A 57,671-nucleotide genomic window follows, 5' to 3' on the forward strand; every position below is an offset into this window, starting at 1 on the left:
CTACTGTATAGTAAGCACTTTAAAGTACTATAGTTACCTAATAGAAACTATTGGTATATTTCATTTTTAAATACTTATATATTTAAAATAAATTTTTATGCATATTACCTAAAATGATATAATACTTTAAAGAGGATTATTAAAGAAAGGATGTTATGATTTATGAAAAAAGATTTACCTGAATGTCCTGTAGAGATTACTTTACAACTCATCAGTAATCGATGGAAGGTATTAATTATACGAGAACTATTAGATGGTACTAAAAGGTTTGGTGAAATCAAAAAATCTATTGGAAACATAACTCAAAAAGTTTTAACATCAAACTTAAGGTCTATGGAAGAAAGTGATTTAGTAACTAGAAAAGTTTATCCAGAAGTTCCTCCAAAGGTAGAATATACCCTAACGGAAACTGGTTATAGTCTTGAACCAGTTCTAAATTCAATGCATGAATGGGGAAATGATTACAGACATAAAGTTATTAACAAATAAAAATAACCGTATCGCTTCACTATGATACGGTTATTTAAAATATTGTAAAATAAATATATTATTATTTTACAATTTGCACATTTTTAGTCTAATATACTTCAATTATATCTTTATAAGAATCTACCTAAACAAATAATTAGCTACTCTATTTATAAATCCATTTTTCTGCCAATAAATTACATCATCTACTAAAAATGGATTATCTGTAATTATACTATCTACATTTAAATTAATCATTTTTTTCATTAATTTACTACTATTAATAGTCCATACAAAAACTTGTTTTCCTTTTTGATGTATGTTATCTACTACTTTTTTGTTTATAAATGTGGACTCTATTCCATATATATCAACATAGTCCCAGTCATAAAAATTCCCATATGCAACTGCTGTTAAATAACAAGTTACCATATTGGGATTTAATTTTTTAACCCTCTTTAATACATTTTTATTCATTGATGCTACAACACATTGACTATCTAGTCTATTTGATTTAATCAGCTCTAATACTCTTTTTTCTACATCAGTTTTTTCATGACCATTAAACTTTATTTCTATTAGCAATTTTATTTTCCCCTTAGAATACTTCATTGCCTCATCAAGAGTTGGTATTTTCTCTCCAGCAAAATTTGACCTAAAATGACTTCCTGCATCATATGTCTTAATTTCATCATAATCTACTTCCCAAACATTTTTATCTACACCAGTGACTCTTTCAAAATTAGAATCATGAAATAAAATCAACTCTCCATCTTTAGTTTCTTGAACATCAATTTCAGCATATTCAGCTTGAGTTATAAAGGTTTCTTTAAATGCTGCTATAGTGTTTTCTGGAGCAACCAACGCTGAAACCCTGTGAGCCGTTGCTGTTGTGTTATAAAAAAATGAAGTATTAAATAAAATATCATTGTTTAAAGAGTACATCATTGACTCAATATGTAAGACAAATAAAATTACTACTATTTTCAAGGTAACTTTTAATACTGCCCCTATTGAGTTTTTTTGTTTTTCTAGATTCTTTTTATAGACACGAATGTCATTATATTCATAATAAAACGCAGAAATAAATCCAGTACTAATTATAAATATAGCTATTGATGAAATAAATGCTGCATAATCATTAAACATAATACATCTACTAATAAATATATCTTTTAAAAAGTTTGCATTGGTGTAATTTTTAGTCCATATTCCTATCAATATAATAATAACATGATAAATTATATACCCTATGACAGTAACTATTAGAGACAATCCTAAAGAATAAAGTATTAATTTTATTGCTTTTCCTTTTGTAAGGCTAGCGCTTTTATTTCTTGCTTCTTTAAAACTATTTGTATTTAGAGTTACTTCATGTATACTAAAAATCCACCTAATAACTGATATATATAATATTAAAATTAAAACTATATAAATTATATTTAGAACAATATTAGAACTTATATAATCCAATATATATTCAGGAAGTTTTATTTTCCCTATAAAACCTGAGGTTAAGGCTATATTCGTTAATGGAACTATTAGTAATACAAACACAAATAATAATATATTTTTAGGATTCAATATGTTTATAGATTTTTTTAAGGATAATTTAATAAGTTTAAACAAAGTAATTTTTTCAGAAATTCGTGATTTATCAAAACAAATAATTACTGAAGTAAATTCAAAAAACATATAAAATGCCAATATTATAATTGACAGTATAGCTAATATTATTGATAGAGGATTCGTTAATATTTCTCCTATGTTATCAGTACTTAAATACACTATATTTGCACTTTTCATAGAACTACTTAATACAAATTTAATTGATGGTAATATAATCAACAAAGCTAATCCTTTATGAAATAACTCAAATAGAATTAATGTACTCCAGTTATATTTCACCAATTTTATAAAATTATTTAAAATTCTCTTTTTCATGATATCCCCTTAATCTTTTTATTATATTTTAACCTGTAAATAACTTAAATATATATTATCTTTTAATAATTTATAATTTAATATCTTACAAATTATTCTATTTACGACTATTCACAAATAAAAAAAGCACTTTCTTCTTCTTAAAAAAGTGCTTTCTACTATTAACTTGTATTTGCTTATATATTTAATATAGTACTAAATCTATACTAACCTAGTTTCATATGTAATATTGGATATGGATTCCCTTGCCCATCTATTTCAGACCTATCAAACTCTTTAAACCCTAAGTGAGTATAAAATCCCACTGCTTTTTTATTTTGTTCATTTACATCAACATATTTTATATTGTATTTATTTATGGCATATAATATTAGTTTTTTTCCAATACCATTACTCCTATATTCACCTTTTATAAATAACATTTCAATTTTATCTTTATCTATTCCCATAAAGGCTTTAATCATATTATCATCTTTTACACAAACCATAGTTTCTACTTGTGTCAAACCAATTTTAACTAATGGCTTCAAAGATTCAATATCTTTTTCTATTAAAAAATCATGTGTTGCTCTTACTGATGATTCCCAAACTTGTAACATCTCTTGAAATTCTTTTGCACTTCTTTGTTTCATTTCAAAAACTATTTCAGAACTCATAATAATCTCCTCTCCATAATTAATATTCTTTTTTATCAAAGATAGAAATTATAAAGGACTATGAAAGTTAATATCATAGTCCTCATTAAATTTAAATATTATCTCTAATACACTTTTATAATTTACATACTTACATTTAATAAATTTACTACAATAATTTACCTTAGTTTATACTAAAGGTGCTTCTATTTGAGTAGTAAAAAGGAATTTATGGCAGTGGCCATCATTAACAGTAGTATTTCCACATACTAAGTGAACATGCTTATTAGTTCCTGGTATATTAATTGCTGGACCTGTTGTAACACATATCTTGTGGAAATGGTCAAGAAAATCTACATTATCATTTATTTTATGAACATGATTTGTTCCACCATTTATTGGTATAACTTCACCTGTAACTCCTGCAGCACGATGATTATGTCTATCGTCACATTCTTCTGCTAATTTAACACTTTCTGAGTATTCATGAACATGTGTCATTTCTTCATAGTCATTATAACACTTATTACATTTATTATATTTATAATCCTCATACATATAATCTTTTTCACATTTACAATTTTGATAACTCATTTTTATATCTCTCCTATTATATTATATATTAAGAAATTCCTCTAAAGAACCTCTAATATATACTATGAACTGGAGTCAAAAAAGTTCATATTTTGTAAAGTTATGTAATAATTTAATTATTTATCCCAGTATTTAGGACGTACTAGTATCTCTGGTAACTTTGTATTAGAATCTCCCTTTGCAGTATTAATCTGTAATTGTGTAAGGAATACACTATTTTTAAGATTTGCCCCTCTAATATCGCAGTCTCTTAAATCTGCTCCTATCAAATTAGCACCACTTAAATCTGTCTCACTTAGATTAGCTGCTATAAGAAATTTACCTTTTAAATCTGCTCCTATTAAATTTGTTTTTCTAAGGTCAGCTCCTATTAAATCCATACTTTTACTTAATTTTTTCTTATTTTTAAAATTGGAACTCTTTACAAAAGATTTGACTTTTTCTAATACAGAGTCACTAGCGTGTGACAATAATGAATTAACCTTTGCTCGATGTGATATTATATCTAAATCTATTAGTTGTTCTGGACTCATATTAGTTATCTTATCAGTTTCTTCAATTATTAGATTAAGTTTTTCTTTGATTGCATCAGATATATCTAATGTAGATGCTTCTTTAAGATACCATAACATTTCATGTAACTGCCTCATAACTAAAAATACTTCAAACATCTGGTTTGCTAACTCCGGCTCTTGTATCCAGTTTTTTCCTTTGTATGTTACTTGAGCTACCTTTTGACCTGAACCAAAGCAATCATATGTAGTACAACCTCTAAATCCTTGCCTTCTAAGATTTTTATGTACAGAACATTTAAAATCTGATTGTAAGTTAGTACATGGTTTACCTGATTCCTTATTAACAGGAAAGTCTTCTGAAGCAGAGAAATAAAGGGCCACACAACAAAGTCCAAAACAATTTTCACAGTCAATTTTTAAACTTTCAAATAGTTGATTATTATATTTATCTTTATGTATAGCTTTCATATCTATTCTCCTTTTGTTTTTGCATTTTATAAATTAATATTTATTAATAAGTCATTTTTAAACTATTTGTACAAAATTACTTCTTCTTAATTATAAGTTAAAGTGTCCTTTATTCCAATAGTATACAGTAATCTATCAACTCTAATATCTGTAACAATACCTTTTTCATGCCAATGATTTTTGCATCCACAATAATCTAATACTACACATTGAGGAACAAATCCAAAATTTTTCGCTTTCCATCCTCCAGATATAAGGTTAAGTACGCATGCTACACCAATTATACCTACATCCTCAACATCTACCATTTGTTTTGTAAAAACAGTCTTTTTTCTTTTGCATTCAAAAATTCTTCTCTATAGCACCTATTCATTATTTCAGCTCCAACCATATTTTTAACCTCTTGACTTCTTGATTAAATTCTCCTGTAGCTGATAACTAATCAATTAGTTTTCTAAAGTTTTTCAGTGTTAAATCTATATTATTTCTATACTCTTTATTCAAAAATATCGTTGCTAAAATTCCTCTACAAAAATCTGCTGTTCTTTTTAGATTGTTTTTTTCCCTTAATTTGGATAGTTTTATAAGCATACTTTTAGGTATTTTCTTTAATGTTATTGATTTATTTATATATATTTTCCATAATAAACCTAAGACTAATAGTTCAAGTACATATTCTATATTACTTCTTACACATTCTATCTCATTTTGATATATAAACGCTCTAAATTCTTCTGTATATATACCAGTAGATTTGGAAACTTTATCTATTACTTGATTGGTAAAAAGTGATACATCTTTATAATATTTATTAGAACTTTCCTCTCTTTCGCATAACGAATAAGTTACTATCTCTCTCATATAACCCTCCTATATGTTAGATTTGATTATACTTCTAACATACATTTATTTTTTATTTTAGACTTAACCTATATCCTAAAATATCTTTAAATATTTTGATTATTTTTTAGTAAATAACTCCTTAGTCAATATTAGCTATATTTTAAAATTTATTAAAAATATGGTTATAATTTTTTATTTTAATGAATTTAAAATAAAGTAATTTTTTGAAGATACTTAGTTCTAGTATATTAGGATTTTCTTATTTGTATTTATCTTATCACATCTTAATAAAAGTAATTGCTCTTTTCCATGACTGATTATAACTTTGTTTATGATATAATTTTATGTTACATTTTTAAATTGTATTATTTTAAATTTTGCCTTGATTTTTATCTACATATCTTATACATACAATATCTTATAAATCCAGATAAAAGTGATAATAGTATATTAAGGAGGACAGATAAAATATTTAGAACCCCCATTTAAAAATAATCTATTACACTCACACAAGAAAATATATAAATTATCCTTTAAAAATCTATAAGCTAAATTTGTCACAAAAAAAGAAAGAAATACTAAGATTTCTTTCTTAACCAATAATATATTCTAGTAATGTACCTTTTTCTATCTGTTTATCCATTTCTAACCTTTCATTTGGGCCAAATGTTATCCATAACTTTACTTCACCATTTTCATCACATCCAGCTACTGCTTCTCCATCTTCACTATCTTCACAGCATCTGTACACTATAGGTACTACTTTTTTCATTTCTTCCATTACTTTATTTACATAGTAATCTTGTTCTTCACCTTTTAAAAAATAACACATAAGCTACCCTCCTAATGAATTTTCTATTACTACATTAAATTTATATCTGTACAATAGCTATATAGATTATTTCATAAATATCACAAATTTTTTATACTATGCTTTTTTGACAACAGAAGACTTTAGTTTCATAGCTCCAAAACCATCTATTTTACATTCTATATCATGCCCATCAGATGGGTCATGAATTAAACGTATACTTTTTACTTTTGTTCCTATCTTTATAGAGGATGAACTTCCTTTTACTTTAAGGTCTTTTATTACTGTTACAGCATCTCCATCATTTAACACATTTCCATTTGCATCTTTAATAATGTTTGTATCTTCTTCTGTATCTAATCCTAATGTCCACTCATAAGAGCATTCTGGACAAACTAGAAGAGTTCCATCTTCATAAGTATATTCTGAATTACATTTCGGGCAATTTGGCAAATTTTCCATATTTATATGTCCTCCATTTATTATTTTTAATTTTATTTTTAAATATAAAATTTCTTTTGAGCCTATATAATACCACATTATACTTATATTGACAAATACATCCCTATACTTAGAAAAGTAAATATCTCTTTTTAATACTTGCCTATTGTAATTAAGTTCATAAAAGAAAAAGCAGTCAATCTGTCATAATCAACCGCTTTTAAAAATAAAATTTATTTTTTATCAATCAATATTTCAATATCACTACAGGATTGCTCTAATTCATTTACACTTAGATAATATTGTAAATAGAATTGCCTAATTGCTTCTTCTGATGGCTTAGTATAAATTTTTTCACTTCCTAATACAATTTTTTATAAAATACAATCCAATGAAGATATACTTCTTTGTCCAGCTCGAATGCTAAAGGGGTGGCTATTATTGATTTACCTAATGCTATAACTTCAAAATTTATTGACATTATTACAAAACTTCAATTTGTAAAGTTGATTTCTTCTAATTTAGGCAATAGGTTTGATTTATTGCAAACAAAACTTGATTCATTTTATATATAGGGTGGAATTTATTGTTTCTTAACCATAATTTTCTTATATTTATCTAAAATTGCCTTCTTTTAATGAAATTATGTACAAAATAATAGAAAATCATATAAATTTAAATATACTATTTACAGTGTTTTGTATTAACTCTATAAGTCCGATTGACCATTGCTATTTTTATTTTTTTGATTCTATATTTATGTTATATACTATACACATAAATACTGTATCTATTACTTATAATATAGTTCTCTGTTATACTTTTAAAAGTACTTTCTTCACTAAAAAATAACCACATAAGTAATTATCTTATATGGTCTATGTTAATTATTCATTATTATAAAGTTTTATTTTTAAATATCCTACAGTAGATATACTAAAATTGTTTAAATAAATTTAATAAAATACTTTTCTCCCTGGCTCAATTTATAATCATTTAATATAGCATAAGAAAATAATCCTAATCTAATCCTGTTATCTATTAATGCCTTAAAAATTTCTATTGGACTCATTTCATATACCTTATCTTGCAAATCTATAGGTTTAACCTTTTTAAAATTTAATTTATTCTATCTCTTTTTTTACATATTCCAGTATATAACTAATTCCCATACCTATAAAACTACCAACTACCCCCCACATAAAATTATCTGTTACAAATCCAATTGATATACCAATTATAAAACCAGCTATAATTAAATTATCTGATGGGTCATTTTCTTCCTCATTTTTATCATAATCTGTGATATTATCAGTAGGTAATTTACTTGCTACAATCGTATCTTCAACTTCAGTTTTATTTTCATTAACTATTAAATCATCTAAAGTTACATTAAATAGAGTTCTTAATAATATTAGATTTTCTATATCTGGATATGTTTTATTAGATTCCCATTTTGATATAGCTTGCCTAGATACATTTAGCATTTCAGCAAGTTGTTCTTGTGATAAATTTCTTTCTTTTCTTAGTCTTTTTAAATTTTCCCCCAAGTTCAACATAATCACCTCATCTCAATTTAAATTATATTTATCTATTGGTTTATTCACAAGACTTATATGGTTGCATCTTGTTAACTATTAGTTGCATTGCTGGATTTATCTACATTTCAAATAATAAAATTATAAATAATAAACCGTATCACTTACTTGTAACATGTTTATCTGTTACACCTATTAGGATATTTTATTTTCTATGTATTGTTTTATAACATCTAGTGGAACACCTCCTACAGTGAGGAAGAGGAATTTCTCCTCGTATATTAAAAATAAGCTACTCTACATAAAAAAGAAAGCTGTTACACATCAATTTATAATTGTTCATGCAACAGCTCCAACTTTAAGCTTCTCTTGTATTTTTAATTATTTCACGAATCTTTCTAGCATTTTCAGCAATATCTTCAACGCTACCTTTGGTTAATAACCCACCAAATCCACACACATCAACACCATTTTCCAACCATATATGTAAGTTATCAAGAGTAATTCCACCACTTGCCAATATCGGCATATCAGGTATTGGTGTCTTGAATACCTTCACTAGTTTAGGTCCATAGAAATCTGATATTGGAAAAGCTTTGATAAAGGTAGCCCCTAAACTCAATGCATCTACTGCTTCTGTCAATGATGTACACCCTGGTGCGTAAGGAATTTGATATCTATTACAAGTTTTTGCTACACCTTCATTGTAATTCGGTGCAATAATGAACTGAGCTCCATGTAAAATGGCATGACGAGCTGTTTCGCTATCCAAAACTGTTCCTGCTCCTACACAAAGTACTTTACCATACTTCTTGCTAAGCCCTTGAATAATTTCCCCAGCATTATTCAAGGTATAACTCATTTCTATAACTGGTACTCCACCTTTAATACAGCCTTCAGCAATCTCACATGCACGCTCAAGTGTTTCCGCCCTTACAATTGCTAGAGCTCCACATTCTACCATTTTTTTGGTTATATTCATCTTTTTCATATCGTTCACCTCTGTATTCATTAAAGCGTTTTAATCTCTATTTAATTTATTAATATTGCTTATAAGACATGTATTCTCTACACATTAACATAATTGCCTGCTCTATTTATAACACTTTATTAAACATTGCTATATAATTTTCAACTACTTGCTTAATTTCTTCAAGTACTTCTCTAGTTGGCTCAGTTACAGGAAGTCGTGCAGGTCCAACATTAATTCCATTTAAGACAACAGTTTTCTTTATAACAGATGGGATAGTCCCAAATTTTAGAATACGACGAAGTTCTTCAATACTATTTTGAGCTTTTTGAGCTGCTTTTAAATCACCCTTGATAAAGTTATCATAAATAGCAATATCAATCTCTGTTAGAAAATTTGCTGTGGCTGCAACAGCACCTTGCCCACCAGATTTCAAGGTGTCAAGAATAAGTGAATCTGAGCCTGAAAATACACTGAAGTCTTCATTCCTAGTTATTTCAATATAAGCTTTTATATTATCAAGCTTACCACTACTATCCTTTATTCCAACAATATTCTTTACCTTAGATAATTCACATACTGACTCAGGTTCAATATTAATTCCTGTCTTACCTGGCATGTTATACATCATAATTGGTAAGTTAACTGCCTTAGCAATAGCTTTATAATGTAAAATTAATTCCTGTTGTGTTGGAGCCACAAAGTATGGCGTAATAATCGATAATGCACTTGCACCTATGTCTTCCATTCTCTTAGATAAATTTATAACTTCACGAGTTGAATTGCCACCAGTACCAACAAAAACTGGTACACGATTATTAGTATGATTGATAACAATTTTTGCAAATTCAACCTTTTCATCATCTGTAAGTACATGACATTCACCATTAGTTCCTAAAATAAATAATCCATAGATTCCTCTATCAATTAGATAATCAATCAACTCACATGTTGCATGTGGATTGATATTTTGATTTTCATCAAATGGCGTTATCATTGCACATATAATACCTTTATATTTCATAAAATTACATTCCCTCTCTAATAGACTTTCCAAGACTTCCTCCTGGGTGCCACTTCAAATACTGCTGTGCATCAAGACCTTTAGCGTACTGAAGTGCAACACTTAATGATTGTAATACTATAGTTTCAGCAAGAATTGACGCACGAGGAGCCTTATTAAGGCAATCGCCTTCCTGTTTAACACCTGCAAATAAAAATATATCAGAAGAATTTTTTAAGTATGAATCAACATTGCCACTTACACCAATTATTTTTGCTCCATTTGCTTTTAATGTTTCAACAGTTGCTTTTAATTCTTTAGTTTCACCACTATTAGATATTGCAATAACAACGTCACCCTCAAGTACTTGACCACTTGACCCATGTACTGCTTCTGTACCATGCAATATATATGCTGGTGTCCCAGTTGAAGAAAGCAATGAGGAAATATATCCTGATACATGGCCTGGCTTACCAATACCAGTTACATGCACACGTCCATGATTCCTTTCTGCTTCGAAAATTAAATCACGTGCTTTGTTTATAGATACTTCATCTATTGAAGCAATGAACGTCGCAACTTCATTAGATAGATTCTCTAGAAATACAGGTAATGTATTTTCTACCATAGATTTATCCTCCTTAAAATTATAATGGTAATACCTATTGTCCTTGTATAATATTAATATGTCTTAGATAGGTTTTATAAATTGTAAAATATTATGTAATATTGAACCAACCACGTTATAATCAATGTTAGGGAAAGTTGCACCTTCTATACCAAGTGTCCCATAAACTGGATATAGTATAACTGGTAAGAATGCAAGAAATAATCCTACAACGAATGAGCCAACAATAGCTCCTCTCCATCCACCTGATGCATTACCAAATACTGCAGCTGTACCACCTGAAAAGAAACATATATGAGCGGCTGGAATAATTACTACAGGGAATATATTAGGAAGTGATGCCATAATAACAATTGCTAATAGACCAGCAGCATATGCTGAAATAAATCCGATAATAACTGCATTTGGTGCGTATGGAAATACTGTTGGTACATCTAATGCAGGACGTGAACCTGGAATATATTTTTCTGAAATAATTACGAATGCTGCAGTTATTTCAGCCAAGAACATACGAACACCTGACATTAATATTGACATACCAGCTACGAATGTAAATGCTTCTATAAGAGGGAACACCAACCAGTGTGTTGAGCCAGCAAGTTCCTGAGTAAATGCGTGACCAGCTTTTAATGTTGCTACATAGAATAAGATTAGCATAACTATAGACAGACCCATTAAGAAATCTCTGAATATTGATAACCACTTAGGAAATTTAATCGTTTCTGTTGTTTCTTCTTTATGCTTTGAAAATAAACGACCAATATAACCTGATAAACCATAGCCAATCATGTTGAAGTGACCAATAGCTTGTTCATCCCCACCTGTTAGTTCACGCATAAATGGTTGACAGAATTGAGGTAATGCAGCAGACATAAATCCTAAGATAGTACCACCTACTAAAATAGTAATTGTATTATCGAATCCATGTGCTTTCATAATCAAAACTAATACACAAGAAAAGAATAAACTATGACCTGTTGTAAAGAAAATATTTTTGAATCTTGTAATACGTGCAAAAACTAAGTTTAATATGAATCCAAGAATCAATGTACATGAAACTGCAAAACCATATGTACCTTGTGCAAGTGCAGTAGCTGCTTCTGGTGAAGCTATAACACCTGTAATTCCAAAACCTTGTTGGAATAATTTATTGAAGTTCTGTAATGCTCCAGTCATAGCTGAAGCACCAATACCAAATATCAAGAAACCTATAAGTGTTTTTGAAGCTCCAGTAAATACTTCAACAGCTGGTTTCTTTTGAAGAATCAATCCTATAAATGCAACTACACCAAGTAAAACAGCTGGTGTACTCAATAAACTAATAATAAACTCCATAAATAGCCCTCCTTATTCTATTAAATTTTATTTTTCTTTCGATGCAAGAAATTTTTCTAATGCCGTTTTAATTTCATTACGGTCAACAATATTGTGAATTCCAATTATATCAAATTTCAAATCTTTATTTTTTAACTCTTCAGCAACATCAATTAATGTTTCTACAGCATCTCCATTGAATCCATTTAATGAGTCTAATGAACCATGCTCTACTTCAATTGGAAAATTATTTTCCTTAATAATTTGTTGAGTCTTTATTTTTAACATCAAACTTGAGCCAACTCCTGCTCTACATGCGATTAAAATTTTATACATAATTAAATCCCCCTTTTATAATTCGTGTTTTTTTATAAAATCAATAATTTCATTGGCTTCCTTAGCATTATCTAAAACTCTAAAGAATTCCTCTTCTTCCAATAATTCAACTAACTCAGACATAGCACGTAAATGACTATTATTATCTATTGCACTTAAGCAAAATACATATTTTACAGGGTCATTATCATCATTTCCAAACTCAATAGGATTTTCTAAAGTAGCAATCCCTATTGCAATTTCTTTTGACCCTGCTTCTGGTCTAGCATGTGGAAGTGCCACATGTTTTGTAATTACTATGTATGGTCCAGATACCTTTGCTGAGTTAACCATAGCATCGACATAGTCTTCAGTTACTTTATTATTTTCAACTAAGACAGAAGCTGACTGTCTAATAGCCTCCTCCCAATCTTTAGCTTTTATCCTTAGTTTTATTAGTGTTTCATTAGTAATGTCACTTAGCATAGGTCCTTCTCCTTCCTTAGACGTAAAATTTTCTATCTGTGTAAAATAAGCTAATAACTCACTTGAAAGCATACTCTCAGAAGTTACTTTTGCATATTTTTTTATTATATCCATAACCTCATCTATTTTAGGTTGCCTTAAAAAAATATCACCCAATTGAATGTACACTTCACGTGTAACCTTATATTTTTCTTTTGGGGTCATAACAGGACTAACTTTAATTACTGGAACGTCTGTTTTTAAACCCTCTGCCTTATAATTAGTAGTAAACACAATGTCTACAGATTCACTGATATTTTCCAACTCAGAGGATTCTAATATTGGTAGAAAATGCAAATCAGGGAACAAGCTTGTCAGTTCTGCATGTAAAATAGCTGAACTACCAACACCATTTGAACAAACTATCAATGCTCTCCTTTTTCTAGGTCCATCAAACTCTTTTTTATCTGAGAAAAGGGTTGCAAAATGCATAGTTAAATACGCTAATTCCTCTTCTTGAATGTCTTCTCCAAATAGCCCACAAAACTCTTTCATTGCATTACTCACAATTCTGTAAACTAATCTATATTCTTCTTTTACCTTTTCACAAATTGGATTATAAATAGGCAATTTAAATAAAAGTCTGTAATAGGCTGGTCTAAAATGAGAATATAGTCTCTTAAATATTTTTTCTTGGCTTATATAATAAACTCCACTTAAATATCCAAACTTTGTCATCATTTTATTTACAATTTTTGAAATAACAGCTCTATCTTCTGTATCTTCTTCATCATTTCCTACTGATATACCTAAAATCCAAGCACTAATATACATTATATTATGAGATTTTATCTTCTCTTTACTCTCATATACTTCTAATAGTTCCCTAGCAAATTTGTATTCCTTCATCGAACTCATGACTGCAATATTAGGAATATCTATATTTTCTTGAATAACTATTCTATTTGAATACATTCTTGCTTTTAGAAAGATAAAGATATATATGAACTCTATTAATCTATCTTCAACAAAAGTAATTTCATATTTTTTTACAAGCTTTAATATAATTTTTTTAGCTTCTTCAAAACTATCTAACTTATACTCTTCAATAAAAATATCAAATACTCTTGAACTTTTCTCATTAGATAGCGTTTCTATAATGTTTTTAATAAGTACTCTTCTAATTTCCATCTCATTCCCGACTAAGTAATATCCGTTTATACGATTGTTCTTAACTTTAATGTTCTTTTTCTCAAGCCCTGGTATCAAATCTTTAAAATCAAGATTTACAGTAGACCTACTTACTTTTATAGAATCTATAAAATGATTAATTGAAATATCCTCCAGATTAATAAAAAGCATTAAATACATATATAAAATTCTTTCTGTTTTGCTAAAGTAGTAAGTATTCTTAGAATAGTTTTTTTCTAGGATTTCTTTAATTGCATCTTTTGTATCTTTTTTAACAATAATATCTTTATCAGCTCTTAAATATATAAGTGGTACTTTTTTTACTTTAAGTATGTCATTGATTTTATTTATTCTATAAGTAATTTGCCTCTTTGATGCATTAGATTCTTCTTGTAGTTCATCAGCTGTAATCAATGTGCTATTTAATAAAATCTGAAGAATTGATACAATTTCTTTGTCCACTTCTATTAATCCCTACTTTCTTATTAAGATTAGTCTTTATATTATCGCTGGATTTTCATCACCTCCACAATATTTATTTTATTTGATAATTTTAGCCTTTTCAATTTCATTTAAGTCTAACTTTTGTTTTAGATTAAGACAAAAATTAAACTTATCTAAAATACAAACTATAGTACAAGTATATATTCTATACATAAAATACATAAAAAAAGAGTTTCTTAAATAAAGGAACTCAAGAAAAATTAGATTTAAAGAAATAAAAATCACATCAATTTTACATAAATTATTACACCTAAAATGGCACATCAATTCAAATTAATGTGCCTTATTTAGCTAAATTTTCTTTCTTATATAGTAGTCTATACTTATCTATTTCATTCTTTTAAGTGTTTCTTCTAAAGAAATACACTCTGCATATCTTCCATTCCATATAAATTCATTGTAGTATTTATATGATTGTTCTGCTGACATAAATGAATTGCCAACAGTTGTATTTGCATAAGCTGGAACTATTATATTAAATCCATGCTCAAATCCACATTTTATAGTGGCATCAATACAGTAATCTGTTTGAAGTCCAGTGACAATTACATCTTTTTCGCTCTTATTTGTTAAGTATTCTAATAAACCTGTTCTCTTAAAAGAACTATTTACTTCTTTATCAAATATTTTTTCTTCATTACATGGTTTAAATTTTTCATATATTTCAAAACCATCATTACCCTTAGTTAATTCATTTTCAGCCCCATCATCATGACGTATGTATATTACTTCTATATTATTTTTTCTTGCTGTATCAATTAAATTCTCTACGTTTGCTACAAATCCATGAAAATTATACAACTTTTCATTTGTTATTAGGTTTTGTGTATCAACAACCAATAAAACCATATCTATTCCTCCAGGTTCCTAAAACAATTTCTTTATATTTTATCATAACAGTAAATAATATCCTATAAATTTTTTATTTATAAAAAACCTACTAAAAATAGAATCAGATTTAAGAGAATGCTTACAAATATTTTTCACTTAAAATTAATTAATAAGTAAGGGAGAGTCATATCACTCATTTATGACATGATTCTCCCTTACACTCTTAAAGAGTTTGTGTTGTGTTTTTAGAAAACTTTTTATATAGTGCATTTCTTGGATTTATAGCTATCAATACAATTGCAAATACCAAATATAATATTGCATAGTATTTTATAAGTTCTATTAAACTTCCACTAATTATCCCAATTAGAAAATTAAATAGTTGATGTATTATAATAGATACTAACAAAGTTTTATTTAAATTATAAAAAGTTGCCACTATAATACTAGTTGATATAATCGCAATCATAAAAAATATAATATATTTTATTAAATCAATCCCTGTAAATCCTGTTGTAAACCATATTGGTAAATGCCACATCCCCCACCAAAACCCTACTATTATTGATGCTTTTAAAGGAGAATGTTTTTTCTGAAGTTCACTTTGAACAAATCCTATCCAACCTAATTCCTCACCTAATGGACCTGCAAATAAATTTTTTAAGAATAAATATATAAACGCTCCCCATGATGAAACTGTGAAGCTAGGCATTATTCCATGATTTTTAGATGTTAATATAAGTATAACTACTATAGCTATTAAAACTTGTATACTAATTACTATAGATACTATTGAAAATTTAAATTTATTTCTAAATCTATCTTTTACATATACTAGAAATTTTTCATCTGGGTAAATTTTTTTAAATAATATCATAAATGCAAAAGTTGATGACCAGGCTGATATACACAAAGTAATGTCAGATACCACTGTTGGAAGTTTTAACATTCTAGTTGCTAATGCTAATAAAAAAAGTGGTAAGAAAATTATATTTGTTAAAATAATAAAACTTACTATAGGTCTTTTTAATGTTTTCTCTACTATCATAAGAACCCTCATTTCAAATTAATATTTAACTGCTATATAAGTTATAATTGCTTATACAATGAGTTTAAACCTATGAGTAAGTCTCAGGTCAATGTTTTTTATATTATTTTTTTATAGGTGCATATATTTCTAAAAATATGCGTTCAAGCCCTTCTTCGTAAGTAGTAAGCAATATGTTAACATAGACTATTCCAAGTAAGTCATATCCATTTTCTATTGCTATTTTTCTTAATCGGTCTTCCACCTTATCATCAATATTTTCTCCTCCAGTTGACCATCTTCCATCTTCAATAATAGTATAAATGCAATTTGGATGAGCGAGAACTTCACCTTCTATGTTTTTGTCAAAGCCCTCTATTTCTTTTACAATTATAAACTTCTCTCCTGTTATGCCTTCTTGACTAAAACTTATTACTCTTCTTAAAGCAGTTAATGTAACTGCTTTTTTTAGACTTTCTGTATTCTCTCTTAAAGTTTCATATTCATCATATTCAGTAACACTTTTTATTCTACCCTTTACTTCTAAAGGTTTCATTTCTTTTATTGCGTATTTCCCAAAATATTTTTTAATTTTGTCACAGTCTTCTTTAATTAACTGAATCTTTTTTAAAAGAAGCTTTTTATATTCTATTTCTTCCAATATGATTTGTTCTTTCTCTTCTAGCAAAAGCTCTAAATTATTTATACTCTTGCTTTTCATTATTTCTTGAATCTTTTTAATTTCGATATCAATTTCTCTATAAAAATTTATCGTTGTAATATCATATATATCAAACTGATTATATTTTCTATATCCATTTTCATCATTTTTCTTAGGTTTTACTAATCCCTTGTCTTCATAAAATTTTAGTGTATCTCTAGATATACCTAAAAATTTAGATACTTGTCCAATTGTATACATTGTATTCTCCTATTATTGATATATGCTCTTTATGTTCATTAAATTGCTTCTTATTAACAATTCCAGCATCTTCTAAATCTCGAATTGTCAAAATCAGCTTAGTATTTCTTAATCTTTGGAATTACTCTTTTTATTTCTCCAAAATATGAGTACACCATTTCTCATCTAATAATTCTAGTACATTTTTAACTGAGTATTTATCTATTTTTTACCTCTATTATCAGTAAGAGATTCTTGTCCATTAGCTTTATATTTCCTAAGCCAAGTGTAAACTTGTTAATATGATAAGTTATAAATATTATCTTGTCTACATATTTCTAATAATAATACTTTCCTTACAATATATTCTTGCACATATTTAATTTTTATTTCAAAAGATTTCCTAGACATAAAAATATTCCCTTTATTCTAACAGTTTTATTATTTCAACTGTCTACCATAAAGGGAACATCTTAATCTTTAAATACACTCTAAATTCTTTTTTAACAAATATTATCAATTTATTCTAATGCTGTTATTTCATATTTATTAGCCTTATTTATCATCAATATAAATATAAAACTACATATAACAGCTATAACCATTACTATAAATGTTGAATAATTAAGAATATCACCTAAAAATTGAAATCAATCCAACAACTTGTAGCTATTGTACTTGCTGATACATATTGTCCAACTTCAATTGCCACACCACTTACTTGAGATACTATGGCTAAACCGGATGCCTATAATAGTCATTGTGCACCACTTGCTTGTTATGAATTATAATTTTTATCTCATTGGAATATATCCACGATACTGTGAATATGCATCCATAGTTGCTATATCGCCTAAGAATACTGATGCAATATTAAATTGCGGCTTTAAATATGGGAACTCTTCTTCTTGTGCCCATTCTGGCTTTTTGATAAATGATTTTGTTCCTTCAACCACAGCTTTATACCATTCTTCTTCTCCTTCAAACCATAGTTCTACTACACGATCAAAGGCAGTTGCTCCATAGTTAATCATAATTTTACTACTTACAAAACGATTAACATAACAGCAGTTTGTAAAGTATGGAACTACTTCATCATAGAACCATTTTTCTCCTTCTTCTTTAGAAATGCCATCTGGATACTTAATCATAAATTGCCAGCGATAGTTTGGTCCATCTTGTACAGTACGCCCTTTTCCTCTAAAATCTTCTTCCCAGTTTATTGGAACAAAAGCAAATATAAATGGTGGACATCCGTTATCCCCACCTACTGCACGTCCTGCATCTCCACTTTCTGCATTCTCATGAACTTTTTTATTCTCCACATCTGGTATACACCCTTGCCAACGGAGAACATCCATAGGCATGTATTCTGTCATAATTCTATTTGCCATTTCAGGCATATGTTCATCTACAATCCAATAGTGCTCTGTTAATTGCATCTTACGTACACCAAAACGTTCGCCTTCATCTGGTGTAGGATACGCTTGATAAAAAGCATATTTAGTACAATATGGTCCAAAATTACTAATACTATCTGGAATATGGTAGCGATATAACCAGTCCATTAATTTAGGTCTATACTCTTCCTTAGCAAGTCCTACATATATTAAACTTCTCATTATTTTAAATTCAAATCCCATAAACATTCTCCTATAATCAAATTATATTCACATGCTTTCAATTTCCCGTTTTTTTATCTTTCTTCAAAATACACATAGTAAATAAATCTACACCTGCTCCTACATACCACACTCCTACTACCATAGCCACAGCAATTTGAATATAAAGACCTTGTAAGTTAATACTACTTTCACCTGTCATAATAGTTAGACCTATGGCCCAACCACAAAGCCATGCTGGTAGGAATATTATTTTTTCAAATAAAGATGCAATTATAACTGCAAAAAATCCTAATATACTAAGAGTTAAAAATAATTCTAGGTTTGGATTGAAATTCATACACTCCATAATTAAAATGGCCAAAACTGCCCATAAATCTCCACACCAAAAACCGAACATTATTTTTAATCCATCTTTTCGTTTATTACCATTTGTTACATATAGTCCTGCACAAATAAGTGCTACAGCTCCAGTTTTTATTCCTATATAAGGTGCTAACACTGCCCATAAAGGAGGTAGTAAAGCAATCCCTATAGCTAGTGTTAATATTTCTTTTTTCTTTCTATCCATTTCCTATATTATAATTAATAGCTTCTATAGCTTGCCTCATTCCGACTAACCTCATTGATATTGGATTTGCAATCATAGATACTATAAATTTTAATTATTCTCCTAATGAAAGTTCAACATGCTTTTCTTTTGTTGATGGTTCTATAAAATTGTAAGCTGTTTTTCTTTCTTTAAATTCTGGTGTTTTACGAACTTCTGCATAATGGCCTTCCATTTTCTTAATATCATCACCATGTATAAACTTGCCTGCTAAAGTATCATGAGCATGACCTAATTGTTCTTCTTGGAAACTAAATACAGTTTTTCCACTTGCAGTATCTAATTCTCCAACTATACCACATAGAGCACATATTGATTTTTTAGTACCTGGCTCAAGATAGAATAATCTATTATTACAATGTGGACAGACTCCTTCTTCTCCTTGGTATAAAGCTTTGTCAAAATCTTTTGCTGCTTCAACTATGTTTAAACCTATTTGATGAACTTGAGCAAGTTTTGAGTCATCCATTACTAATTCCTTTGCCCATGGGAACCAAGCATTATCTATAACTTTCCACATTGGTATTAAGGCTAGCATAGCATGCTCACATTGAACTCTTGTACCCCAGTCTGATCCTCCTATTCCCATGAATGATATTACTTTATCATTAAGCATTCTTGGGTCTGGAATTTTTCCTCCTGTAGCTTCTGCAACTTTTGTTCCTATAATATTATTTCCTCTATCTGCTCTTGGTCCAAAGCGATCCATTATAGTATGGAATAATCCTGATGCTCCTTCTTCAAAGATAGGGTCTGAAACTACTATCCCATCTGCACCTTTCATTTTGTCAAGTAACCATTCAAAATCATCCTTTAATACACACATACTACCTTTTCCAGATAATAAATTCTTAACACATGCACAACATCCAGTACAATGTTTAATGTTAAGAGATGACATTTGAATAAATTCTACTCCAGCTCCTGCTTCTTGAGCACCTTTAAGTGCCACTTTACACATTGTGTCATTATTTCCATTTTTTGTTCCAAAAGAAATACCTAGTATTTTCATTTTCAACTCTCCCTCTTTAGCATTTATTAATCTTCTTTCATTTTTAATATATAGAATCCATCATCTAAGGCATCTATGATGATGTAACCTCTATCATCAACAATAAGATCTTCTGTTACTGCCAAGCGTGGTCCAGGGAATCCTGGGAAATAAGATTCTTCTGGTGTTTTATTTGGATTTGGTGGTATAAAATATGCTAACTCTTTGATGTAATATGGATCTGATACATCATAAACCCTTAATCCTGCATGGAAATAACAACAATATACTCTATCTCCTCTTTGCTCTAGCCATGGTTTATTATCCATTGGCTCATGAAGGTTATGTGGTCCAAATGGCCCTGGTTTTCCTAGCCCTGCAACATTAAAGTTAAGATATGGGAAATCCTTCGGTACTTCAGGATATGGGAATTGAGCAATTAATGTTGGCCTTGTTGGATTACTAACATCAACCATATGTATATTATTCATGGCTTGAACATCTGTAATATTCTCTAGCTCAAAAAATTGGAAACGTTCTCCCTCATTTTGCACAACAACTAAATCTCTTCCTGGTAATGGTAGTGCTGTATGAGTTCTTGCTCCTGCAAGTCTACTAGAAAATGCAGGCATAAATGGTAATTCACCTAAACATCTTGGTCTTGTTAAATCCTCAACATCTAGTACAACTAAACCTGCTCCACCATAACCACAATATGCTTTTCCATCTCTTACAAATGGAGGTCCATGAAGCCATCCTTTATCCATAAATTCTGGACAATGCGCTGCCCCTGGATCAAAAGTTCTATTTGGATATCCATCTGCATATTGGTCTGGTCTCCACCACTTACCTATTTCCACTGGATTAGTTGGATCTATTATATCTATGACTCTATAAATCAGACCTTCAAAACCAACACAATCACTTGATAAATGGACATATCTTCCACCATTATACATAAATCTATGGACACCCATTACATGCTTTAATCCACAATCCCAGTATCCTAAAAACTTAGGATTTAAAGGGTCTTCTTTTAAACTATATATTCTAATTCCTGCTTCGCACTTAATACTTGCTAATTTAGCTTGGTCAACAAGTGCTCCTGGTCCACTTCCACAGCTCATAGCTACTATCATTAAATCATCTGCTATTTGAATTTTTGGAGTTGTTGTTGTAGGGTACTCTTTTGAATCTAACATTTGAAAATGTTTTATAAAGTGTGGATTATAAGGATCTGTAACATCACTAATCATTACTCCATTTTTTTTGCTTCCTCCAAAACAACATCCATATAAATAGTATTTTTCATCTCTTTTGTACAGAGCCATTTGAAACATTCCACAAGTTCCATCTAAGTCATTAAAGGAACAAACTTCAAGGTTTTTAACATATCCGTTATTCCCTTTTCCTTTTGCGTAAAATTTATCCTCCATTTTTTCTCCTTTCTCATTTAAAATATTATTAATTGGTATACTTTCATTTTATGGGACAAACTTACTTAAATCCAATATCGTTTTCATGGGAATATATAAGTTATTCTTATTAATAAGTTTATAAAATCTAGTATAAAGATATGTTTAAAACATATATTTTTATACAAATATTTTCCAATATTCTTTAAAAGTAACTTTTCTTATACTATAATAAGTTTTAATTATATATAAACAATGTTTACAAACAATCAAGTTTAAATAGGGGTGATTATTTGAATACTAAACAATTAGAATATTTTATATCTGTAGCAGAAAATCTAAGTTTTACCAAAACAGCAGAAAAGTTTTATATTTCCCAAACTGCTGTTACACAACAAATTAAAGCTTTAGAAGAAAAAATAAATGTAACTCTATTTACAAGAAGTAAACGACATGTTGAACTAACCCCAGCTGGAAAAGTTTTTTTATCTGAGGCACGTACTATAATAAAAAATATCAATGATGCTATTGAAAAAACACAACAATTTGCACATGGTTCCTTTGGAACTTTGAGTATTGGAATCTTAATAGGATATGAAAAAAACAAATTTCAACAATATTTAAAAGAATTTTCTAATACATACCCTAATATATCTATGGAAATTTGTACTAACGAGATAACTGAACTTTTAAACTTAGTGAAAAATAATTTTATGGATCTTGCCTTTGTTATTAATCCAGAAAATCAACCATTAAAAGATTTTGAATATAAGACTGTAGAAAGATATTCTTTGGTGGCTCTTTTACCCCCTGGTCATCCACTTTGCAATGAGGATTATATTGATTTAATTGAGCTACAACATGAGAAGTTTATTTTTGTAAAGGAAACAGGCGATGAATATGGGCAGAAGTCCATGATACAAAATAGATATCGTGAAGCGGGATTTGTACCTAATGTTGTGCAACGTTCAAATGATCTTAATACTATTGAATCATTAGTTGCCTCTAATATGGGTATATCCATTTTACCTTCATTTTGTGTTGTAGATACTATGATAAAGCAGGATATTGCAATTGTACCCATAAATGAAGTACAAAATAGAATAGAAGTTGTAGTTGTATGGAATAAAAACAATACAAATCCAGCATTAGAAAAATTTATTTCTATAATATAAAATTAATTAATATTAACTATAAAAATAGCATTAACCATCTTTCTATGGTTAATGCTATTTTCTATCTACTTATTATTTAATTTTTCATTCATTATTAATACTATCTCAATATATCTAATTTTTCATTGTTCATAAGTCTAAATACGTGATTCGTACTTACTAAAGAATTATCCCCATAAGTTGTATGGGCTAGCACTGAACTAGCAACCCCGAACTCAACTATATCTTCATTGCTCATCTTTTCCAAATATGAATATATAATTCCTGCTACATATCCATCTCCAGCACCAACTCTGTCATATATTTCTAACTTATATTCCTTACTTTCCAAATAGCCATCATTATTTGATATATATCCCTTTATAAATCTATTGTTCATATCATCAAATCTTCTCATAGTTCCAGCCACAATTTCTATATCATACTCTTTTTTAATCAATTCTGAACTCGATTTTATATCTAGAGTGTCTATATTAAGTATTTTATTTATATCTCTATAGCTAGCAAATAATCCATGGCAATATGGTAGTATTTTTTTATAATCATCTACTAAATTATCATAAGTCTTGTCTGGATTTAGCGATTGTCTAAAATTAAAATCAAAGAATACTTTTATTCCCTTTTCATAAGACTTTTTAGCTAGTTCTAAAGCAATCTCTTTAACTGAATCTGTAAGTTGCATAGCAATCCCACATATGTGGACTACATCTATTCCTTCTAGACAATTATCAATATCATATTCTTGTAGCCTACTCTCGCAAAATGAACTATTTAGCCTATTTAAATAAGTCACTTCTGAAGGCCTTTCTCCATATCCAGTCTCAAGAAAATATACTCCTATATGATTTCCTCCATATGTAATAAAATCATCTTTTACTCCAAGTTTTCTTATGTTTGCACTTGACGCTTTACCTACATTGTTATTAGGCAACTTTGTTAAAATATAGGTATTGTATCCAAAGTTTTGAAGTCCAGATAATATATTTAACCCTGTACCTGTAATTACATAATTTAATTGGTCTGTTTGTGTTAAAAACTTATAATCAGGTACTGAAAGTCTCATCATTATTTCACCAAAAGCTAATATATTCATAAATCTACCCCAATAATTCTTTTATTATTTTGTAAAGTGTTTTTATATCTTCTACTTTTGTATAACCTGTTTCTTTATCGATTATTGATGTATAAACATGAGGTATAACTTTTTCTACACCATTATCAAGTGCAATTTGAACTATCTCTTTGAAGTTATCTAAGTCTATACCTCCTGTTGGCTCTAGATAAAAGTCATGCTTTGCGCAAGCTTTTGCAACTTCTATATATTCATCTTTTGTTTTAAGCCCTCCCATTGGGAAAAACTTAACTGAACTTCCTCCCATATCCTTCATCATAGCTATAGCTGTCTCTATAGGAACTATACCATCTTCCTCCTTTGAGCTTAATGGACCTGTAGATATCTTTACAAATCCTGGCTTACCAGTTGGAGAAACTAATCCATTTATTATGCTATTGTCTTGACCAAGTAATGCTCTAGATGTAGCTATACCTGTAAATACTTGGTTTATATGTTGTGGTTGAAGCTCTTTAGAAATTTGAGATACCATATTTGATTGATTTGGGTCTCCAGCTCCAAGTCCTACGGATACTGCATTATCTATTTCCTTTGAGTACTTTTTCATATCTTTAATAGCTTCTTCTACAGTACTATAATTCTTCGATAGTACTCCTACTAATGCATGCCCATCGCAAGCATCATATACTTCTTTAGCATTTTTTATGTTTCCTGCAAGAACATTTAAACAAACTCTATCTTTATAATATTTTGGTGTACAATTCATATTAATCTCCTCTTCTAGTAAAATTTAATTTAATAAGTCATTATCGTTTTATTTACCTTATTTTCTATTTTTCTATTATCTCTTTTATTCTATTATAAATAATATCTAAATCATCTTTACTTACACTTCTTATATCAACCTCTATCTTGCCTTCATTAGCCTTATAATCTCTAGTGTATATGGATATCTCTCCACCTCTAAGCTCATTTATAATTTGTTGTATTGATTTATTTATTATATCTTCATTAAAATTAATTTCTCCACGCAGTATTTCTCTGCCCGCTGAATCTCTAGTTATATTAGCACTTATCCCATTTAGAGTATTTATCTTGTCTATAAATGGATTTAGCTTATCCTCCATTTCTTTTAAAGTTACTTTATCATTATTTATATATCTCTCAATTGCACATGTTAAACCTACTATATTTTCTTTTCCTATTTTCATAGCTCTTCCAATACCCTTTGATTGAAGCTTTACATTATCTATATATTTTTTCTTACCTATTACTAACCCTGAACTAGGTCCCTCTATAGCCTTTGCGCCACTGTATATCACTAAGTCTGCTCCTAGTTCATAGTATACTTTTAAATCTTCCTCTGCCGCTGCATCTACTATTAAAGGTAAATTGTATTCTTTGGCAACTTGTACTGCATCTAATACGCTTAGCATACTCTTTTGAACACAATGATGAGATTTAATATACATAATTGCCGCTGTATTGTCATTTATCTCTCTTCTTATATGTTCCTTGTTGCACATATTAGCATAGCCAGCCTCAACAACTTCTCCTCCTCCAAGTCTTATCATTGTTTCTACTGGGACTCCATAGTCAACATTATGCCCTTTTGGAATTATTATTTCCCTTTTAACTTGCTTTTTAGGATTATTTATATTGTAAACTAGACTCATATCATCCCTTGCTATCATTGCACCTACACTCTGTGCAATTCCAGCAGATGCACTAGAAACTATTACTGAACTTTCACACTCTAATAAATTTGCTATATATTCACCTGTTTTATTTACAAGTTCTTCTACTATAAAGAAATTTTTACACCCTTCACCGATTGCTTCAATAACTTCCTTATCTAATGTTGACACCCCTAGTATAGTCATCTTACCTGAGGCATTTATAACACGTCTTACAGAGTACTTTTCAAATACACTACTCATACAATATTCTCTCCTTCCTATTCATTCTCCTTTGTAGACTCACCTATATTCAAATACTCTCCATTAATTACTACCGCTCTTGGCTTTATGGACGTATTTGTGATTACTGACTTATTCAAAGAATCTTGAAGTTCTTTTTCTTCATTCACCACGTCAAATATAGTTAAATCAGCATCATATCCTTCTTTTATTAAACCTTTATTTTTCAAGTTTATTGCATTTGCTGCATTTTTAGTAACCTTATTTATTATATCTTCAAGTGAGTAACCCATATATATAAACTTTTCCATTGTTGTAGATAAGCTATATACTGGACCATTTATTCTATTTTTAATATATATATCTGTACTTATGGTATCTGGAAAAAGTCCCACATCCTTAGCTTTCATTGCAACATCAATACTAAAACTTTCTGTTCCATGACCTACATCAAGGATTATACCTCTTTCTCTAGCTTCTATAATTTCCTCTTTAATCTTATTACCTTTTAATATTCCATTTGGTTTTCCATTATATATATGAGTTAATATATCTCCTTTTTCCATATAACCTAATATATCCTCTATAGTTGGAGGAGAACTTCCAAAGTGAACCATCATAGGTAGATTAAGTTCTTTTTTAATTCTTTTAGCTAACTTCAAAGGTTCAATTCCATTTGAAATTACAACACTTTTACTCATTCTAGCTTTGATTCCAACAACAAAATCTTTATATTTTTTAACTGCATTTTTAAGTTCATCCTCATCAATGTTCATCATATTTGAAAGTTCATCTTGAGATGTTATTCCCTGCTTAGCAATATTTATTAAAGCATACACGTTTGTTTTGTACTTTTTAGTATCCTCATAAAATTTCTCTATATCTAAAGCACCTGTTGTCCCTGTATCTACTACAGTAGTAACTCCACTTTTTATTCCAACCTCATCAGGATAATCTTTATAAATCTCTAACCTTTCGTAGCAGTGTGTATGTATATCTATCCACCCTGCGCTAATAAATGTCTTTCCGTCTAGATTTATAATTTGGTTTGCCTGATACTTAGAATCATCTATCTGATTTTTTACTTCTATTATTTTATCATCTAATATAGCTATATCAATTATACTTTTATCTACTGTTTTTCCACCTTTGATTAATATGTCTATCTTCACTTTACTCTCCCTCTAAAACAAGCTTAAATTTACTCCAAGGTTCAATAAAGTCCAAAAGTATTATTTCATCTTCTGTTATTCTGGCAACCTTATTTTTTCTTTCATCTTCACAATCTTGAAGTATCAACTGTAATTCCCCTTTATACTTTCCAAAGTCATCATTACCAATCACTACATCTCCTCTTTTAAAGATGCCCGTATTATCATGTTTAGGGAACTTTTCTTTAGTATATTTTTTTCTTACCTCTGTAGATCTTGCTACCTGATTAGTTATGTCACCTCTTCTAAAGTGTTGCTCATTTACTATTATTGTTTTTTCTACTTCAGAAGTTTTTTCCTCAGCTACTACACTAAATACAACTTGATATTTATTTACTTCAGACATTCTTTTTAATTCATCTTCACTTGCATATGCATTTCCTACAATAACATCATCAATCAAACCAGTTGCGAATAAGTGCTTAGTTGCTGTAGCTATATCTAAATTTCTATGCATTTCAAGTGTGCAAAGTCCATCATTTATATTCCAAGGTCCTATTGTTGCGTATTTTGAATTAACAAAAGCGGCAGTTCTTATTCCATACTTTTTAAATCTATTTGAACATCTTACAAAGAAATCATATGGCAAGCCTGTACCCCTTTGAGGATAAAAATTGTGACAACCATATATATTATTTACATTTGGCTTGTAAGTAATTATATTATCTAAGTACGCTACATCATTACTCATATTTAGCTCTACTTTTAAATCATATGGATTGAAAGAAATCATAGCTTCTTTACTTCCATCATATCCATAGTCAAGTCTTATTCCACTAGCACTTAACTCATTAAAAAATGTTAAATCATCATAAGATATTTCTAATATATCAAATATATTTGGAGCTATATCAAGGATTACTTCAAATCCTAAGTCTCTTGAATAAGTTATAATCTCTTTAAAATGTTTTTTAACCTCATCTTTTGGTCTTGTAATTGAAAGCATACACATAAATATTCTTTTAAATCCATACTTTGAAGCCATTTTTATATATGCCTTATCATCTTCCATGTTACTATGCTCTGGATATACTGATATTCCTAATCTTCTTTCCATCTTTCTCCTCCTAAAATTACACTTTTTAAAATATATAAAATAAAAGTGAAGGTAATTCCTCCTACCTTCACCTTTAATAATTTGTAAGTTTTTTCTATATTATATACAGTACAAAACTTCTATTATATGTATTTTTATAAACGTTCACCCATTTCTTTTTGCTCTCTTTGTAATTGTTGCTTTTCAAAAACCTTGAAGAACGGATAATAAACAACAAATGATATCGCAAAGTTGATTAATACTAAGATACCTGCCATTATACTCCAGTTAGTACTCATTACTGCTGCTATTGGTGCTGGCATTGCAAATGGTAATCTTGCTACCATCATAGGTATAATACCTGTAATAGTAAGAACATACGATAGAGCTGTCATTATTATAGGCCCAATTATAAATGGTATTCCTAGTATTGGATTCATAACTATTGGTGCTCCAAATATTATAGGTTCATTTATATTGAATAACCCTGGTAAAAATCCTAATCTGCCTAAACTTTTTAGGTATTTTGACTTAGAAAACATAAACATTACAACTAATGCAAGAGTAGCTCCTGCTCCTCCTATCCATACATACCATTGTAAAAATTGTTCTGTAAATATATTTGGCATTGCATGAGCTGATACTCCTTCTGTGAATGCAGTTATATTTTCTGCTATAGACATATCCCATATAGGTCTTATTACTGGACCCATTATAGCTGGACCATGTATTCCAAGTACCCAGAATACTGTTATTAAGAATACTGTTAGTATTCCACCACCTAAACTATTTCCTGATAAGAATCCTTTTAAAGGTGATAACATAGCACTTAGTGCTGCACTTATATCAAATCCTAATATATGTCTTATTACCCAGAATAACATTAGTACTACTGCCGTTGGTAATAATGCAGTAAATGAGTTTGAAACCTCTAGTGGCACCCCTGCTGGCATCTTAATTGTAATATTCTTTTCCTTCATGAAACGATATATCTCAACTGTAATTAATGATGTTACGATTGCTCCAAATAATGATGGTGAATTAAGTTTCGCCATATCCATCCATCTACCAGCTTCTATAACTCCCCCTACGGGTTCAACTACTTGAGTTGGAACTATTGTAGAAACTAAAAATGCCATAACTGCAAGCATCCCAACACCTGTTGTGTCTAGATTATAGCTTTTAGCAAGTGACGACGCTATTCCAAAAGTAGCGTATAGAGATAAAAATCCTACAGTATATCTAAACGGTATATCTAACGTTTCTCTGAATGGAGCTATAAAATCCATATAAGCATCAATAGGTATGTTTAATAATATTGTAAAAAATGATCCCACTATCGTTAGTGGTAATGTTGCTATTATACCTGCTCTTACAGCTCTCATATGTCTTTGATTGCTTATCTTCGCTGCTACAGGCATAATCTTACGCTCTAAAAAACTTGCGAATTTTTCCATAGTTCCCCCCTATATTAGTGATATTCTCCTTTATTTACAACACAATAACGATTTCATGATGAAAATTAATTTTTATACAATTGATAATATCACTTATTTGATTAATAAGATTATAACATTATAATCTTTAATTGTAAACATTATAATGTTATAATCTTATTTATTTTTATAAAATAAAATCCTGAGCATATTATCATTTTAATAAACTCAGGATTTTTATTATATTATATTTCATATTTAATTACATAATTTTGTACTTCTGTATTGTATCTTGCAAATGATAACTCAACGATACTATCATTCTCATCATAGGTCTTTCTCTTTCTTCCAAGTAATGTGTCTTTTTCTAGATTTAGAGCCTTTGATACTTCCAATTCTGATTCTTCTATAAAAAATTCATCTTCAAACCTAGTTATATTTATATTTCTCCTATATAAATACATATATAAAGAACTTTCATTATTAAAACTTTCAACAGTTAGATTTTCGTCAAAAGGTATATAATGAGTAAAATATATATATGGTTTACTATCCAAGTAATACATTCTAGTAATCTTGCTACATTTTTCTCCAAATATACTAAATACTTGTGAGTTTGTATCATTTATAATTTTTTCAATTGAAATAGTCTCTTTAGATAACTTATGACCTTTAGATAAAAGTATACTTGAAAAAGAATCTGCCTTAGATAGCTTATTAAAAAGACTATTACTTATTACTTTTGTCCCTTTTCCACTCTTTTTCTCTACATATCCTTCTGATTCTAATATCTCAATAGCTTTTCTAACAGTAATTTTACTAACCCCAAACGCTTGCTCTAACTCTCTTTCTGTTGGAATATTTTCATCGATTTTATATTCATTATTTAATATTTTTTGCTTTAATATCTCTACGACTTGTATATATAATGGTTGATTTTTTAACATGATTCACCTCTTAAATTATATGTTATAATATTATAACATATAATCTTATACTATTAATAGTAAATATATATTAACTTTAAGCTCAATATAAAAAGAGCCCTCAAAATAAACTTAGTGTACTACGCTTCAATTATTGAACCAACATTCTAACGATTGGTGTGCAGTACATAATTTATATTTTTAGAACTCTTTCAATTTATTCTCTTTAATTTTTATTTATCTTGTAACTTCAAATGTAAGTCAACGATTTCCTCAGCTAACTGTTGAAAATTCATACCATTCATTAAGTGATCTTGTGCATGTACAAGTATAACACTCATTTCAGTCTTATTCCCACTAGCTTCATTTTGTATTAATTCTGTTTGATATCTATGCGCCTTATTTATAACTTCCTTAGACTCTTTTAATAATTCTTTTGCTTTTTCTATGTTTCCATTTTTAGCTTCTTGTATTGCCTCAAAAGCTAATCCCTTACCTTCACCTGCATAGCCTATTATACCAAAAGAAATCTCTATAATCTTTTCGTCCATCCCTTGATTCTCCCAATTTATATATTAAAAACACGTTATATTTTCTATTACTTAGCGTTGTTAAGTTCCATTGCTCTATCTAAAACAGCTTTTCCATTAACTGTACCATAGTGCATCATATTTATAAGCTCTACTGGTATATTATGTGGCTTAGCTATTTCCTGAGCCTTAGACAATACATATCTAACTTGTGGCCCTAATAATAAAACATCACATTTTTCTATTTCATTTTGTATATTTGATTCTGGTATTGCCCAAATTTGTGACTCTATACCGCTTTCTTTAGCTGCATCTTCCATCTTAGTAACTAATAAACTTGTAGACATACCCGCTGAACAAGCCAACATTATTTTTATCATATATTTACCTCCAAATTTTTATTAACAATCAGTTTAAACATTATAATGTTATAATATTTTATTTAATTCTACCTCAAATGTAATATACTTTCAATACTTTTTTATTATTTTAATATTATTAATTGCTAAACTGAAAAAACCGCATCACTTATTTGTGATACGGCTCACCATCAACAATCAACTCACAAAATTTATATAGAAGTATAAATCATACCATCTAAAAAAACACCTCTTTAAATTGAATTTTATGTATCTTATATTTATTTGGTTCAGTTGTATCAAATCTATTTAGTAATTTGTATTATTATAGTTTTTGTTTACAATAAAAGAATCTGATTATTTTTGCTAATTCTTTTGGTGAATCGGTATTTACCTCATGTCCAGCATTTTTCACAAATTGAATTTCTGATTTTATTATACCTTTAGCTATATTACTTGTAGCTTTTTTATTTGCTTTATCTTTTTCTCCACATATAACCAACACAGGGCATGAAATATTTTTTAGATTTTCACTAAAATTTAAATTCATCATTGAATTTATTAATTCAATAAAATCTTTCTTTCTAAGTCCCATACCCTTAAAAGATTTCTGAGGTATAAATCTAAAAATAATATTTTGAAGTTTGAGTAATACTTTTGGCATTTCATATTGTGTCGCTATCAATATCAAGGATTTAACTTTTGAAGGATTATCTATCGCATAATTTAATGCAAGAACTCCCCCCAATGAAAGTCCACATAGGTTTAAAGGTTCCGAAAAATCATCACAATACTGTGAAAAGGATTGATATAGATTCGAATACGTTACATCTTCCTCTCTTAGAAATAAAGATAATTCTGGACATATAAGCCTCTCTTGTCCTCTCATATAAGAAATTACTTTATCCCAACTTGATGAATTTTGTCCAAGACCATGAATTAATACATACTGCATTATATACTTCCTTTCTATCAATTTATAATTCGTTGTTATATTTTATTAATAATTTAATATTTTGCTATTGGATATTAGTTATTCAAACTCCCCCCTTTTATAAAAAAATAAATTATAGGTTGTAACTATACAACTTTCTATGTAAATGCTTTAGAGCTACCTATTTTTATCAAATTAAATACAAATTTTATTATAAGTAACTGTATATCATTTCACATATAAAAAATAAAACCGTATTACTTACTTATGATACGGTTCTCCATTATTTATTCTATAAGCCCTATAAATCTGCTCTAACAATATCAATCTCATCATCTGATGAGGAAAAGTCATCCTAGAAAAAGACAATCTATAATCAGCCCTAGCTAAAACCTCATCAGAAAGCCCTAATGAGCCTCCTATTATAAAACAAAGACTACTGTTGCCTCTAACTGCTAAATCACTCATGGTCTTAGCAAGTTCTTCAGAAGACAAATTCTTTCCATCAATAGCCAAAGCTATAACATAACTATTATGCTTTATCTTCCCTAAAATTCTCTTTCCTTCTTTATCTTTTATAATTTCCATTTCCTTGGCACTTAAATTTTCTGGAGCTTTTTCATCATCTAGCTCTATAATTTCCAACTTACAATACTTAGAAAGTCTCTTTCTAAATTCATCAATACCTAACTTTAAATATTTTTCTTTAATTTTACCTACTACAACTATACTTATATTCATATACTTCTCCTAAACTTAATCTTATTACAAATTTATATACTAATATAACTTACAAATCATTAGAAAAGTTATTTAGCAAGTGCTCGATTTGCATAATCTATAAACTCCTCAAAAGGTATAGCTTTACTATAATAATATCCTTGATATATTTCACATCCTAGGCCATACAACTTATCTCTCTGATTTAAATTTTCAACATACTCCACGATTATATCAAAATCTAGGTTTTTTGAAAGATTTACAATAGACATTATGATTTCACTACTTCTTTTGTTTATAAGTATCTCTTTAACAAGAGAGCCATCTAACTTAACTATATCAAAATTATTATTTTGAAGGTATATAAGAGAACTATGTCCCATTCCAAAATCATCCATAATAAGCTTTATTCCTAAGTCATGTATCGCATTTATACGTTCAATGATTATCTGGGAGCCTGACAGTGCAACTTGCTCCGTGATTTCTATGCCAAGCATATTAGGATTGATATTCTTATTCTCAATTATATTTTTTATTTGCTCTGGCAAATTAGGGTCATTAAGTTGGTCTGGAGATATATTTACAGAAAATTTAATAGGATTTATTAGTAAGCTTTCACTTTTCTTTAAATCAATACAAGCTTTATTAATAATATACTCTCCAAGTTCATCTAAAAAACCTTCTTCTTTAGCTAAAAGTATAACAAGTGGTGGATAAATAAATCCCCCTATTGAATGTCTCCATCTAAGTAATCCCTCTGCCCCTACAACATTTCCATCATAATTAACTTGCGGTTGGTAAAAAAGCTCTATTTCTTCCTTTTTCATAGCAAACTTTAAATCCGATGCTAGCATTTTTGAGATTGAACCTATTTTTCCACTGTGATTTAAAATATTTGGTTGTTCTCCTGTTAATTCACACTTCTTTACTAAATTTGTTAAGTTTTCTATATTATTTTTGAACATGTAAATATATCTATTTTGTGACATCTTTATAAATGGAATATAAATCATAACTCCTACACACAAATTAAACAATTGCAACAAACTTCCTCTTATTGAGTCCGTAGCCATATATCCACTTAAAAATATCGGTGATGTCCACTCTACAGCAGAAACTGTACAAGGTACAAGCCCTGTAGCCATAGCTACATAACTTGTAATTGTTAGAATTATAGGTGTAATTATAAAAGGTATGAACATAATATAGTTAAAAACAATTGGAATCCCAAAAACTAACATTTCATTTATATTAAAAAGAGCTGGTATTGAAGCAATTTTAGCAAGCTTCCTTACATTTATACGCTTCTCACTAAGAAAAATGGCAATTACTAAACATAACAAAGCTCCACATCCACCCAATAAAACCATTGTATCAAAAAAAGTCTTAGTAAAAATTTCTGTTGGTAATTGATTGTTGTTAACTAAATTTATGTTAATTGCCATTCCATTTTCAAATAAATTTTTTGCAACTGTATCAAGTACGTTGCTCCCATGAATACCAAAGAACCACATAAAATGCATTAGAAATATAAACAGCAAAGCACTCATAAGGTTTCTTCCCATACTCTTAAATATATTTGAAAATAAATTATAAAATATATCTTGAAAATTCGAACTTCCAATTAGATTTATTACTATTACACGCAAAATAGAAAATAAAAATACTACAATTATAAAGGGAATTATTGCTGAAACAACCATATTAAAATCAGCATCTGCCCCTTCTGTATGAAATTTTACACTTGTAATAAACGATTCTGTGAGCTTTACAAATAATATAGAAGACGTTATGGAAACAATAATAGCTGTAAACAACCACTTTGTTTTAAATATTTCCACATAAGAATCCAGTTCATTACCATGTGAAAACACTAAAAAAGAGCACATTGCAACTATAGGAACAAGTACTGTATACTTGCTCCCATAGATTTTTCCATAGCTATAACTTATCGTCAACAATATTATCAATGAGATAATTCCTAAGGTAGAATCATTTATAAATGTAAGAATATTTGAAATTTCACCATTAAATAAACTTGCTATATATTCTTGATAAATTTTTATTGGAAGATTCAAAATAACAAGAGCAATTGAACCAGTCATAATAGCAGGTATTGCTAAAATCATTCCTTGCTTTATAGAATATAAGATTTTATTATCCTCAACATTTTCGAAATTTCTTTTTAGCAAAGTTATTCACCTCTACTTCATCTTATAAACATTAGAAACATCATTACGTGATAATACATCTAGTTTTACATCCTGCCCAACTACTATATCGTTTGATGCTAATACTCCTTTTGAAGTTTCATATGCCAATTCTGGAAAATTATTTTCTTTACTTAAATGTGCTAATAATATAGATTCTGTACCTTTATCAATAAGTTCAACACAAAAATTTGCTGCATCTTCATTAGATAAATGTCCAGTATTTGACATTACTCTTTTCTTTAAAGCATATGTATATGAACCCATCATAAGCATATTAGGGTCATAATTTGATTCTAATACTACTAATTTAGATTTATATAGATGTTTTTTTATATTTTCAGTTATACACCCTATATCAGTAGCTATAGACATTTTTTCATCGTTTTCTGTATAGAAATTATATCCAACTGGGTCAGCTGCATCATGTTCTATCGAAAAAGGCCTTACTATAACATCTCCTAATGAATAAGTTTTATCATTTTCAAAGACCTTCATATTTTTATCCTTAATATCACCAAGCTTGTCTTTCATAGAACACCATGTCTTTATATTAGCGAACACTGGTATATCAAACTTTCTTGATAATATACCTGCCCCTTTTATATGGTCAATATGCTCATGAGTTATAAATATCCCTTTTAATTTATCTGAATCTACTCCAATGTCTTTAAGACCTGTAGTTATTCTCTTTCCACTTAATCCTGCATCTACTAGTATATTAGTATTTTTATATCCTATATAGTGGCAATTTCCACTACTACCACTTCCTACTGAACAATACTTTAGCATTATTTCACCTCTTTTTCTGCCTTATAAATTATATTATACCAAAAAAACAGAGTATTAAATAAAATTTAATACTCTGTACGAAATTTACTTGTATTCACTTATAATCTTATTTATATCTACCCCTTTACTGTTCCATAACTCTACAAAGGCTCTTCCATTAGCATTTTTATGTTTGTATTTATTATAATACTCACTTAGTGTTTCAAAGAATACCTTATCTCCAACCTCTTTTCTTACTTCATTAAAAGCTGTTGCTCCTTTTGTATAAACATTTAAACTGTATTCAGTAGAATTCTTATACTCATTTGATGGTTTAAATATGTTTTCACTCAAATAACTCTTTGTTTGTATTTGCATAGTTTTTATAAGTTTATTTGCCATTTCCTTCCCATATTTTTGTTCAAAATAAACTATTGTAGAGTATTCAGTAAGAGCTTCATCTAACCAAGGTTCACTTATTTCATCGTTTCCAACAGCAGAATACCACCATTGATGTGCTGTTTCATGTGCTATAACATACTCAAGCAAAAACTCATTTTTTTCATTATATAAGCTTTGGTCTATCATAACAAGCATAGGATATTCCATGCCACCTATAAAGAAATCACTTGCTACAACAGAATATTCTTTATATGGGTATTTGCCAAACAACTCACTAAATATATTTATTGAATCTTTTGCAATCTCTGTTGCTCTGCTAGAAAGCTTCTTATTTAAATTGTATGTACTAATAGCTACTCCCTTTGAATCTACTTTATTTACATCAAATTTACTACTTAATATAAACGCAAAGTCCCTAACGTTTTCAGCCTCTATTTCATACAACATTTTCTTGTTATCATGTTTGTCATTAACAAGTTTACCTGTATGAGCAATCTTATACTTATTTGGAATCAATAGTTTCACATGAAAATCACTAGTTTCACTATAAAATGGGTCTCCAATAGTTTCATAACTCTTTATATTCCATCCTCTTTCATCATTAACACAAGCTATAGGAAACCAATTAGTAATATTTATAGTGTTTTCTCCATATCCAAATCTTCCCACTGAGTTTGGTATTTTTACATTATATTTTATATCCAGTGATACCCTTTCATTTGGCTTTAACTCTTTTCCTAATTCTATTTCTAATATATCATTTTTATCTCCTTTGATTTTATATTCCATTTTACTACTATTATTTAGTATGTTTTTTATATCTATATATCCTTCATTGAATCCATTAGGATAGGCTCTTGTCATCTCATCTTTTTCAAAAGGAGCAAATTCTTTTTTAGAAAAAGCATTCGGATATATATGGAAATATATTTTATCCATATTTGATTTTGTATTATTTATGTACTCAACACTCTGATTACACATTAACCTCTTAGTTTCATCATCAAATATAACATCCATATTATATTGATTTATCTTTGAATTAGATTTTTCTTTGTATGCTTCTAAACTGTCATCCTTTTCTATGAAGCAACCTATTATTAGTACCATAAATAAAATTGCTACTGATAATGTTCTTCTTACTTTTTGGTTGAATTTTATAACCAAAATATCTCCTCCTTTTTAAAATGAATACTTTTAGAAAATATTTACATGCTAATCTTATGACCTTTTATTTGTTTACAACCAAATGTAATACAAAAAATGATATAATTTAATCTGAGGTGATAAAATGTTTTTCAAAGAAAGCAATGAAATAGATTTAGGTGAAATCACTATTCCCAATATCTTTATAGATATATTTATGCCAATGGCGGACGGGTTATACGTAAAAGTTTATCTTTTAGGCTATAGACAGGCATGTGATATTACTTCTAATCCTAAGTTTGACAATAGCTCAATAGCCAAGAACCTAAATATACCTTTGTCTGATGTACTATCTGCTTGGAAATTCTGGGAAGAAAAAAAGATTATAAAAATACATGACAATGGAGAATCTGATAATTTTAATTATTCAATAGAATTTTTAGATTTAAAGAATTTCTATATCGAAAATATATTAGGTAATAATTCATCTGTAAAATCTAATACAGATAAAGTTGTATCTACTTCTGAAAATCCAAGTATTAGAAAGATGTTCAATTCTATAAATAAAATAGTTGGTCGATATCTTGACCCAAGCGAAAAAATAAGTATTATGGATGTAATGAATAAATACAACATGGGCCCTGATATGATACTTTGTGCTTATGAATATGTTAAAGATAAAACTGGTACATCTAAACCAGTTAAATACATCGAAGGCATTATTAGAAACTGGTATGATTCAAATTTATATACCCCAAAAGATGTTGAAGACAGCTTCTTAATTAGAAGCGAACGATATATTTTATATAAAACTATTTTCAATGAATTGGGATTTTCAAGACAAGCAACGAAATCAGAAAAAGAACTTATGGATGCTTGGTTTGATAAATTTGACATGGATATGGACTTAATAGTAAATGCATGTTCTAAATCTAAGAATATACCAAACCCAAGTATATCTTATATAAATGGAATAATTAAAAATTGGCACGAAAAAAATATAAAAAATTTAAATGATTTAAAGCAAAAAGAGGAAGAACGTATAGTTAAGGAGAATATTAATAAAAAGCAGATTAATACTACTCAAAACAACAATACTTACAAGAGAACTAAGTTTCATAATTTCAACGAAACATTTACTCAATATACATCTGATGAACTCGATGAAATTATTAAAAAAAGTCAAAAAGAAAAGTTTAAGTAGGTGATTAAATGAATGAAGATAAAATAAGAAAAATACTGGCTAAATATGCCAATAAAAGAGATAAAAATGAACTACTCTTAGAACATAGAAAAAATGAAGTCTATAATAGGATTCCTGAGATAAAATCTATAGATGATGAGATTTCTAAAATAGGTCTTAACTTAGCTAAAACAGTTCTTTTGAATCCTAAATCTAAAGATGAAATTGTAAATGAGTCTAAGGAAACTATAGAATCTTTAAAATTGAGAAAAGAAGAACTTTTACTTAAAAATAATATATCTCTTGATTACTTAGAAATAAAGTTTCAATGTGACTCTTGTAAAGACAAAGGATTTTTACCTAATGGTGAAAAATGCTCTTGTCTAAAACAAGAAATTGTAAATGAGGCTTATAAAATGTCTAACTTAGATAGAATTTTAAGTCAGGAAAATTTTTCGAATTTTAACTTGAATATATTTTCTCCTAAGAAGAGTCCCGATGGAGAAATCTCTCCAAGAGAAAACATGTTAAATAATCTAAGTATCTGCGAAAATTTTGTTCATGACTTTAAGGTGGATAATAATGAAAACCTATTGTTTTATGGTTCTACTGGACTAGGTAAAACATACATGTGTAACTGTATTGCAAAAGAATTGTTAGACAAAAGTAATGTTGTAATCTATCAAACTTCTTTTAGAATTTTAGATATTCTTGAAGACTATAAATTTAGAAGAGACCCAAACAATCAAATAAGTGAAGAAAATTATAAAAACTTGTTTGATTGTGATTTATTAATAATAGATGACCTTGGTACTGAACTTAATAATTCTTTTACTAGTGGAGAGATTTTCAATATTGTAAACACAAGACTTGTTACTGGTAAAAAAATTATTATATCAACCAACTTAACACCATCTCAAATAGGAAATACTTATACTCAAAGAATTCTATCTAGGATTTTAGACAAGTTTAGAATTTTAGAATTTACTGGAGATGATTTGAGATGGGAGAGATTCAAATAAAGTAGCCCTTAAAAAACATTTTTTTATTTTTAAATAGAGAGGTAAGAATATACTTGCTTCTCTGTTTAAAACTTATACTAAATAATCATACTGTCCTTTCAGTTTTTCTAATTATATTTCTAATATACCTTTTAATATACTAAACCTTTATCTAGTTTGTAATTTTTTATATATTAATATCATATCTTAATATATTGTATTATTTAAATTTATTATAGTGCATTTATAGACTATGTTTCTAAAACTATGATATTGTATAATATTTTAAAAAGTTAATTATAATTACAATTAATTTTTGACGCAATTAAAAAAAGATACCTAAAAGTATCCTGTGGCATAGAAAATTATATTAATTTACATTTATGTATTTTGTGGAGCTGGTGATAGGAATCGAACCTACAACCTGCTGATTACAAGTCAGCTGCTCTACCGTTGAGCCACACCAGCATCTATAGTATTTTTCATCTAAAAACTGGTGGGACTAACAAGGCTCGAACCTGTGACCCCCTGCTTGTAAGGCAGGTGCTCTCCCAGCTGAGCTATAGTCCCATATTGGTGACTCGTAGGGGAATTGAACCCCTGTTACCGCCGTGAAAGGGCGGTGTCTTAACCTCTTGACCAACGAGCCATGATTTGGTGATCTATCCGCGACTCGAACGCGGGACACCCTGATTAAAAGTCAGGTGCTCTACCGACTGAGCTAATAGACCATATTTTTTTCGACTTTTTTCGTCGTTTCTTTCACTCACAAGTTATATTATAACTGCTGTATAACTTTTAGTCAACAGTTTTTTTATTTTTTTTAGCATACAATTAAAATAATATGGAATCATTGATTTTCAACAAAATCTTCTAAATAAGACATCTAATTTAGGGTATAAATTCGTCCTTAATTTTATTTAAAATATACATAAATAATTTTAGCTCAATATAAAAGAGCATCTCTAATAATTATAAACATTATCTTGAGATACTCTTTTTTTAATCATTTATAATTTAAATCACTTACTTAAGATACTAAGCAAATATGTTTTTTCTTATTATAGTTTGAGCTCTATTAGGTCCAACAGAAACCATATCTACACTTACTCCAATCAACTCTTCTATTTTAGCAATATATTTCTTTGCATTTTCTGGAAGGTCATCAAAATTGTCTACTTGAGTTATATCTTCATTCCATCCATCTAACTCTTCATATATAGGTTCACATTTTGCTAAATCATCTAACGAAGCTGGGAAATCTGTTATTATTTTATCGCCCATTTTATAAGATGTACAAACTTTAATTTTGTCAAATCCAGTTAACACATCTAATAGCATAAATGAAATACTAGTTAATCCATTAACTCTAGCTGCATATTTTACTATAACAGCATCAAACCACCCACATCTTCTTGGTCTACCAGTAGTTACTCCAAATTCATGCCCTTGTTCTCTTATCTTATCACCAGTCTCATTTATTTGTTCTGTAACAAATGGACCTTCTCCAACTCTTGTAGTGTAAGCTTTTACTATACCAACAACATCCTTTATCATATTTGGTCCTATACCTGCACCAATAGCAAATCCTCCAGATATTGGATGAGAAGATGTAACAAATGGATAAGTTCCTAAGTCTAGGTCTAATAAAGTACCTTGTGCTCCTTCAAATAAAACTTTTTTACCTGCTTTTACCGCATCATATACAATAACTGATGTATCTGCTACATATTTTTTTATTTGTTCTGCGTACCCAATATATTCATTATATATAGCTTCAAAATCAAATAATTCTTCTTTTCCGTATATGTTTCTAACTAATTTGTTTTTAGCTTCTATCTGAGCCTTTAATTTTATAGCAAATTTATCTTTATCCATTAAATCACATATTCTGATTCCAGATCTCTCTGTTTTATCCATGTAGCAAGGCCCAATACCTTTTTTTGTCGTACCTATCTTTAAATCGCCTCTAGCTTCTTCTGATAATGCATCTAGCTCTTTATGGTATGGGAATATAACATGAGCTCTATCGCTAATTTTTATGTTTTCTGTATTTATATTATCCGCTTTAAACATTTCTAATTCTTCTAAGAATCCTTTAGGGTCAAATACTATTCCATTTCCGATTATGTTCACTGTCTTTGGATTTAAAACTCCAGATGGTATTAAGTGTAATGCATATTTTTTACCTTCAACAACTAATGTATGCCCTGCATTATTTCCACCTTGTCCTCTTACTACTACATCTGCTTGAGTAGCAAGATAATCGATAACTTTACCTTTACCTTCATCTCCCCATTGAGAACCAACAATTGCAACTGTTTTCATGTAATTCACCTCTATATTTTATATACTCTCGAACGCTTTACTTATTTATTCTATCAAATATTCGTATTTTTTTCAACTTTTTTAGCTTTCTCCAATATTTAACAGATACTCTTCTATTTTTGAAAAGTCATTTATTTCTTTAATTTCTGTGCTATTTTTTATAACTTTTTCTATAAACTTATCCACGTCTAAAAGTTTTTCTAATTTACATATGTTAATTATATTTCCAAAGTTTGTATTAGTCATGTTTATATAATATTGATTGTCCGCAATACTAGCATAAACAACAATTGATTCTTTTAAATTACTATCAACTATCCTAAATAAGTTTATTTCATCAAGTACTTTAATTATATTGGGATATATATATTTTAAGCTTATTTTTTCCATATTATTCCTCCTAATAATTAACATTTATACACAGATAAAGCAAGCCAAAAGCTTGCTTTATCTACTTATTCACACTTATCAACAGGCTATCTGTGGATAGTGTGGATAATTTTTTAGCTAAATTTCAAGGTTTAGACATATTTAGTGACATGTATCCACATTTTTCCTGTAGAAAGAAAGGATGTTCTGTGGATATTAGTTAAATTATAGGTCTCTCAACTTATCCCCAAATCTTTGAACTTCACCAAGCCAAACTAGTTCTACAGAACCAGTTTCGCCATGTCTATTTTTTGCTATTATTATTTCTCCTATATTTTTACTCTCAGAATCAGCATGATAGTATTCATCTCTATACAAGAACATAACTATATCTGCATCCTGCTCAATTGCTCCAGATTCTCTTAAATCAGATAACATAGGTCTATGGTCTGCTCTTTGCTCTGGTGCACGTGATAACTGAGATAATGCTACTACAGGACAATTTAATTCTTTTGCTAATACTTTTAATGACCTTGATATTTTAGATATTTCTTGTTGTCTACTTTCATTATTACCTTCACCTTCCATAAGTTGAAGGTAATCTATAAGCACTAAATCTAGACCTTTTTCTATCTTTAACTTTCTGCACTTTGACCTTAATTCTGATATTTTTATACCAGGAGTATCATCGATGTGTATTTTTGCATCTGACAGTACTGCCATTGCATCTATAATCCTAGGCCAATCATTATCATTAAGTGTTCCAGTCTTTATCTTTTTTAATTCTACACTAGATTGCGAAGATAACATACGTTGTACTAACTGTTCTTTGGACATCTCTAAACTAAATACAGCTACAGAAGCATCTCCTTTTAAAGCTGCATTTTGTACTAAATTTAAAGAAAAAGCAGTTTTACCCATTGCAGGTCTTGCGGCAACTAATATTAAATCTGTTCTTTGAAGACCATTTATTTTTTTATTTAAATCTTTAAAACCAGTAGTTATACCAGTTACATCGCTTTTATTGGTATATAATTTTTCTATCATATCATAGGCATCCATCAAAACTAAGTTTATAGATTTAAAATCGTCACTAGTTTTTTCCTGTGATATATCAAATATCCTCTTTTCAGCTTGTTCCAAAACATCTTCAATTTTTGTTGCTCCACTATATCCTAGATTTATTATTTCATTAGATGCTTTTATAAGCTTTCTAAGTACAGACTTTTCTTTTACTATGTCAGCATAGTATTTTACATTTGAAGTTGTTGGCACTATTGTAGAAAGACTTGTAATATAACTGATTCCTCCAATATCATTAAGATGCCCTTGTTTTCTTAGCTCTTCTGTCAATGTGATTAAGTCTATAGGCTCACCTTTATTGCTTAAAGTTATCATACATTCATATATTATTTTGTGAGCTTCTTTATAGAAGTCATCAGGCCTTATGGTTTCTGTAACTGTTATTATAGCATCTTTATCTAGCAGTATAGAACCTAATATTGATTGCTCTGATTCTACACTATGAGGAGGAATTCTCGTCATGTCTTCCATCTTTATCACCTCTAGTTATTACTGTTTTTCTTTTACATCTACTCTTATTTTAGTAGTTACTTTTTGATGTATTTTTATTTCTACAAATGTTGAACCTAAAGTTCTTATTGGTTCGTCTAATAAAATTTTTCTTTTGTCTACATCTATATCTTTTTGTTTCTTTAATTGCTCAGCTATATCTTTGGCTGTTATTGAACCAAATAATCTTCCACCTTCACCTGATTTTGAATATATTTCTATATTAATTTCTTCCATTTGTTTTCCTAATAAAACAGCTTCTTCATATTCTTTTTGAGCTTTTATTTCTTTAGATTTATTCTTTTCATTTAATTCTTTGATTGCTACACTATCTGCTTGCACAGCCATTTTTTTAGGAAATAAGAAATTTCTTGCATATCCATCACTTACTTCTTTCATTTCCCCTTTTTTACCAGTTCCTTTTACGTCTTTTAATAATATAACTTTCATCTATTCTTCCTCCTCTAAATACTCCTCTATTATTTTATTTACTATCTTGTAAGCTTCTTTTAGAGAAACATTTTTTAACTGTGCACCAGCTATATCTATATGTCCCCCGCCTCCTAATTTCTCCATAAGTACATGTACATTTATTTGCCCCAAAGACCTTGCACTTATAAATATAGTATCATCTTTTTCTCCTAATACAAAGGAGGCTTCTACTTCTTTTATATTTAACAGCTCATCAGCAGTTTGAGCTATTATAACGTTTATACTATCTATTTCTGTACTTGAATATGCTAGGCATATTCTATTATTAATTATCTTCGTACTTTGAATTATTTCAGCTTTTATTATAAAATCTTTTACGTCAGAATTAAAAAACTTCTTGACTTCTATTGTATCTGCTCCAACTTTTCTAAGGTAAGAAGCAGCTTCAAATGTCCTAACACCTGTTTTAAATGCAAAGTTTTTAGTATCTAAGCTTATTCCTGCTAAAAGACCTTCAGCTGTAAGTTTATTGATTGTTACCTCTTCATCCATATATTGAACTAATTCTGTAACCATTTCACAGGTTGAAGATACATATATTTCATGGAATAAAAGCACTGCATCATTTATAAACTCTACACCTCTTCTATGATGGTCTATTACTACTACCTTCTCTGATAACTTTAAGAGTTCTTCACATTCAGTATAATTAGGTCTATGAGTGTCAACTACAACAACTAGTGTATTTTTAGTACAGTTATCAATAGCCTCCTCTTTTCCAATAAACAACTTCTTATAATAATTACTTTCATTTATTTTGTTTATAAATATCTCTATAGATTCATTTACAGATTGTAAAACTATATTTGCTGTCTTATTGCAAGATTTACATATATCATAAACCCCAACTGCAGCTCCCATAGCGTCCATGTCAGGATATTTATGACCCATTATATAAACATGATCGCTTTCTTGTATAACCTCTCTCAGAGCATGACCTATAAGTCTAGATTTTACTTTTGTTTTCTTTTCTACAGCTTTAGATTTTCCACCATAAAATACAAACTTATCTTTTGTCTTTACAACAGCTTGGTCTCCTCCTCTACCAAGTGCTAAATCAAGAGCACCTGTAGCAAGTTTTAGGTTCTCATTTAATGTATCTCCATCTATACCAATTCCTATACTTATTGTAACAGGAAGATTATTTCCATAATCAATATGTCTTATTGTATCTAAAATAGAAAACTTCTCAGCTTCTAATTTTTTTAGCTCTTTTTTATGCATTACCAAGAAGAATTTATCTTTTGAAGTCCTTCTCAAAGCACCATTTGAATTTAATTCTAAAGCAGAAAGTATTTTTTCTACTTCAACATTAATTAAAGCTCTCTTATCTTCTGCTGCACTTTTTAATACTTCATCATATCCATCTACTTGTATTAACATCATTGCATCTTTTTCATCATCATAATCTTGTTTTACTTGTAAATATTCTGTCTTATCTATCCAGTATAATATCATTAAATATTTAGGATTCTTTTCTTGATCATTTTTTATAACATTATAAACTATTGTATATTCTCTTTCCTTATAGTTTATTTCAGTGTACATCTCTTTATTTTCATTTAATACTTTTCTTAAATTAAGATTTTTAACTATATCTTCTATATTTTTATCAAGTAAATCTTTTTGACCAATCATATCATAAAACTTTCCATTATACCATGATATATTTCCATCAAATTCTAGAATACATAGTGGTATTGGAAGATTTATTATAGCTTTCTTAGTTGTTTCATCTATATCTAAAGATAAATTTTGAATATACTCTGTCCATTCATGACGTCTAATATTAGTTGTTCTCCAATTGTGAAAAACCATATATGCAAAAATACAGAAAAATAAACACCCTACATACAAGTTGTAATAAAGCAAAATTATACTAGAAATACCAATAATAATTATATATAAATTTATTTCTGGCATATTTAATTTAAAGGTTTGTTTATTACTCATTTCTATCCTCCTAAGTGGATTTATAACTTCTCACCTTTCTAAAGTCAATTATACTATCTACCATACCAACAAAAGATATTCCCATAAATCCAAATAAACATAAAATTATCCCTGAAAGAAACATAATTTTATTTGGTCCTTGTCTTATCCATTTCTTTAAATAATAAATACAAACTGCTATTCCTTGAATTACAAACATTAAGTTAAAAACTAGCTGTAAATTAGTCATTATTAATTCTGTATATAATTTTGAACCAATAATTTCAATCAATAAGACTAATAAATAAAGTAAAAAAGTTGTGACTATAGCATTTCCTGGTAAATAAAAGTCAGCAAATTTAGGAAATCTTATATTCAAATTTGTAATTCTTTTAATAAAGAATACACTTAAATAATATGTTACAAATGCTGATAATAAACCTTGTAGGAATAACATCATCGGTAGCATATTTGTAAAATAACTTACAATTTCATCTGGCTTCATTTTATCAAATACTTTAAGCTCAGTTGCAGAAAAACTATTTTTTTGAATATTTACGATTTCCGTTATCATTTTAGCAACTTCATCTAATAAATTTACATTTAAAAATGTCTTCAATACAAAGAAATACACAACCATTGCAAGCACAAATATTATTGTTCCTCCATATATTGGTTCAAATTTATTGCTATCTTCTTGCTCAAAACTTCTCTTTAGCATCTTTCCTATTGCTATACCTGGCAAAGAATACATTATACATATATTTAATGCATACGAAATGTCTGCAAATAAAATTAGCACACAAAATGTAATCAAAATAGATAAAAAAGAATACTTTTTATCAGTAATGGCACCTATAATTACATATGGGACAGCAGCTAATATACTAAACATTCCTAGCATTGGAATATAGGCTATTACTAAAGCAATTATTATAGCTAAAACTATTATAGGCATGGCTTTAGATAGTCTAATTTTATTATTCAATTTAATATCACTCCCTATTATCCATATGTTTTTTTAAGTTAGATAAATCTCCATACCATCTTTCAACGCTATGGTCTTCCTCTATACCAATTTTTATTTTTTCCTTGACTTTATAATCCACATCTCTAAAACTAATTCCTAATCTCTTTGCTAAGAGATATGTTATCATTATTATATTTGCTAGAGTATCTTGAATTGCCTCATCTAAAGGTTTTACCCCTTTAAATAATAAGTTAAACAAATCACTTACACTCATTAATATTTCTGTTTTCATCCACTCTATTATCTTTATGTTTCTTGTTATCTCAGAACCTTTATCTATTTTCACGTTTGCAACCCTCCTTAATATATAATATTATATCATAAATAATAATATATTTAAGTATATAAACAAAAAAACGAGCGTTATAGCTCGTCTCATTTACTTATATAAATATCTATAATAAAAAATGAGCACAAGGCTCATTTTTTAATCTAATGTATATGGTAAAAGTGCTATATTTCTTGATCTTTTTATAGCAACTGTTAATTCTCTTTGATGCTTAGCACAAGTTCCAGATATTCTTCTTGGTAATATCTTTCCTCTTTCAGTTATATACTTTTGTAATCTTTGAGTACTTTTGTAATCTATTTTAGCGTTTTTGTCAGCACAAAATTGACAAACTCTTTTTTTCTTACGTCTTTTTTTATTCATCATGACTTTTTTCCCTCCTTTTTAAAATGGTATATCGTCATCATCTATAGCTTGGAAACCTTGTGGGTCTAACCCTTGAGGTTCAAAGCTTGGCTCAAAAGCTGGAGCACTCTCTTTATATGAATTTTCCGATTTATTCTTGCTATCTAAAGCTTGTACTGATCTAGTACTTACTTTTGTAAAAGTTCTTTTTTCACCTGATTGTGTCTGATAATTGTCTACTCTTATCGATCCTTGAAGTGCAACTAATCTACCTTTAGTTATGTAGTTGGCACAAAATTCAGCGGATTTACCCATTACTTCAACAGGTATAAAATCAGTTTCTTTAGATCCATCTTTTTTTACATAGTCTCTATCAATGGCTATTGTAAATGATGCCACTGGTGTTCCTGTACCTGGGATGTATCTTAATTCAGGGTCTTTAGTTAACCTTCCCACTAATACAACTTGATTCATAAAAACACCACCTATTTTTTATAATAAAACTAGTTATTAAGCAACAACTATCATATGTCTTATTACGTTTTCATTTATCTTTAAGTTTCTGTCTATTTCTTTAGGAACGTCTACTGCTGATTTGAAGTTAACTAACACATAGAAACCTTCTGTAAACTTAGCTATTGGATAAGCTAATTTTTTAGTTCCCCAAGTATCAACTTTAACTATTTCTCCTTCAGTTGCAACAACTTCCTTAACTTTGTTTAGTACAGCTTCTCTTGTTTCTTCATCAGAGTTTGGCTTTACTACATAAACTAATTCATAATTTCTCACTATAATTCACCTCCCTTTGGACTTAACGGCTCTACACTCTTAGAGCAGAGAAATGAGACTAAAATCTCATACCTACACATTTTATCATTCTTTCTTATTTATGTCAATTTAAATTTTGGACAAATTTTAATATTTAATATAAGGTGAAATATATTTTTTAAATTAACAAGGGATGGCAATCGCCATCCCTCATAATATATCTATAAGTTATTATTTTTAATTAAGCTTCAACACCCATAGCTTCTTTTAAAACTGATGCTATGTTTTTGATACCTTCTATTATTTTTTCTTCTGGCATATTTGAATAGTTAAGTCTGAAAGTATTTTCTCTACCACCATTAGGGAAGAATCCTCCTCCAGCAACATAAGCAACATTCTTTTCTAAGCATTTTGGCATTAATTCTTTAGCATTTAAATTACTTGGAAGCTCTACCCATGTAAATAATCCACCTTCTGGATGAGTAAATACTAATCCTTCTGGGAATTCTTCTTCCATAGTCTTAAGCATTACATCTCTACGTTTGATATAAACAGCTTTTATTTTATCAACGTGTTCATCTAAGTCATACATATCCATAAATTTGCTTACTTCCATTTGAGATATAGTTGATGCTTGTAAGTCTGCACCTTGTTTTGCAAAGTTAAATTTAGATAGTATTTCTGCAGAAGCACAAGTCCATCCTAATCTGTATCCTGGGCAGAATATTTTAGAGAAAGTTCCTAAGAATATTACTAATCCTTTTGTATCCATTGATTTTAAAGATGGTAAAGTTTCTCCTTCAAATCTTAAATCTCCATATGGATTATCTTCTATTACTGGTATTTCATATTTATTTACTATTTCCATGAATTTTTTACGTCTTTCAAGTGGCCAAGTTCTTCCTGTTGGATTTTGGAAATCAGGTATTACATAAATCATTTTTATTCTATCAGTTGTTTCTAGTATTTTTTCTAGTTCTTCCATTATCATTCCATTAGAATCTGTTGGAACATCTATGAATTTAGGTTGGTAAGATTTAAATGCGTTTATAGCTCCTATGTAAGATGGGCTTTCACATAAAATTACATCACCTTCATCAATAAATACTTTTCCTGCAAAATCTAGACCTTGTTGAGAACCACTTGTAACTAATATATCATCTTTATTTACATTAGTTTGGTTTTTGTCATTCATTCTAGCTGCTATTTTTTCTCTTAATGGTTCATATCCTTCTGTTGTAGTATATTGCATAGCTGATCTTCCATTTTCTTCAAGCACTGCAACTGATACTTTTTTCATTTCTTCAACTGGAAATAACTCTGGAGCAGGCATTCCACCCGCAAAAGATATTATTTGTGGTTGTTGAGTAAGTTTTAAAAGCTCACGTATTTCAGATCCTTGTAAACCTTCCATTCTTTTTGCATATTTAACTGCCATAATTAAAGCACCCCCATGAAAATGTTTTCTTCAATTTCTATTATACCAAAAATTTGGATATTAATATACGGTATTTGACATTTTTTAAATGTTAAATTTATATCATTTTTTTATTAGCTTTTTTACTCTCTTTTCTAATGTCTCTCTATCAAGCATTATTAGCCTTGAACATTTCGTACATTTTATCTTTATATCCATTCCAGTTCTTACGATTTCAAACTCTTTACATCCACATGCATGTTGTTTTTTCAATTCAACAATATCCCCTATTTTTAAATCCATTGGCATAAATAATTAGCCTCCTAATCTAACTTCTTTGCTTCCTTTGAGCCATCTTCTAATTTACTTATACAATAAATTCCCTTTATATCTACATTATTTTCAACTAAAATTGCCTTTATTTTTTCAATATCTTCAAAAGAAAATTTAATTGATATTCCACAGCTTGCTGTTATTTCTCTTGGTGTTGGAAGAGCCATTACTTTTAAACCCTTTTCACCAAATAGCTTTTCTGACCTTATTGCATGATGTGTCGAATTAAACGATACTATATACATTTGATTCATTGCTTAATCCTTTCTGACTATCTACTTTTCTTTAGTTTAATATCTCTTATTGACTTTATATTGTTAAACAAGCATACATTATATAGAAATAGTATTTGATGCATTTTTTAATGTTTCAACTATAGAGTACATATTTGTAACTGAGCCAACTTGTAATTTTTCTTTTAAATTATAGTAATCTAAACAAGTTCCACAAGATAAAATTTCTACGCCTGCATCTTCAAGTATTTTAAGATTTTCTATAGTTGCTTCATTTTCAGCACTTAATTTTACTCCTCCATTAACTAAAAGTATATGTTTAGGATATGGCTTTGATTCTGTTAAAGTATATATAAATCCTTTTATTAATACTTGTCCTAATTCATCATTCCCCAATCCCATCTTATCTGAAGATATAAATACACATGTATCTTCTAGTTCGCTTTCTTCTTTTTGAGCTACAATATTATTGCCTTTTTTAATTTCTATAGAAATTAAATTTTCTTTTTCATCAACAATCTTTGCTTCACAATTTAAAGATTTAGCAAGTTTTAATATATTTTCTTTTGCTGTTTCATTGTCAACTGTTGTAACTACAATACCTTCTTCTATATTATCTAATTCTTTTTTTGTATTTATAACTGGTTTAGGACAAGCAAGCCCTCTAGCATCTATTTTTATACTCATTGTTTGATTCATCTCCTTAAAATTATTCATACAATTTATATTTTATCATAGATATTATCTTGCTTGTTATAGATTGTATCTATACTATTATAGGTTTATTATACTTACATTATCTCTAAATTTTTATACATAAATACTCCCTTTTGGTAGTATTCTAATTCTTTCTCTTTTGATATGCTTGAATATAATTGTCCTAAGTCTATGTACAAGTTCGCTAATATCTTATTATTACCTAAGTCTGATACTATTTTTATACATTTAATTAAATACTCAATAGCAAGAGTAATTTCATTTTGATTCTTATACATATTAGAATAGAATTTTAATGCTTTATACTCATTAAACTTGTTTTTATTTTTTATTGATGATGCTAAAGCTATTTTACAATATTTTCTAGCTAAATCATAATCTTCCTTATCTATGTACGCTTCTATTATCTTGAATAAACCTGACATCATATATTCGTCTTCATCATTTTTCTTTATGTTGTACACTTTTTGAGAATACTCAAGAACTCTATCTGTCTCACCTATTTTTCTATAAACATCACAAATTGTTAAGTATACATTTGCTATTCCAGTTTTATTATCTTCATTTTCAAGTATTTTTAGTGCTTTTTTAAAATACTCTTTTGATTCTTCATATTTTCCAATCTCAAGCATGTTATTTGCTTTTAACACCAAAATATCGACATCTTCTTTTCTATCATTTTTATTATCTATTTCATTTATTTTATCTATGTACTTTAATGACATATTTGGATTATCTAATTTTATATAACAATATGCCATCTTACTATATAATTCCTTATATATGTTAATATCCTCAAACTTACTCTCTGATAAAATTTCCTCTGCAAAATTAAAGTGACTTATCGCACCTTTATAAAAGTCTTCCTGCATATATATCTTTCCTATGTTTAAATAGCACTTTAGTATGTTTTCACTATCATTGTTTTTTATAAAGAAATATAAAGCCTTTTCGAAGTTTTCTATAGCATTATTGTAATTAGATTTTTTTAAGTTAATATTAGCCATAAGAAAATTGCATCTGCCATAGTTCTCCATTAAATCGTATCTCTTACATATATCTAAAACTTCTTTTATTTGGTCCTCAGCCTTGTTTAGCTCATTCTCTTTTATATAAATTTCACTTTGCAGTATTAAATTATCTGTTATCTTTTTTGACTGCATTTCTTTTGTTTCTAATAAATATTCCACGCTTACATCTAGCTTATCACCCAGATATTCCAACAGTTCATAACTAGTATGAGATTTATCTCTCTCTATATGGCTTATTTGTGCTGCTGTTATCCTATCTCCGGCTAACTCTTTCAATGTCATATTTTTTTCTTTTCTTAATTTCTTAATCTTTTCTCCTAAGCTCAAAATTTCCATACTATTCCCACCTTTTGAAGACATTTTTTTATAATATAATTATAACTTATATTTATTTTAAAAACACTACTTTTATTTTACAATATTTTCTCTATACATTAAATGATTTCCCATAAAAATGACTAAAATTTAGTTTATTTTGTATTTAATTAATTTAAATAAATCATTTTTTAAATTTGTTACTATTTTGTATTCATATATTCAGTCATAACGATTATAATTATATATAAGAATAGTATCTTAGAGAGGAGTAATTTTTATGAAAAATAAGAAAATAATGTTAGTGTTAAGTATATTATCTATATCTATATTGGCGGTTGGATGTAGCAATGCTCAAAATGAAGCAACTAAAAAAGAAACTAAAAATAATACAAATGTTGAGCAACCAAAAGAAGAAAGCAATAACGAAAATAATGATGAAAAAGAAGTTCCTAATAAAAAATCTGCATCAACTCCAAAGGAAGAAAAGAAGACGGAGTCTGCTGTTATTTACTCTTTTGATGTAGACAAAACAGATTTAATTGAAAATAAGGTTAATTTAGAAAAAATTGATGAAAACACTTTATTTGCTGAGCTTCAAAAGCTTAAAGTAATTCCAGAATCTGCAAAACTAAATTCATTTACTACAAAAGATATTGATGGCGTAAAAACTGGTATATTAGATGTTAACTCTGATTTTACAAAATCAAACTTAGGTAGTGATGCAGAAACTTTAATGCTTGATTCAGTTGCACGTACTTACATAAAGAACATGAATGTTGAACAAATAAAGCTTACTGTTGATGGCGCTAACTATGAAAGTGGTCATATAGTTCTTGAAGATGGAGATTATTTAAAGTAAGTTTTTAAATTATATTAAGTTACAAAAAATAGTGTCAACTTTCTATAAAGTTGACACTATTTTTATGTTGTAATGTATAACTATTTATTTTTTGAAATTTTCTTCAAAGCGTCTATTGCTTTATCTATTTCATCTTTTGTATTAAAATATCCTATACTGAATCTTACCGCACCTTGTTTTAACGTACCTAAAGTAGTATGAGCTAACGGAGAACAATGTATTCCTGATCTAGTTGCTATATTATATTCACTATCTAATAAGAAAGTAACCTCTCCAGAATCCATATTCCCTATATTTATAGCTATTACTGAGGCTCTTTTTTTACTGTCTTTTGGTCCATATATCTTTATATCTGATACTTCCTCTAACTTATTTAGCATATATTGACATAATTCTTCTTCATGTTGTCTTATATTGTTGATTCCTCTTTCAAATATAAATAATACACCTTGGTTAAGTCCTGCTATACCTGGAGTATTATGAGTTCCTGACTCGTATTTATCTGGGAACAGTTCTGGTTGAACCATTTCTTCTGATTTACTACCTGTTCCACCCTCTTTTAATATATTTAAATTTAGACCTTCTCTTATATATAAGACACCTGTTCCTTGAGGCCCAAATAAGGATTTATGACCTGGCATTGCCAACATGTCTATATTGCATTTCTTCACATCTATATCATAAACACCTGCTGTTTGTGATGCATCTACCAAGAATAAAATATTATGTTTCTTAGCTATTTCTCCAACTTTTTTTATATCTATTAATGTTCCACATACATTAGATGCATGTGTAGTTACAATCAGCTTAGTGTTATCCTTTATTGATTTTTCTAACTCTTCATAATCTAAAAAACCTTCATCATCACATTTTACTACAGTATTTTCTACCCCTTTTTGCTCAAGTGCTTTTATGGGTCTTATTACTGAATTATGTTCCATAGATGTTGTTATTACATGATCTCCTTTTTGTAGTACACCTTTTATTGCTAAATTCAAAGAGTCTGTTGCATTAGATGTAAATACTATATTCATAGGATTACTTACATTAAATAACTTAGCTACATTTTCTCTTGTGTCATAAATTTCTCTAGCAGCTCTCATAGCAAGCTTATGTCCTGCTCTTCCTGGATTTGCACAATAGTTTTTCATACAATCTAAAACAGCATCATAAACTCTTTCTGGCTTTGGATATGTAGTTGCAGCATTGTCTAGATAAATCATATTAATCGTCCTCTCTATTTTATATTTGTGTGTTATTCAAGAAGCATTGATACAATACTGTTTAAATCATCGTCATTATAGTATTCTATCTCTATTTTACCTTTTTTCTTACCTTTAGAAATATTTACTTTAGTTCCAAAAATATTTCTAAGTTTATCTTCTACATCTAAAATAAATACATCCTTAGGCTTAGACTTTTTTGGCATATCTTCTTCTTTATTTTCAGATATTTTTTTTGCAATATTTTCAACCTCTCTTACAGAGAGTTCTTCCTCTTCTATCTTTTTTGCGATTTGTAATTGTAATTTTTTATCTACAATCCTTAACAGAGCCTTTCCATGACCTGCTGTGATTTTACCACTATCTATCATGTCTATAACATCTTGTCCTAGATTTAAAAGTCTCAAAGTGTTAGTTATATGAGGTCTACTTTTACCAACAGCTTCTGATATTTCTTCTTGAGTTACACTATAGTGCTCTATTAAACTTTTATATGCTAGTGCTTCTTCTATCGAATTTAAATCTTCCCTCTGTAAGTTTTCAATTAAAGCTATCTCCATTATATCTTTCATCTCTATATCTTTAATTATAGCAGGCATTTGACTTTTATTTGCAAGTTTTGATGCTCTAAATCTTCTTTCACCAGCTATTATCATGTACTTATTATTTTCATCCCTTTTAACTACTATTGGTTGTAGTACACCATAATTTTTTATAGACTCAGATAATACTTTTATTTTTTCTTCATCAAATTGCTTTCTCGGCTGAACTTCGTTTGGATATATTTTGTCTATATCTATATTAACTATTTCTTTATCTGAAGTTTCTCCTTTAATTTCTGGTATCAATGCACTAAGACCTCGACCCAATCTATTACTTCTTTTAGACTTATTCTCCATACTACCACTCCTCCTCTTCTAAATCTATAAATTCTTCTGCTAGTTCCAAATAAGCTACAGACCCTCTACATCTTTTATCATAGTAAATTGCTGGTTTACCATGACTAGGAGCTTCTGCAAGCCTTACATTTCTTGGAATTAGAGTTGTATATACACTTCCTTTAAAGTACTTTTTAACTTCTTCAACAACTTGTATTGATAGATTAGCTCTTCCATCAAACATACTTAAAACAACACCTTGAATTTCTATATCTGTATTTAATCTTGATTTTACTAATTTTATAGTTTCCATTAATTGACTTACACCTTCTAAGGCATAATATTCACATTGTATAGGAATTAAAACACTATCTACAGCCGTTAGACAATTTATTGTAAGCATCCCAAGTGAAGGTGGGCAATCCAAAAATATATAGTCATATTCATCCTTTACTACTTTTATGGAATTTTTTAAAATATACTCTCTATTACTTATTGATGCAAGCTCTATCTCTGCACCTGCTAGTTCCGTAGCTGATGGAACTATATCTACATTTTCAAACTCTGTTTTTATTATTGCTTCTTTAATATTCAAACCATCTAACATAATCTCATAGATTGTATTTTCCACTTCATTTTTATCAATACCATATCCACTAGTTGTATTTCCTTGAGGGTCCAAATCTAATACTAATATCTTTTTTCCTAAGGTTCCTAAACTGGCACTTAAATTTACATTTGTTGTAGTTTTTCCGACTCCGCCCTTTTGATTGAATATAGCTATAACTTTGCCCATGATGTTCCCCCCCTTTAAGAATTAAATTAATTTTAAATATTGACTAGTTGCTTTTATAATTATAAATAATGTCTATAAATCAATTTATATTACAAGGCTTGTTTAAAAAAAAAGATTACTGGTAAGCAGTAATCTCTATTTTTTAGGGATTTTTACAACAACTTCCATATAATCTCCCTTATCTATTTCATTATACTTAGCATCAATTCCTGTATTTGATATAGCATCAAAGGCTTGCTTTATAGTATTTATGTAAATTCTTATACTCATAGCACCCTTTATATTCTGTTTTTTATCAGGCTCTTCTTGAATTTCAATTTCTTCTAGTATATCTTGTATCAGTTTTTCTGTTTTTTTAACAGTCAATTCATTCTTTATGACCTTTTCTAGTACACTTTTCATTAAATCTTCACTTGGTAATTTAAGGAATGCTCTAGCATGTCTTTCTGTTAAATTATTCTCTATTAGCTTCATTTTTATATCGTTTGGAAGCTTTAATATTCTAAGCTTGTTTGCTACAGTAGATTGATTTTTGCCTAATTTTTCTGCTAATTGCTGTTGAGTAAAAGCATGCTCTTTTATTAAGTTTTCATAGCCAATTGCTTCTTCAATAAAATTTAAGTCTTCTCGTTGCAAATTTTCTAATAACGCTAGAACAGCAGAAGA

The 57,671-nt window shown here is 28.7% G+C and carries 60 protein-coding genes, 4 tRNA genes and 1 pseudogene (1 of these 65 running past the window's edge); 5 read left to right on the forward strand and 60 right to left on the reverse strand.

Features of this window, described 5'->3' with window-relative positions:
- Positions 1–162 precede the first annotated feature (162 nt).
- A complete protein-coding gene (locus tag KGF52_RS03150) occupies positions 163–489 on the forward strand; it encodes a winged helix-turn-helix transcriptional regulator (protein WP_227828621.1) in 327 nt (108 codons plus the stop codon).
- Between the two features lie 120 nt (positions 490–609).
- On the opposite strand, the gene KGF52_RS03155 is transcribed toward KGF52_RS03150, so the two are convergent.
- From KGF52_RS03155 to KGF52_RS03260, 23 genes and pseudogenes are all read right to left on the reverse strand, one after another.
- Positions 610–2,412 (reverse strand): glycerophosphodiester phosphodiesterase, encoded by a 1,803-nt coding sequence (locus KGF52_RS03155; protein WP_227839114.1) that lies wholly within the window; start codon positions 2,410–2,412, stop codon positions 610–612.
- Positions 2,413–2,618: 206 nt separating this feature from the next.
- Positions 2,619–3,068 (reverse strand): acetyltransferase, encoded by a 450-nt coding sequence (locus KGF52_RS03160; RefSeq protein WP_227839115.1) that lies wholly within the window; start codon positions 3,066–3,068, stop codon positions 2,619–2,621.
- A 168-nt stretch (positions 3,069–3,236) separates the two neighbouring features.
- On the reverse strand, positions 3,237–3,641 hold the full coding sequence (locus KGF52_RS03165; protein WP_227828618.1) for a YmaF family protein: 405 nt from the start codon (positions 3,639–3,641) through the stop codon (positions 3,237–3,239).
- Positions 3,642–3,757: 116 nt separating this feature from the next.
- A complete protein-coding gene (locus tag KGF52_RS03170) occupies positions 3,758–4,624 on the reverse strand; it encodes a pentapeptide repeat-containing protein (protein WP_227839116.1) in 867 nt (288 codons plus the stop codon).
- A gap of 86 nt (positions 4,625–4,710) precedes the next feature.
- Positions 4,711–4,932, reverse strand: coding sequence for a DUF116 domain-containing protein (locus tag KGF52_RS03175; protein WP_227839117.1), 222 nt, complete (start codon positions 4,930–4,932; stop codon positions 4,711–4,713).
- Between the two features lie 130 nt (positions 4,933–5,062).
- Complete coding sequence (locus KGF52_RS03180) at positions 5,063–5,485, reverse strand: hypothetical protein (RefSeq protein WP_227839118.1); 423 nt, start codon at positions 5,483–5,485, stop codon at positions 5,063–5,065.
- A 574-nt stretch (positions 5,486–6,059) separates the two neighbouring features.
- The gene (locus KGF52_RS03185; RefSeq protein ID WP_227839119.1) at positions 6,060–6,299 is read right to left on the reverse strand and encodes a hypothetical protein; all 240 of its coding nucleotides are present in this window, start codon (positions 6,297–6,299) and stop codon (positions 6,060–6,062) included.
- A 96-nt stretch (positions 6,300–6,395) separates the two neighbouring features.
- Positions 6,396–6,740: a zinc ribbon domain-containing protein YjdM gene (locus tag KGF52_RS03190; protein ID WP_227839120.1), complete on the reverse strand. Its 345-nt coding sequence runs from the start codon at positions 6,738–6,740 to the stop codon at positions 6,396–6,398.
- Positions 6,741–7,843: 1,103 nt separating this feature from the next.
- Complete coding sequence (locus KGF52_RS03195; RefSeq protein WP_227839121.1) at positions 7,844–8,278, reverse strand: helix-turn-helix domain-containing protein; 435 nt, start codon at positions 8,276–8,278, stop codon at positions 7,844–7,846.
- A 337-nt stretch (positions 8,279–8,615) separates the two neighbouring features.
- The gene (locus KGF52_RS03200; RefSeq protein ID WP_227839122.1) at positions 8,616–9,248 is read right to left on the reverse strand and encodes a ketohydroxyglutarate aldolase; all 633 of its coding nucleotides are present in this window, start codon (positions 9,246–9,248) and stop codon (positions 8,616–8,618) included.
- A 106-nt stretch (positions 9,249–9,354) separates the two neighbouring features.
- Positions 9,355–10,251, reverse strand: coding sequence for a 4-hydroxy-tetrahydrodipicolinate synthase (gene dapA / locus KGF52_RS03205; RefSeq protein ID WP_227828681.1), 897 nt, complete (start codon positions 10,249–10,251; stop codon positions 9,355–9,357).
- A 4-nt stretch (positions 10,252–10,255) separates the two neighbouring features.
- Positions 10,256–10,858 (reverse strand): SIS domain-containing protein, encoded by a 603-nt coding sequence (locus KGF52_RS03210; protein WP_227828610.1) that lies wholly within the window; start codon positions 10,856–10,858, stop codon positions 10,256–10,258.
- A gap of 63 nt (positions 10,859–10,921) precedes the next feature.
- Entirely contained in the window at positions 10,922–12,193 is a 1,272-nt protein-coding gene (locus tag KGF52_RS03215) for a PTS ascorbate transporter subunit IIC (RefSeq protein WP_227839123.1), read from the reverse strand.
- Between the two features lie 27 nt (positions 12,194–12,220).
- Complete coding sequence (locus KGF52_RS03220; protein WP_227828608.1) at positions 12,221–12,508, reverse strand: PTS sugar transporter subunit IIB; 288 nt, start codon at positions 12,506–12,508, stop codon at positions 12,221–12,223.
- Positions 12,509–12,523: 15 nt separating this feature from the next.
- On the reverse strand, positions 12,524–14,605 hold the full coding sequence (locus KGF52_RS03225) for a BglG family transcription antiterminator (protein ID WP_227839124.1): 2,082 nt from the start codon (positions 14,603–14,605) through the stop codon (positions 12,524–12,526).
- A 369-nt stretch (positions 14,606–14,974) separates the two neighbouring features.
- Positions 14,975–15,496 (reverse strand): cysteine hydrolase family protein, encoded by a 522-nt coding sequence (locus KGF52_RS03230; protein WP_227839125.1) that lies wholly within the window; start codon positions 15,494–15,496, stop codon positions 14,975–14,977.
- A gap of 205 nt (positions 15,497–15,701) precedes the next feature.
- Complete coding sequence (locus tag KGF52_RS03235) at positions 15,702–16,526, reverse strand: CPBP family intramembrane glutamic endopeptidase (RefSeq protein ID WP_227839126.1); 825 nt, start codon at positions 16,524–16,526, stop codon at positions 15,702–15,704.
- A gap of 103 nt (positions 16,527–16,629) precedes the next feature.
- Positions 16,630–17,427, reverse strand: a complete 798-nt coding sequence (locus tag KGF52_RS03240) for a MerR family transcriptional regulator (protein ID WP_227828604.1) — start codon at positions 17,425–17,427, stop codon at positions 16,630–16,632.
- A gap of 201 nt (positions 17,428–17,628) precedes the next feature.
- Positions 17,629–17,694, reverse strand: a pseudogene (locus KGF52_RS21585) (hypothetical protein); the annotation flags it as partial.
- Between the two features lie 506 nt (positions 17,695–18,200).
- Positions 18,201–19,055 (reverse strand): acetyl-CoA hydrolase, encoded by an 855-nt coding sequence (locus KGF52_RS03245; RefSeq protein ID WP_227828603.1) that lies wholly within the window; start codon positions 19,053–19,055, stop codon positions 18,201–18,203.
- Positions 19,056–19,086: 31 nt separating this feature from the next.
- Positions 19,087–19,599 (reverse strand): DUF1097 domain-containing protein, encoded by a 513-nt coding sequence (locus KGF52_RS03250; RefSeq protein WP_227839127.1) that lies wholly within the window; start codon positions 19,597–19,599, stop codon positions 19,087–19,089.
- A gap of 94 nt (positions 19,600–19,693) precedes the next feature.
- The gene (locus tag KGF52_RS03255; protein WP_227828601.1) at positions 19,694–20,650 is read right to left on the reverse strand and encodes a flavodoxin family protein; all 957 of its coding nucleotides are present in this window, start codon (positions 20,648–20,650) and stop codon (positions 19,694–19,696) included.
- Positions 20,651–20,676: 26 nt separating this feature from the next.
- Positions 20,677–22,065: a hypothetical protein gene (locus KGF52_RS03260; protein ID WP_227839128.1), complete on the reverse strand. Its 1,389-nt coding sequence runs from the start codon at positions 22,063–22,065 to the stop codon at positions 20,677–20,679.
- Positions 22,066–22,337: 272 nt separating this feature from the next.
- Here KGF52_RS03260 and KGF52_RS03265 point away from each other — a divergent pair, with 272 nt between their 5' ends.
- Positions 22,338–23,219 (forward strand): LysR family transcriptional regulator, encoded by an 882-nt coding sequence (locus KGF52_RS03265; protein WP_227839129.1) that lies wholly within the window; start codon positions 22,338–22,340, stop codon positions 23,217–23,219.
- Between the two features lie 100 nt (positions 23,220–23,319).
- On the opposite strand, the gene KGF52_RS03270 is transcribed toward KGF52_RS03265, so the two are convergent.
- The 14 genes from KGF52_RS03270 to KGF52_RS03335 all read right to left on the reverse strand — a co-directional run bounded on the left by KGF52_RS03270 (position 23,320) and on the right by KGF52_RS03335 (position 37,912).
- Positions 23,320–24,312, reverse strand: coding sequence for a sugar kinase (locus KGF52_RS03270; RefSeq protein WP_227839130.1), 993 nt, complete (start codon positions 24,310–24,312; stop codon positions 23,320–23,322).
- A 4-nt stretch (positions 24,313–24,316) separates the two neighbouring features.
- Positions 24,317–25,057, reverse strand: coding sequence for a 2-dehydro-3-deoxy-phosphogluconate aldolase (dagF, locus tag KGF52_RS03275; protein ID WP_227839131.1), 741 nt, complete (start codon positions 25,055–25,057; stop codon positions 24,317–24,319).
- 64 nt (positions 25,058–25,121) lie between these two features.
- Positions 25,122–26,231 (reverse strand): DgaE family pyridoxal phosphate-dependent ammonia lyase, encoded by a 1,110-nt coding sequence (locus tag KGF52_RS03280; RefSeq protein WP_227839132.1) that lies wholly within the window; start codon positions 26,229–26,231, stop codon positions 25,122–25,124.
- Positions 26,232–26,248: 17 nt separating this feature from the next.
- Complete coding sequence (locus tag KGF52_RS03285; RefSeq protein WP_227839133.1) at positions 26,249–27,382, reverse strand: amidohydrolase/deacetylase family metallohydrolase; 1,134 nt, start codon at positions 27,380–27,382, stop codon at positions 26,249–26,251.
- A gap of 1 nt (position 27,383) precedes the next feature.
- The gene (locus KGF52_RS03290) at positions 27,384–28,478 is read right to left on the reverse strand and encodes a MupG family TIM beta-alpha barrel fold protein (protein WP_227839134.1); all 1,095 of its coding nucleotides are present in this window, start codon (positions 28,476–28,478) and stop codon (positions 27,384–27,386) included.
- A 134-nt stretch (positions 28,479–28,612) separates the two neighbouring features.
- Complete coding sequence (locus tag KGF52_RS03295) at positions 28,613–29,914, reverse strand: PTS transporter subunit EIIC (protein ID WP_227839135.1); 1,302 nt, start codon at positions 29,912–29,914, stop codon at positions 28,613–28,615.
- A gap of 224 nt (positions 29,915–30,138) precedes the next feature.
- Positions 30,139–30,840: a GntR family transcriptional regulator gene (locus KGF52_RS03300; RefSeq protein WP_227839136.1), complete on the reverse strand. Its 702-nt coding sequence runs from the start codon at positions 30,838–30,840 to the stop codon at positions 30,139–30,141.
- A gap of 212 nt (positions 30,841–31,052) precedes the next feature.
- The gene (locus tag KGF52_RS03305; RefSeq protein WP_227839137.1) at positions 31,053–31,370 is read right to left on the reverse strand and encodes a PTS lactose/cellobiose transporter subunit IIA; all 318 of its coding nucleotides are present in this window, start codon (positions 31,368–31,370) and stop codon (positions 31,053–31,055) included.
- 47 nt (positions 31,371–31,417) lie between these two features.
- The gene (locus tag KGF52_RS03310) at positions 31,418–31,729 is read right to left on the reverse strand and encodes a PTS sugar transporter subunit IIB (RefSeq protein ID WP_227839138.1); all 312 of its coding nucleotides are present in this window, start codon (positions 31,727–31,729) and stop codon (positions 31,418–31,420) included.
- Positions 31,730–32,033: 304 nt separating this feature from the next.
- Entirely contained in the window at positions 32,034–32,663 is a 630-nt protein-coding gene (locus KGF52_RS03315; protein WP_227839139.1) for an alpha/beta fold hydrolase, read from the reverse strand.
- Positions 32,664–32,903: 240 nt separating this feature from the next.
- Entirely contained in the window at positions 32,904–33,383 is a 480-nt protein-coding gene (gene rlmH, locus KGF52_RS03320; RefSeq protein ID WP_227839140.1) for a 23S rRNA (pseudouridine(1915)-N(3))-methyltransferase RlmH, read from the reverse strand.
- Positions 33,384–33,451: 68 nt separating this feature from the next.
- The gene (locus KGF52_RS03325; protein ID WP_227839141.1) at positions 33,452–35,554 is read right to left on the reverse strand and encodes an EAL domain-containing protein; all 2,103 of its coding nucleotides are present in this window, start codon (positions 35,552–35,554) and stop codon (positions 33,452–33,454) included.
- 12 nt (positions 35,555–35,566) lie between these two features.
- The gene (locus KGF52_RS03330; protein WP_227828584.1) at positions 35,567–36,364 is read right to left on the reverse strand and encodes an MBL fold metallo-hydrolase; all 798 of its coding nucleotides are present in this window, start codon (positions 36,362–36,364) and stop codon (positions 35,567–35,569) included.
- A gap of 84 nt (positions 36,365–36,448) precedes the next feature.
- On the reverse strand, positions 36,449–37,912 hold the full coding sequence (locus KGF52_RS03335; RefSeq protein WP_227839142.1) for a M1 family metallopeptidase: 1,464 nt from the start codon (positions 37,910–37,912) through the stop codon (positions 36,449–36,451).
- 124 nt (positions 37,913–38,036) lie between these two features.
- Between KGF52_RS03335 and KGF52_RS03340 the strand changes: the two genes are divergently transcribed.
- Positions 38,037–39,095 carry a DnaD domain protein gene (locus KGF52_RS03340; RefSeq protein ID WP_227839143.1) on the forward strand — a complete coding sequence of 353 codons (1,059 nt, stop codon included), beginning with the start codon at positions 38,037–38,039 and terminating at the stop codon, positions 39,093–39,095.
- Between the two features lie 8 nt (positions 39,096–39,103).
- A complete protein-coding gene (locus KGF52_RS03345; RefSeq protein WP_227828581.1) occupies positions 39,104–40,096 on the forward strand; it encodes an ATP-binding protein in 993 nt (330 codons plus the stop codon).
- A gap of 372 nt (positions 40,097–40,468) precedes the next feature.
- Here KGF52_RS03345 and KGF52_RS03350 read toward each other — a convergent pair.
- From KGF52_RS03350 to rstA, 19 genes are all read right to left on the reverse strand, one after another.
- A tRNA-Thr gene (locus KGF52_RS03350) sits at positions 40,469–40,543 on the reverse strand.
- Between the two features lie 26 nt (positions 40,544–40,569).
- A tRNA-Val gene (locus tag KGF52_RS03355) sits at positions 40,570–40,645 on the reverse strand.
- Between the two features lie 4 nt (positions 40,646–40,649).
- Positions 40,650–40,724, reverse strand: a tRNA-Glu gene (locus KGF52_RS03360).
- 6 nt (positions 40,725–40,730) lie between these two features.
- Positions 40,731–40,806: transfer RNA gene (locus KGF52_RS03365), tRNA-Lys, on the reverse strand.
- Positions 40,807–41,113: 307 nt separating this feature from the next.
- Complete coding sequence (locus tag KGF52_RS03370) at positions 41,114–42,403, reverse strand: adenylosuccinate synthase (RefSeq protein WP_227828580.1); 1,290 nt, start codon at positions 42,401–42,403, stop codon at positions 41,114–41,116.
- 81 nt (positions 42,404–42,484) lie between these two features.
- Positions 42,485–42,793 carry a hypothetical protein gene (locus KGF52_RS03375; RefSeq protein ID WP_227839144.1) on the reverse strand — a complete coding sequence of 103 codons (309 nt, stop codon included), beginning with the start codon at positions 42,791–42,793 and terminating at the stop codon, positions 42,485–42,487.
- A gap of 204 nt (positions 42,794–42,997) precedes the next feature.
- Positions 42,998–44,326, reverse strand: coding sequence for a replicative DNA helicase (gene dnaB, locus KGF52_RS03380; protein WP_227483326.1), 1,329 nt, complete (start codon positions 44,324–44,326; stop codon positions 42,998–43,000).
- An 18-nt stretch (positions 44,327–44,344) separates the two neighbouring features.
- A complete protein-coding gene (rplI, locus tag KGF52_RS03385) occupies positions 44,345–44,794 on the reverse strand; it encodes a 50S ribosomal protein L9 (RefSeq protein ID WP_227828578.1) in 450 nt (149 codons plus the stop codon).
- The gene (locus tag KGF52_RS03390) at positions 44,795–46,789 is read right to left on the reverse strand and encodes a DHH family phosphoesterase (RefSeq protein ID WP_227828577.1); all 1,995 of its coding nucleotides are present in this window, start codon (positions 46,787–46,789) and stop codon (positions 44,795–44,797) included. It abuts the gene before it with no gap.
- A 10-nt stretch (positions 46,790–46,799) separates the two neighbouring features.
- Entirely contained in the window at positions 46,800–47,756 is a 957-nt protein-coding gene (locus KGF52_RS03395) for a YybS family protein (RefSeq protein WP_227828576.1), read from the reverse strand.
- A 7-nt stretch (positions 47,757–47,763) separates the two neighbouring features.
- Positions 47,764–48,084 (reverse strand): MazG-like family protein, encoded by a 321-nt coding sequence (locus KGF52_RS03400; protein WP_227436541.1) that lies wholly within the window; start codon positions 48,082–48,084, stop codon positions 47,764–47,766.
- Between the two features lie 141 nt (positions 48,085–48,225).
- Positions 48,226–48,453, reverse strand: coding sequence for a 30S ribosomal protein S18 (gene rpsR / locus KGF52_RS03405; protein ID WP_021386573.1), 228 nt, complete (start codon positions 48,451–48,453; stop codon positions 48,226–48,228).
- A gap of 18 nt (positions 48,454–48,471) precedes the next feature.
- Positions 48,472–48,906: a single-stranded DNA-binding protein gene (locus KGF52_RS03410; RefSeq protein WP_227436543.1), complete on the reverse strand. Its 435-nt coding sequence runs from the start codon at positions 48,904–48,906 to the stop codon at positions 48,472–48,474.
- 36 nt (positions 48,907–48,942) lie between these two features.
- On the reverse strand, positions 48,943–49,221 hold the full coding sequence (gene rpsF / locus KGF52_RS03415; protein WP_227436544.1) for a 30S ribosomal protein S6: 279 nt from the start codon (positions 49,219–49,221) through the stop codon (positions 48,943–48,945).
- 220 nt (positions 49,222–49,441) lie between these two features.
- On the reverse strand, positions 49,442–50,638 hold the full coding sequence (locus tag KGF52_RS03420) for a PLP-dependent aminotransferase family protein (RefSeq protein ID WP_227828575.1): 1,197 nt from the start codon (positions 50,636–50,638) through the stop codon (positions 49,442–49,444).
- Positions 50,639–50,740: 102 nt separating this feature from the next.
- Entirely contained in the window at positions 50,741–50,926 is a 186-nt protein-coding gene (locus KGF52_RS03425; RefSeq protein WP_054275506.1) for a DUF951 domain-containing protein, read from the reverse strand.
- 14 nt (positions 50,927–50,940) lie between these two features.
- On the reverse strand, positions 50,941–51,204 hold the full coding sequence (locus KGF52_RS03430; protein ID WP_227828574.1) for a DUF3343 domain-containing protein: 264 nt from the start codon (positions 51,202–51,204) through the stop codon (positions 50,941–50,943).
- A 78-nt stretch (positions 51,205–51,282) separates the two neighbouring features.
- Positions 51,283–51,870, reverse strand: coding sequence for a sulfurtransferase-like selenium metabolism protein YedF (yedF, locus tag KGF52_RS03435; RefSeq protein WP_227839145.1), 588 nt, complete (start codon positions 51,868–51,870; stop codon positions 51,283–51,285).
- A gap of 104 nt (positions 51,871–51,974) precedes the next feature.
- Positions 51,975–53,267: a toxin production/motility transcriptional repressor RstA gene (gene rstA, locus KGF52_RS03440; RefSeq protein WP_227839146.1), complete on the reverse strand. Its 1,293-nt coding sequence runs from the start codon at positions 53,265–53,267 to the stop codon at positions 51,975–51,977.
- A gap of 259 nt (positions 53,268–53,526) precedes the next feature.
- Between rstA and KGF52_RS03445 the strand changes: the two genes are divergently transcribed.
- On the forward strand, positions 53,527–54,108 hold the full coding sequence (locus KGF52_RS03445) for a GerMN domain-containing protein (RefSeq protein ID WP_227839147.1): 582 nt from the start codon (positions 53,527–53,529) through the stop codon (positions 54,106–54,108).
- 80 nt (positions 54,109–54,188) lie between these two features.
- Here the strand turns inward: KGF52_RS03445 and KGF52_RS03450 are convergent, their stop codons facing one another.
- The 4 genes from KGF52_RS03450 to noc form a co-directional block, all read right to left on the reverse strand.
- Entirely contained in the window at positions 54,189–55,331 is a 1,143-nt protein-coding gene (locus KGF52_RS03450) for an aminotransferase class V-fold PLP-dependent enzyme (RefSeq protein ID WP_227839148.1), read from the reverse strand.
- A 32-nt stretch (positions 55,332–55,363) separates the two neighbouring features.
- Positions 55,364–56,230, reverse strand: a complete 867-nt coding sequence (locus KGF52_RS03455; RefSeq protein WP_227828570.1) for a ParB/RepB/Spo0J family partition protein — start codon at positions 56,228–56,230, stop codon at positions 55,364–55,366.
- 1 nt (position 56,231) lies between these two features.
- Positions 56,232–57,005, reverse strand: coding sequence for an AAA family ATPase (locus KGF52_RS03460; RefSeq protein ID WP_227839149.1), 774 nt, complete (start codon positions 57,003–57,005; stop codon positions 56,232–56,234).
- Positions 57,006–57,140: 135 nt separating this feature from the next.
- On the reverse strand, positions 57,141–57,671 hold the 3' portion of the coding sequence (gene noc, locus KGF52_RS03465) for a nucleoid occlusion protein (RefSeq protein WP_227839150.1). Its footprint extends 255 nt past the window's final position; 531 of the gene's 786 nt are visible here — the last part of the coding sequence; its start codon lies beyond the right edge, outside the window; its stop codon occupies positions 57,141–57,143.

The organism is Clostridioides sp. ZZV15-6597 (assembly GCF_020657815.1).
GTDB lineage: Bacteria > Bacillota > Clostridia > Peptostreptococcales > Peptostreptococcaceae > Clostridioides.

What these genes read in the sequence shown, in the direction of transcription:
- KGF52_RS03260 (WP_227839128.1), bottom strand. Translation starts at nt 22,065, where the DNA reads ATGGAGGATAAATTTTACGCAAAAGGAAAAGGGAATAACGGATATGTT.
- rpsR (WP_021386573.1), bottom strand. Translation starts at nt 48,453, where the DNA reads ATGATGAATAAAAAAAGACGTAAGAAAAAAAGAGTTTGTCAATTTTGT.
- KGF52_RS03230 (WP_227839125.1), bottom strand. Translation starts at nt 15,496, where the DNA reads ATGGTTTTATTGGTTGTTGATACACAAAACCTAATAACAAATGAAAAG.
- KGF52_RS03210 (WP_227828610.1), bottom strand. Translation starts at nt 10,858, where the DNA reads ATGGTAGAAAATACATTACCTGTATTTCTAGAGAATCTATCTAATGAA.
- KGF52_RS03180 (WP_227839118.1), bottom strand. Translation starts at nt 5,485, where the DNA reads ATGAGAGAGATAGTAACTTATTCGTTATGCGAAAGAGAGGAAAGTTCT.
- rlmH (WP_227839140.1), bottom strand. Translation starts at nt 33,383, where the DNA reads ATGAATATAAGTATAGTTGTAGTAGGTAAAATTAAAGAAAAATATTTA.
- KGF52_RS03425 (WP_054275506.1), bottom strand. Translation starts at nt 50,926, where the DNA reads ATGCCAATGGATTTAAAAATAGGGGATATTGTTGAATTGAAAAAACAA.
- KGF52_RS03200 (WP_227839122.1), bottom strand. Translation starts at nt 9,248, where the DNA reads ATGAAAAAGATGAATATAACCAAAAAAATGGTAGAATGTGGAGCTCTA.
- KGF52_RS03190 (WP_227839120.1), bottom strand. Translation starts at nt 6,740, where the DNA reads ATGGAAAATTTGCCAAATTGCCCGAAATGTAATTCAGAATATACTTAT.
- KGF52_RS03295 (WP_227839135.1), bottom strand. Translation starts at nt 29,914, where the DNA reads ATGGAAAAATTCGCAAGTTTTTTAGAGCGTAAGATTATGCCTGTAGCA.
- KGF52_RS03330 (WP_227828584.1), bottom strand. Translation starts at nt 36,364, where the DNA reads ATGCTAAAGTATTGTTCAGTAGGAAGTGGTAGTAGTGGAAATTGCCAC.
- KGF52_RS03375 (WP_227839144.1), bottom strand. Translation starts at nt 42,793, where the DNA reads ATGGAAAAAATAAGCTTAAAATATATATATCCCAATATAATTAAAGTA.
- KGF52_RS03245 (WP_227828603.1), bottom strand. Translation starts at nt 19,055, where the DNA reads ATGTTTATGGGATTTGAATTTAAAATAATGAGAAGTTTAATATATGTA.
- rstA (WP_227839146.1), bottom strand. Translation starts at nt 53,267, where the DNA reads ATGGAAATTTTGAGCTTAGGAGAAAAGATTAAGAAATTAAGAAAAGAA.
- KGF52_RS03455 (WP_227828570.1), bottom strand. Translation starts at nt 56,230, where the DNA reads ATGGAGAATAAGTCTAAAAGAAGTAATAGATTGGGTCGAGGTCTTAGT.
- KGF52_RS03300 (WP_227839136.1), bottom strand. Translation starts at nt 30,840, where the DNA reads ATGTTAAAAAATCAACCATTATATATACAAGTCGTAGAGATATTAAAG.
- KGF52_RS03175 (WP_227839117.1), bottom strand. Translation starts at nt 4,932, where the DNA reads ATGGTAGATGTTGAGGATGTAGGTATAATTGGTGTAGCATGCGTACTT.
- rplI (WP_227828578.1), bottom strand. Translation starts at nt 44,794, where the DNA reads ATGAAAGTTATATTATTAAAAGACGTAAAAGGAACTGGTAAAAAAGGG.
- KGF52_RS03250 (WP_227839127.1), bottom strand. Translation starts at nt 19,599, where the DNA reads ATGGATAGAAAGAAAAAAGAAATATTAACACTAGCTATAGGGATTGCT.
- KGF52_RS03305 (WP_227839137.1), bottom strand. Translation starts at nt 31,370, where the DNA reads ATGGACGAAAAGATTATAGAGATTTCTTTTGGTATAATAGGCTATGCA.
- KGF52_RS03445 (WP_227839147.1), top strand. Translation starts at nt 53,527, where the DNA reads ATGAAAAATAAGAAAATAATGTTAGTGTTAAGTATATTATCTATATCT.
- KGF52_RS03220 (WP_227828608.1), bottom strand. Translation starts at nt 12,508, where the DNA reads ATGTATAAAATTTTAATCGCATGTAGAGCAGGAGTTGGCTCAAGTTTG.
- KGF52_RS03255 (WP_227828601.1), bottom strand. Translation starts at nt 20,650, where the DNA reads ATGAAAATACTAGGTATTTCTTTTGGAACAAAAAATGGAAATAATGAC.
- KGF52_RS03195 (WP_227839121.1), bottom strand. Translation starts at nt 8,278, where the DNA reads ATGTTGAACTTGGGGGAAAATTTAAAAAGACTAAGAAAAGAAAGAAAT.
- KGF52_RS03460 (WP_227839149.1), bottom strand. Translation starts at nt 57,005, where the DNA reads ATGGGCAAAGTTATAGCTATATTCAATCAAAAGGGCGGAGTCGGAAAA.
- KGF52_RS03280 (WP_227839132.1), bottom strand. Translation starts at nt 26,231, where the DNA reads ATGAGTAGTGTATTTGAAAAGTACTCTGTAAGACGTGTTATAAATGCC.
- KGF52_RS03370 (WP_227828580.1), bottom strand. Translation starts at nt 42,403, where the DNA reads ATGAAAACAGTTGCAATTGTTGGTTCTCAATGGGGAGATGAAGGTAAA.
- KGF52_RS03185 (WP_227839119.1), bottom strand. Translation starts at nt 6,299, where the DNA reads ATGTGTTATTTTTTAAAAGGTGAAGAACAAGATTACTATGTAAATAAA.
- KGF52_RS03270 (WP_227839130.1), bottom strand. Translation starts at nt 24,312, where the DNA reads ATGAATATATTAGCTTTTGGTGAAATAATGATGAGACTTTCAGTACCT.
- KGF52_RS03160 (WP_227839115.1), bottom strand. Translation starts at nt 3,068, where the DNA reads ATGAGTTCTGAAATAGTTTTTGAAATGAAACAAAGAAGTGCAAAAGAA.
- KGF52_RS03165 (WP_227828618.1), bottom strand. Translation starts at nt 3,641, where the DNA reads ATGAGTTATCAAAATTGTAAATGTGAAAAAGATTATATGTATGAGGAT.
- KGF52_RS03170 (WP_227839116.1), bottom strand. Translation starts at nt 4,624, where the DNA reads ATGAAAGCTATACATAAAGATAAATATAATAATCAACTATTTGAAAGT.
- KGF52_RS03420 (WP_227828575.1), bottom strand. Translation starts at nt 50,638, where the DNA reads ATGGCAGTTAAATATGCAAAAAGAATGGAAGGTTTACAAGGATCTGAA.
- KGF52_RS03235 (WP_227839126.1), bottom strand. Translation starts at nt 16,526, where the DNA reads ATGATAGTAGAGAAAACATTAAAAAGACCTATAGTAAGTTTTATTATT.
- dnaB (WP_227483326.1), bottom strand. Translation starts at nt 44,326, where the DNA reads ATGGAAGACATGACGAGAATTCCTCCTCATAGTGTAGAATCAGAGCAA.
- KGF52_RS03290 (WP_227839134.1), bottom strand. Translation starts at nt 28,478, where the DNA reads ATGGAAAGAAGATTAGGAATATCAGTATATCCAGAGCATAGTAACATG.
- KGF52_RS03450 (WP_227839148.1), bottom strand. Translation starts at nt 55,331, where the DNA reads ATGATTTATCTAGACAATGCTGCAACTACATATCCAAAGCCAGAAAGA.
- KGF52_RS03215 (WP_227839123.1), bottom strand. Translation starts at nt 12,193, where the DNA reads ATGGAGTTTATTATTAGTTTATTGAGTACACCAGCTGTTTTACTTGGT.
- KGF52_RS03390 (WP_227828577.1), bottom strand. Translation starts at nt 46,789, where the DNA reads ATGAGTAATAAACAAACCTTTAAATTAAATATGCCAGAAATAAATTTA.
- KGF52_RS03340 (WP_227839143.1), top strand. Translation starts at nt 38,037, where the DNA reads ATGTTTTTCAAAGAAAGCAATGAAATAGATTTAGGTGAAATCACTATT.
- KGF52_RS03150 (WP_227828621.1), top strand. Translation starts at nt 163, where the DNA reads ATGAAAAAAGATTTACCTGAATGTCCTGTAGAGATTACTTTACAACTC.
- dagF (WP_227839131.1), bottom strand. Translation starts at nt 25,057, where the DNA reads ATGAATTGTACACCAAAATATTATAAAGATAGAGTTTGTTTAAATGTT.
- KGF52_RS03315 (WP_227839139.1), bottom strand. Translation starts at nt 32,663, where the DNA reads ATGCAGTATGTATTAATTCATGGTCTTGGACAAAATTCATCAAGTTGG.
- KGF52_RS03430 (WP_227828574.1), bottom strand. Translation starts at nt 51,204, where the DNA reads ATGAATCAAATGTATATAGTATCGTTTAATTCGACACATCATGCAATA.
- yedF (WP_227839145.1), bottom strand. Translation starts at nt 51,870, where the DNA reads ATGAGTATAAAAATAGATGCTAGAGGGCTTGCTTGTCCTAAACCAGTT.
- dapA (WP_227828681.1), bottom strand. Translation starts at nt 10,251, where the DNA reads ATGAAATATAAAGGTATTATATGTGCAATGATAACGCCATTTGATGAA.
- KGF52_RS03345 (WP_227828581.1), top strand. Translation starts at nt 39,104, where the DNA reads ATGAATGAAGATAAAATAAGAAAAATACTGGCTAAATATGCCAATAAA.
- KGF52_RS03155 (WP_227839114.1), bottom strand. Translation starts at nt 2,412, where the DNA reads ATGAAAAAGAGAATTTTAAATAATTTTATAAAATTGGTGAAATATAAC.
- KGF52_RS03310 (WP_227839138.1), bottom strand. Translation starts at nt 31,729, where the DNA reads ATGATAAAAATAATGTTGGCTTGTTCAGCGGGTATGTCTACAAGTTTA.
- KGF52_RS03240 (WP_227828604.1), bottom strand. Translation starts at nt 17,427, where the DNA reads ATGTATACAATTGGACAAGTATCTAAATTTTTAGGTATATCTAGAGAT.
- KGF52_RS03410 (WP_227436543.1), bottom strand. Translation starts at nt 48,906, where the DNA reads ATGAATCAAGTTGTATTAGTGGGAAGGTTAACTAAAGACCCTGAATTA.